Below are 57,671 nucleotides of genomic sequence, written 5' to 3' on the forward strand. Positions count from 1 at the left end.
CCCCCCCCCCCCCCCCCCCCCCCCCCCCCCCCCCCCCCCCCCCCCCCCCCCCCCCCCCCCCCCCCCCCCCCCCCGCCAGGACTCAGCCGAGCCCGGCTTCCTTGAGCTGGCCGTCGACGCTGGTGGCCAGCATGTCGAGGCCTTCATCGACCGGCACTTCCTTGGCCACCATCTTCTGCAGCGTCGCCGCCCATTCGGTGGTGAGATCGAAGAACAGCGGCTGCGGCGTGAACTTGATGCTGGCGCCGGGCGCCGAAACGTCGAACATCTCGACATAGCCCGGATAGCTCTTGTTCAGCTTCTCGCGGAACATCTGGTCGTTCCAGACCGACTGACGCACCGGATTGACGAAGTCCATCTTGGTCGCACCGAACAATGCATGCTCGGGCCCGGATGCCCATTGCATGAAGTACCAGGTGGCATCCTTGTCCTTGGAGAAGTTGGACATCGACAGCGACCAGATCCAGATGTTGGGCGTCGGCGCTTTGGCGGCGGGATTGGCCTTGAAGGCCGAGAAGGCGAGCTTGCCGGCCATCTTGTTGTCGCCGCCATTCATGAAGTAGCCGAGGATGTCGGCGTCGAAGATCATCGCCGAGGCGCCGGCGCCAAGGTCGGTACCGACCTGATACCAGGTGTAGGTCGACCAGTCCTTGGGGCCGCTCTCCTGGATCATCTGGACCCATTGCTTGTGGAAGGCCTTGGATTCGGCGGTGTTCATCGCGGCCGACAATTTGCCGTCGGCCGAGACGTTCAGGTCCTTCTGGTCAAAGTTGGCGTAGGCCGACAGGAAGCCGGGATGGATCGTCGCCCAGGAGCGTGAACCGCGCACGCCGATGCCGTAGACGCCGCCGCCGACATCCTTGGTCAGCTTGGCCGCCGTAGCGACCATCTCGTCCATATTGCCGGGAACGCTGACCCCGACCTTGTCGAACATACCCTTGTTGTAGGTGATGTTGTTCTGTTCGAAGCCCCACGGAATGCACCACTGCTTGGCGTCGTCGGAACCGAGCACACCGCCGGGCTGGCCATTCCAGGCGCAGGACTTCCTGACACCGGGCAGGAAGTCGTCCCAGGCATAGTTCACATTGGTCTTGGTCGGATCCTTGATCCACTCGTTAAGGTCGGTGATCCAGCCGGCCGGGCCGTAGGTCCAGGTCATGTAAGCGCCGGTCATGAAGGCATCGTATTCAGGCGAGCTGGCCGACAGCGCAGCGGTGACCTTGTCGAAATAGACGTCTTCCGGAAAGACGTCGTAGACGACTTCCATGCCGGTCAACTTCTTGAAGTTTTCGAGGTTGGCGATCATCGCATCGGCGTATGGATGCTTGTTGAGCAGAAGCTTGATGGTCTTGCCCTTGTGCGCCTGCCAGTCGAAATCCGCCGCCAGCGCCTGGGTCTGCCCCAGATTGAGCAGCGTTCCGGCCGTGCCGGCGGCAAGGCCCATTGCGCCAAGGCCTTTGATCAGCCCACGACGATCAACTTGTCCGCGCAGGAACGCGTCGATCAGGTCTTTCTCTTTCTCATGCATTTGTCTTCTCCTCCATAGGGTAGTTTCAATCGAATGGCTGCCGGCTACCCGACCGGCGTCTACTCCACGAGTTTTCGCGCCGTCCGCTCATCGGTGACCAGGCCCTTGAGATAGCGGCCCTCCAACACCGATTTGATGGCACGAACCTTCACCTTGCCGCCGGCAACGGCGACAATCCTGCGATTGCTGATGTCTTCGCGGGCCAGCGCCAGCGCCCGGTTGGAAAGCGTCGTCTCGACCGCCTTTCCAGCGTCATCGAAGAAATGCCCGAGCAGTTCGCCGACACCGCCGTTGCGGCGGATCTCCTCCATTTCGCCCTTCTCGATCATACCGGTGGCGACCAGCGACGCCTCGCGCTCGGCAGTGCCGATGCCGGCGATGAGCAGGTCAGCGGCCTTGCCGAGATCGAAAACCTCGCTGATGCCCTTCTGCCCGAGCAGCACGGTTCGATCCTCGACCGTGTTGGCGAACATCGGCACCGGCATCACATAGGCTTCGGCACCGGTCCGTTCGGCCAGGCGGTGAATGACGTCGTGCGGATTGGCCGAGAACTTGCGCGTCAGGCCGCCGAGCAATGAGACGAAGCGGGTCTTCTCGGCCGATATGCGCGGCAGATATTCGACGCAGGCGGCGAGCGTGCGGCCATGACCGACGCCGATCAGCGTGTCCTCGCCGCGTTCGATCTCACGCTTGAGGAACTGCGCGCCGGCAATGCCGAGCGCCTTGAGCGGCAGGTCCTCGCCATCGAAGTCGGGAACGACCTCGCAATAATCGAGGCCGTAGCGGCCGGACAAATCGTCTTCAAGCGCGACGCATTCCGACACTTCGCCGTCGATATAGACTTTGACCAGACCTTCCTGATTGGCCTTGGTGATGAGGCGATGCGCCTTGAGGCTGGTCAGGCCAAGCCGCTTGGCAACCTCCGACTGGGTCAGCCCGCCAGCATAATGAAGCCAGGCGGCGCGCGTCGCCATACTGGTTTCATCGTCGCGCAGGAGGCCGTTTCCAAAACCAACCATTTCCGCCCTAAGATATTTTTATCAGTTGATGCAAAATTTTTCACAAGGTGCCGCAAGAGTCAAGCGCCGCAGCGTTCAAATCACCTTGAGAGGGCAAAAAAGGCCTGCTGAAGCAGCCATCGTGCAGGGCGGTGCCAGTCTGAAATGCCATGCCTGTCGACCTGAAGGGCAAAGGCTGAACGGCTCGCTCCAAGCGAACCAGTTGCATGGCCGCAAAGGCCTGCTCCCGTTCAATGAGCGCATAACTGGGCTGACCGACGCCAACCGCCGATTTGCTGAAAATGCTCTGCCCGCCGAATGGCGGTAGAGCTCGCTTGCGGATCAGGCGAATTCGGGCAAGGAGGACAGGGGCCGAGAAGTATCGATCTTCACATTGCGAGAGCTACAATAATTCTTCACGAACGGCTATCTATCCTTCCGACAGGTGTTTGGTTCGAGTCACGAGGGGCGCGGCTTGGAATTCGATTTGAGGACCATTGAGGCGCTTGCTCCCGATCAGGCGTCGCTGAGCGCCGCCTCCAAGCTGACCAAACGATCGAACTGGCCGCGGCTCGAAAAGCATGAGCCCCAGGCGCTCATCTGGGGTGAATGCCAGGGCTCCGGCTCCAATCCATATCGGGTGGTGGTCGACACCGGCGATCACGGCTACAAATGCACCTGCCCGTCGCGAAAATTCCCGTGCAAGCACACGCTGGCGCTGATGTGGATTGCCGCCACCGCGCCAGCCAGTTTTGCAGCCGCTGAATCCTCGCCTGAATGGGTGAATGACTGGCTTGGCCGGCGCAGGAAGACGACGCCACCGCCAGCGCAACCGATAGTTGGTGTGGCAGCCAAAAGCATTGATGAGGCTGCACGGACGGACGACAGCGCCGCCGTCGAAGACGGTGCGGCGGTGGAGCGTCGTGAGGCTGCGCAGCGCAAGCGGGCGGAAGACACACGACAAGCAGTGTCGGCGGCGCTCGATGAACTCGATCAATGGATCGCCGACCAGTTGCGGCTTGGTCTTTCCGGGTTTGTCGACGGCAGCAGCGACCGTTGCCGCCGGATTGCCGCGCGGCTGGTCGACATGAAGGCAACCGCGCTTGCCGGTCGCATCGACGAGATCCCTTCGCGGCTGATGGCGCTGCGCAGCGAAGAAAAACCGGATGCGGCGATCCGTGAGCTTGGCAAGCTTGTGCTGCTGGCCAAGGCATGGCGGGCGTCGCCCGACGACCCAGAGCTGAAGCGCCTCGTATCGACCTCTGAAACCCGCGAACAGGTTCTGGCCAATCCGGATGCAAGACAGGTCGAAAGCTTCTGGGAGGTTCTGGGCGAGAAGATCGAGAGCCGCCGTGACGGTCTCGTCAGCCATTCGACCTGGCTGCTCGATCTGAAGTGCGCTACCCCGGAATTTGCCGTGCTGCTCGATTATTTTCCGGCTTCTGCCGGACGCCGGTCCAACGCTTTTGCGCCGGGCGATCGTTTCGATGCCCGGCTGGTCTTCTATCCATCACGCAAGCCGCTGCGCGCACTGGTGGCAGAACGCATGGGTGAAGTGACGTCCGGCGCGTGGCCTGATTTCAGCTTTGGCGCTGCAAAGGACCCACTCGCCACGCATGCTTCCTATCAGGATGCTGCGCCTTGGATTACCGATTGTCCTCTCATACTGCCGCCTGGTGCGATCCTGGTCGATGACCGCGGCACAGGCTGGTGGCAGGCCGCGGATGATCCGCAAGGGATCGCCTTGCCGATCGCAGGCGCTGTCAATCAAACATTGCTCGGCCTCGACCTTGCGGCCACGGCAGCGCTCTGGGATGGCGCCCGGCTTGACCTTCTGGCGGCTCAAAGCGGATTCGGGAGGCTTGACCTGTCGTGAACGAGGGCGAGCAAACAGGCCTGGCGACAATGCGCGATTGCTGGATCACCGGCGGAGCCACCTTCGATCTGGCTCCGACCGCCTGGAAGACGATCGCCGGCGGTGCAAGTCCCGACGAGCAGGAGCGCCGGCTCCTGGCAATCGCAGCACAAGCGCTCGACGTCGCCCTGCGGCCGGCGGCGCCGAAGACGCTCAAGCGCCGGCCGCCGCTGCCCAGGCTTGCGCTCCCGATGCTGCCGGAGTGGTTGCGGCCGCTGTTGAGAGCCGCTCTGAAACATGCCGTCGACGCGCGACGCAAGACGCGCGTGGTGACGCTTGTCGCCAGCCGCGGCTTTGTGCTCCATCCGATGGACTGGATGCCCGTCGCGTCGGATCAGAACAGTCCGGACGTCTACGCCCCCTGGATCGACTGGCAAGCAAGCGTGGACGGGGAGAGACATGCCCCGCAAGAGAAACTGACGGCGGAAAATTGGGATGAGTTCTATCCCGCCGCGCGACGCATCGCGCTGGCAGACGCGCGCCGCAGTGAACCGGCTTCGGCTCGACTGCTGATCGAGGCCAAGGCGTCGGGCGAGCCCGCCGAGGTCAGGCTTGCGCTCGTCGAGCTCATGCGCTTCGGCCTGAATCCTGAGGACGCGCCGTTCCTTAAAAGCCTCTCCGCCGACAGGTCCGGCAAGGTGCGCGAACTGGCTGGCCGGCTGCTGGCAAGGTTGGGAGAGCACGGCCGTTCAGACGCTGGCGGACCGGGTGATCCCGCAGCTGAACTCGCCGCTTTCATCAGCGAAGGCAAATCCGGCTTCATCCGCCGCCGCAGCATCTACACGCCGGCGAAGTTGAAATCGCCGGCGCAGGAAACGCGTCGCGCCATTTGTTCGAGACCTGCAATCTCGTCGACCTGGCCGCGCGGTTCAGTGCTACCGAACCTGAGTTCATAGGCGCCTGGCAATTCGGCGCCGACAACAATGCCGACATCCTGATCGCACGAATGGTCGCCGCTTCGGGGAGCGACGCCGCGGTGACGCATATGGCCGACGCACTTGTCGCCGATGGCGGCAAGCCAGCGCTGTTCGTACTGCACCTCACGCCGCGCCTGGACAGTCGCAGAAAACGAGCCCTCGTCCGGCTGATCCTCAAGCAAGCGAATTACCTCAACGCGATCAATCTGGCGGAAGGCATTGATGCTGGCTGGCTGGAATGGGACGATCTTTCGAATGGGTCGGCTGTTGCGGCGCTGCGTTCCGCCGTTGCGGGAACCGACGACGCCATGCGCCGAGGCGCCGACCATATACTGGAAACGATCTGCTTCCTTGCCACGGCGACCACGGCAGCAAAATTGATCGACGAGGTCGTCGCAGCCGGCATGCCGCCCGCAGCCCCATCACTCAGTGTCCTGCGTCTCAACGCGGCGCTGGCCGAACATCAGTCTAGAACCGACACATGATCAATCCGGAGAATTCATATGAACGCTGCCATCCGTCTCCCGGTCGAGCAGGCCTATGCCTCTGAATTGCAGGCGCTGGCGCGCGGTGACGACAGGCAAAAGCCTGCCGGCTGGAGCCTCTCGCCACAAGCTGTGCTGACTTATCTGCTGGGCGGGAAGGCCGGTGACGGCACGCCGGTAACGCCAAAATATGTCGGTCGCCGCCGACTGATGGAGACCGCGGTGGCAACGCTCGCCACCGACCGCGCACTGCTGCTGCTCGGCGTTCCCGGAACGGCCAAGTCCTGGGTGTCGGAACATCTGGCCGCCGCCATCATGGGCGACTCGACGCTGATCGTGCAGTGCACGGCCGGTACCGACGAGAACCAGATCCGCTATGGCTGGAACTATGCGCAACTTCTGGCAAAGGGCCCGAGCCAGGAAGCATTGGTGCCGACGCCGCTGTACCGCGCCATGCAGACCGGCAAGCTCTGCCGGCTCGAGGAACTGACGCGCATGGGCTCGGATGTGCAGGACACGCTGATCACCGTACTTTCCGAAAAGATGATGCCGATCCCGGAATTGAACACATCGATCTATGCCCAGCGCGGCTTCAACATCATTGCCACGGCAAACAATCGGGACAAGGGTGTGAATGAACTCTCCTCGGCACTCAAGCGTCGCTTCAATGTCGTGGTGCTGCCATTGCCGGAAGACATGGCTGAAGAGGTGGCGATCGTCTCCAAGCGGGTCGACGAGATGGCCGGCGGGCTCGACCTGCCGGTGGCGAAAAATGTCGGCGAGGAGATAGCCCGGGTATTGACCATCTTCCGTGAATTGCGGTCCGGTGCGACCGCCGACGGCAAGGTGACGCTGAAGACGCCCTCGGGCTCGCTGTCGACCGCCGAGGCGATCGCGACGATGGTTGGCGGTCTGAGCCAGGCGGCGTGGTTCGACAGCGGCAAGCTCGGCGCCGAAGGTCTCGCCGCCAGCCTTGTCGGGGCGATCGTGAAAGACCCGGTCCAGGACAAGGCAGTGCTGGAAGAATATCTGGAAACAGTGCTCAAGAAGCGGCCTGACTACGCCGGCTACTATGCGGCCTTGAACGCAGCGATCTGACGCGCCATGGGGCACAGCGACGTCGCCTATTTCGGCATACGCCATCACGGGCCGGGTTCCGCCGACAGCCTTGTGCAGGCATTGCAGGATTTGCAGCCGGTCGCCGTGCTGATCGAGGGGCCTATCGATGCCTCCGCGCTGCTGCCGTTGCTGGCCCGCCCGGAGATGCAGCCGCCGGTAGCACTGCTTTGCTATCCGGAGGAGGATCCGGCTTCGACAAGCTTCTGGCCATTCGCCGAGTTCTCGCCGGAATATCAGGCGGTCCTTTGGGCCGTGGACAACAAGGCGGCGTTGCGCTTCATCGACCTGCCGTCGTCGGCGCGCTTCTCGGAAGCGGCGGTCGACGGCGCGGAAAAAGACGATGCTGACGATGCGAAGGAGTCAAGCAAGCGTGATGATGTGGCTCCGCATCGGCGTGATCCGATAGGCACGCTGGCCCGCGCCGCCGGCTATGAGGATGGCGAAAGCTGGTGGTCGGACATCATCGAGCAGAATCCGGAACCAGGCCCCATATTCGCCGCCATCTCCGACGCGATGATAACGCTGAGGGATGGTGAAGGCTCGATCGCGCAGTTCGAGGCCCAGCGCGAAGCGCATATGCGGCTCGAAATCGCTGCGGCGCGCAAGGAATTCGACGGACCTATCGCCGTCGTCTGCGGGGCGTGGCATGTGCCGGCACTGCAGGCGACACACATGCAGAAAAACGATCAAGCCCTGCTTAAGGGGATTGCAAGGCGCAAGAGCACGATGACATGGGCGCCGTGGACGGGACCGCGTCTGGCGCTGGGCTACGGCTATGGCGCGGGCGTCCTCGCACCCGGCTGGTGCAAGCATCTCTGGCGCACGCGCGGCCGGCGCGATGCAGCAACCTTGTGGCTTGCAATGATTGCAGCGGTGCTGCGGGTGAAGGGTCACCTGGTCTCGACTGCTTCGCTGATCGAAGCGGAGCGGCTCGCCCGCACGCTCGCCGCGATTCGCGAGCGGCCGAAACCCGGGTTTGAGGAATTGCGCGACGCCGCAATTGCGGCTCTGTTCAATGGCGAAGCGTTGCTGTGGGCCGTGGTCGAGGCCGAGCTGCTTCTAGGTGCGGACGTCGGCGAAATTCCATCCGACACGCCGTTGGCGCCGTTGATCGAGGATCTGCAGCGCAACCAGAAGGCGGCGCGGCTGAAACCTGAAGCGCTGGAGCGGGAACTATCCGTCGACCTGCGAAGCGACAGCGGTCTGTTTCGTTCGACATTGCTGCATCGGCTGAACGTGCTTGGTGTGCATTGGGGCAGGTTGACGGACGCCGGTCGCAGCCGTGGCACGTTCCGCGAGCGGTGGACCCTGGCCTGGGAGCCGGAATATGCCGTTCGCCTGGTGGAGAACCTGATCTACGGGCCGACCATCGAAAAGGCTGCCAACGGCCGCCTGATACAGATGATCGAAGCCGCAGCAACCCTCGATACGCTTGCGGCACTGGTCCAGGGCGCCATCACGGCAGGCCTGTCGGAAGCATCGACCGCCGGTCTCACGGCCCTGGAGGCGCGCGCGGCGCGCAGCAGCGAATGCCTGGAGATTCTGGCCTCGGTGCCGCCGCTCGCCGACATCATCCGCTACGGCGAGGCGCGCAAAACCGAGACGAACCGGCTTTCCGGCCTCATGGAGCGGCTGATCGTCGAAGGTGCGATCGCGCTTCCCTATGCGGCACGCGACCTGGATGAGCAGGCCGCCGCGACGCTGGCTAGAGCGATGCGCAAGGCCGATGAGGCAATCAGGCTGGTCGAGCCCGGGGAAGACGTGCTGAACGGATGGCGCAACGGGCTGGCTGCCGTTCTCGAGGGGTCGCGGGCGACGGCGCTATTGGCCGGATGCGCCGCGCACCTGCTCTACGAGGCCGGCCGCCTGTCCGCCGAAGCCGCAGCCGAGCTGCTCGGGCGACGCCTGTCGCCGGGCACGCCAGTCGCCGAGGCGGCGAGGTTCTTCGAGGGCTTCTTCAGCACAGCGGGTCAACGGCTGATCTATGACGAAGGTCTCCGCAGCGCGGTCGATTCCTGGCTCAAATCTCTCGACGAAGATGCTTTCATCGCGCACCTGCCGTTGCTGCGCCGCGTCTTTTCCAATCTGGACAGCATGGAGCGCCGGCGACTGATCGAAGCGGTTCTCGGCCGTGCCGCGCGCTTGCCGGCTGGCCTGACGCCGACGCCGGATGGCGGCGAGGCATGGCGCCGACATCTGGAACGGCTTGGACCATTGCTGAGGGGAGGAAGCGGCAATGGATGACGAGGGCGAAATGAACGGGCCCGGCCGACTCACTGCAGATGCCGGAAGGGAGCGCCGCTGGCGCCTGGCGATCGGCGCCGATGACGAGGCGTCGGCGGCACTTTCCAGCGACGACAAACGACTTTCGGCGGCACTCGATGCTCTCTACGGCGATGGTGCCAGCGCGGCGGCCAGTGACCCGCGCAAGCGGCGTGGCGGGCTTGGCCGCTCGGCACCGCGCGTTGCGCAATGGATGGGGGACATTCGCTCCTTCTTTCCCGCGCAGGTCGTTCAGATCGTCCAGAAGGACGCTTTCGAACGGCTGGACCTGAAGCAGATGCTGATGGAGCCGGAGTTCCTCAAGGCGATCGAGGCGGACGTCAACCTGGTCGCCGACCTGATTTCGCTGCGTTCGGTCATGCCGGCCAAGACCAAGGACATCGCACGCACGATCATCGCCGACATCGTCGCCAAGCTGATGCAGAAGCTGGAGCAGAAAACCGCCGAGGCGATACGCGGCGCGCTCGACCGATCGAAGCGCACCAACCGTCCGCGTGCGCGCGAAATCGACTGGCAGCGCACCATCTCGGCGAACCTTCGCCACTACCAGCCCGAGCACAAAACTATCGTGCCGGAGAAGCTGGTTGGTTTCATGCGCAAGCAGCGTCGGCTAGTCGACCTTGACGAAGTCGTTCTCTGCGTCGACCAGTCCGGCTCGATGGCAAGCTCGGTCGTCTACGCCTCGATCTTCGCGGCAGTGATGGCCTCGCTGCCGGTCGTGCGCACCAAGCTCGTCTGTTTCGATACGGCCATCGTCGACCTTACCGAAGAACTCAGCGATCCCGTCGAAGTGCTGTTCGGCGTGCAGCTTGGCGGCGGCACCGATATCAACCAGGCCGTCGCCTATTGCGCCGACCGTATCGAGCGGCCAACCAAGTCGCATCTGGTGCTGGTCACCGACCTCTACGAGGGCGGCAATGGCCAGGAATTGCTGCGGCGGCTGGCGGCGCTGGTTCGATCCGGCGTCAATGTCGTCGTGCTTCTGGCACTGACCGACCAAGGCCGGCCCGGCTATGATCCGGCAATGGCAGGTTCGGTTGCCGCACTTGGCATTCCGGTCTTCGCCTGCACGCCGGATCTGTTTCCGGACATGATGGCGGCGGCATTGCGCCGCGAGGATATCGGCGCCTGGGCGGCGGGAGCCGACATCAAGCTGGTTCGCGCCGAGACCGAGGCGCCCAGGGTGCGGACGACTGAGCCCCATGTTCCAGAGGGTTGCCGAACTCCTGTCGCGGCTGGAAAGCGGCTGGACAGGTCAGCGATTGTGGCCGGCAGTTCCGCTATTTAATGTCCTTCAATCCCGCATGCGCCACGGCAATGCGGGCAGCGAGCGCCGCGTTGTTGCGGACCAGCGCGATGTTGGCCTTCAGGCTGCGGCCCTGCGAAAGCTCGTTGATGCGGGCGAGCAGGAACGGCGTCAGTTCCTTGCGACCGATGCCGCGTTTTTCGGCTTCCGCCACCGCCGCGGCGATCGTGCCATCGATGAAGGCTGGATCGAGCGCATCCAGTTGCGGAATTGGATTGGCGACGAGGATGCCTGTGCCCGAGCCGATCTGCTCGTGCAGCAGCATGGCCTGCGCAATGTCCTGCGGCGTATCGAGGCGGTGATCGGCTTTAAGTCCGCTGGAGCGCGTATAAAAAGCCGGAAAGTCGTCGCTCTGGTAGGCAATCACCGGCACGCGCTGGGTCTCCAGATATTCCAGCGTTTTTGCAATATCGAGGATCGATTTCACGCCGGCGCAGACGACGGTCGTGCCGGTCTGGCCGAGTTCGGTCAGGTCGGCCGAGATATCGAAACTGGCTTCGGCGCCGCGATGCACGCCGCCGACGCCGCCGGTCGCGAAAATACCGATGCCCGCCAATGCAGCGATCCGCATCGTCGCCGAAACCGTGGTTCCGGCCGAGCCGCCGCCCACAATAATGGCGGCGAGGTCGCGCCCGGACGCCTTGACCACGTCCTTTGCCGCTGCCAGCTGCTCCAGCTCGCGGTCGTCGAGCCCGACCTTGATCTTGCCGGCGACCACCGCGATGGTGGCGGGCACGGCGCCATTCTCGCGCACCACGGTCTCGACGCCGCGGGCAGTCTCCAGATTGGCTGGATAGGGCATGCCGTGGGTGATGATCGTCGATTCCAGCGCCACCACCGCGCGGCCTTCACGAAGTGCTGCCGCGACTTCGTCGTTCAGATGGAGAAGGGAAGGTTTCATCGTTATTTCGCCTTCAGGGTTCGGCTCGCGTTCAGGGTCGTCTGGCTTCAGGCGGGAATGCGGTACATGCCGGCGGTGAGGAAGCGCGGCGACAGGTCGGGATGGACGCTGGATTCGCTCTCGGTGGTCAGCGTGGCGAGCAGCGCGCCGGTGCGCACTGCATCGAGCACGGGATCGCCCGAAAGCACCTTGTACATGGTGCCGGCAATCATCGCGTCGCCGGCGCCGGTGATGTCGACGGCGCGGGCCGGGACGGAACGCATCGTTGCCACGCCGCCTTCGGTCGCGACCGCAAATCCATGCGCGCCCATGGTCACGATCACCTCGCTGGCGCCGGCCGCGCGCAGCGCCGCCGCAGCCTCTTTCGGCCTTAGCCGCTTGTCGGCATCGGTGATGCCAAGCATCGTATTGGCCTCGTCATGGTTGGTGAACAAAAGGTCGATGCCGGTCAGGTCCTTCGGCAGGCGCGCCGATTTCGGCGACGACACGGTGTCGACGGCGAGCTTGAAGCGCGCGCCCTGCTTGCGTGACATCAGCGCCGCGATCGTCGCGGCCGGCAGGTTGCAGTCGATGAACACCCAATTCGCCGAAGCCAGATGCGGCCAGAAACGGTCGAGACAGGATGGCGAAAACAGATCGAAGATCTCCATGTCGGCGATGCCGAGCACGAGATCGTTGTTGAGGTCGAGGATCGCCGCATATTCCGCCGTTGGCCGCTCCGTTGACGTGATGACCTGGCTGACGTCGGCGCCGAGGTCGCGCAGATGCCGCACCAGCGAGCGGCCGGTCTCGTCGTCGCCGACAATCGAAACGAAGCTCACGTCGACGCCGAGGCGGACAAGGTTCTCGGCGACGTTGCGGGCGACGCCGCCGAAGCTGCGATAACCGTCGACCGGGTTCGACGTCCCGAAGATCAGATCCTTCCTGGCGTGGTACTTGCGGTCGAGGACGGCGCCGCCGATGCAGATCATGCGCTTGGACGCCGGCAGCACATAGCCGCGACCAAGAATGTAGCCCTTGTTGACGAGTTGCACGATGTGGGCCGCGACGGTCGAGCGGGCAATGCCGAGCGCGGTCGCTATATCCTGCTGGCCGGCGAACGGGTTCGCCGTGATCAGATCCAGCACAGCCTGTTCCTGTGCTCCAAGGTCGTCCATCGCCTCACCCCGGCCCGCGCAACCCAATGTTGAACATTGGTCAACAACAGATGATGTTGTCAACATTTGTTTGGATGGCGCGCCTGTCGACGCCAGCCGCTGGTACTGGTCAACGCCTCGCGCCGCATCACATTACTTGTTGCCGATGGCAAGACGTTTGAAAGCAAGCGGATGAACGAACAGGAGTTGATGTCGGAGCTGGAGCGGTTGGTTTCCGAGGATCGGAACCCGAGGACGATGGATATCGACCTGCTGCCGACCATCGATATCCTGCGCATGATCAATGACGAGGACAGCGGCGTTCCGGCCGCCGTCGAGAAGGTCATTCCGGAAATTGCTGCCGCGGTAGACCGGATCGTTAGTGCGTTTCAAAAAGGCGCGCGGCTTGTCTATATGGGCGCCGGCACGAGCGGCCGGCTGGGGGTCCTCGACGCCTCGGAGTGTCCGCCGACATTCGGCGTGCCCGGGGACATGGTGCTCGGCCTGATCGCTGGCGGCCCCAAAGCGCTGGTGCGGGCTGTGGAAGGCGCCGAGGATGATCCGCAACAAGGCATGAAGGCACTGCAGCGCATCAAGTTGACCGCCGACGATGTGGTGGTCGGCATTGCGGTCAGCGGCCGCACACCCTACGTCATCGGCGGCTTGACCTATGCAAGGCAGGTCGGAGCAACGACGGTGGCACTTTCCTGCAACCCCAGGTCAGTCATTGCCGGCATTGCCGACATTGCCATCTCTCCGCTTGTCGGCCCCGAGGTTCTCGCCGGCTCGACCCGGCTGAAGTCGGGAACCGCGCAAAAGCTGGTTCTCAACATGCTGACGACAGCCAGCATGATCCGGATCGGCAAGAGCTATCAGAACCTGATGGTCGACCTTAATCCCGGCAACAAGAAGCTCGTCGCCAGGGCGGTCGGGATCGTGATGCAGACGACCGGCTGCACAGCGCAGCAGGCACGACGGGCGCTCGACCAGACCGGCAAGGACGTCAAGCTGGCGATACTGGTGACGATCACCGGGATGGGCATCGAAGAGGCGCGCAAGGCGCTCGACGATGCGGGCGGTTTTTTGCGAAAGGCGATCGGCGAAAAGACGCTGTGAAGCTGTCTGGATACCGGTATACCAGTATCCAGGATGGACCGACTTCGACAAAGGCAGGGCATGGGGACCTTGCTCACCAAACGGATCCATCCGACACATCATTTCGACAGCGGGATTATCGAGATTCGCCCATCGGTCGGCGATCTCGCCAACGGAGCCTAACACGTGATGATTGCGAAAAGTGGCGAACCAATCTGGGCCGTCGGCCTGATGACCGGCACCGTGCTGGACGGCAATATCGATGTTGCGCTGATCAAGACCGACGGCGAGCGGATCGAGGATTTCGGCACCTACACGCTGGCGCCTTACCCCGGATCGATCCGGACGCTGCTGGAGGAGACGCTGGATGAGGCCAGGGCGTGGAATTTTGCCGGGCCGGAACCGGCGATCTTTTGCGAAGCTGAAGAAGCGCTGACGCGCGCCCAGTCGGCAGCCGTCAAGGACCTGGTCGAAAGCTACGGGCTGACGATGGCCGATATCGGCGTCGTCGGCTTCCATGGCCAGACCGTGCTGCATCGCGCCCCGCAAAACGGCCGACTCGGCCAGACCCGCCAGCTCGGCGATGGGGCATTGATGCATGCCATACTGGGGACCAAGGTCGCCTATGATTTCCGGTCGGCCGACATGCGCGCCGGCGGGCAAGGGGCGCCGCTGTCGGCCGCCTATCACGCTGCGCTGCTGCGCGATGCCGATATCAGCGGCGACACGGCGGTGCTCAATCTCGGCGGCGTCGCCAACATCACCTGGTGGGACGGCAAGGACAATGTCATCGCCTTCGACACCGGACCGGCCAATGCGCCGCTGAACGATTTCATCAAGTCGAAGGGTTTGGGTGAGATGGACCGCGACGGCGCGATTGCCCGTGCCGGAACGGTGGACGAGGCGCGGCTGGCCAAGCTCCTGCAACATCCCTACCTGGCCAAGCCCTATCCAAAGTCACTGGACCGCTTCGATTTCGGCGCAGCCATGGCGGATGGGATGAACGCTGAGGATGGCGCCGCACTGCTGACGGCCTTCACCGCCGCAGCCGTCGGCAAGGCGCTCGACCTCCTGCCGCACCGGCCGAAGCGGCTGGTGGTCAGCGGCGGCGGCCGCCACAACCCGACGATCATGGCCATGCTCGCCAGCCGCGCCGGCGTCGAAGCGGTGCCGGCGGAGGCGCTCGGCTGGAAGGGTGACGCGGTCGAGGCGGAGTGCTTTGCCTTCCTTGCGGTCCGCGTGCTCAGGGGCCTGCCGATCAGTTTTCCAACCACCACCGGTGTGCCACAGCCGATGCGCGGCGGACGCCTTGCCGGCTGATCAAGCCAGCAGTTTCTTCTGCAGGAAGACGCGGCTGCGGCCGACGGGAAAATCGGGAAGCGCGCCGAACAGCCGATACCCCTGACGCTCATAGGCGTTGACCGCCTGGGGATTGAACGTGTCGATCAAGGCGCCGTGACAGCCGCGTGCGACGGCTTCCTGTTCGGCTGCGTCCAGCATCCTGCCGGCCATGCGCTGGCCGCGCAGTCGCTCATCAACCCAGAGCCATTGCACATAGAGCCAGCCCCAGGCGGTATATCCCGAGATGCCGCCGACAACCGCACGGTGCTCATCGCGCACGAACACGGCGAGCACCTTCCTGTTGGCCGGACCGACTTCGCTGTCGTTGAACGCGCTGAGCCGCTCCCCGAGAAAAGCGAGTTCTTTCGGCGAAGGGTCGGCGGTGGTTTCAAGCGTCATGTTCATCGCTTGTCCAGACAGGCTCACAGCCGGATACCCGTATACAGCGCTTCCGGACGCGTGGCACTTTCATTTGCATTTACCGAAGGAAAGGCGGGGAGCGCAAGCGCTGCCGCCGCGTGGCTCCGCGACTACACGGGCCGCGGCGAATGCCACGCCGCCGCCGAAGCGGCAACCAGCATGAGCAGCGCGGCGACCATTGCAGATGCCGCAAAGCCGAAGCTGGAATAAAGCGGTCCGAAGGCCGTGGTGCCGACAAACACCGCGAGATAGGTCACCGCGCTGTTCAAGCCCATGATCGTGCCGCGCCGCGCAGGATCGAGCGCCGAGAGGCGCATCACCAGGACGTTCAGCCCGAAATGATTGGCAAGGCCCCAGACTGCGACCATCGCGATGGTCAGATGGAAACTGCTGCCTGCCGCGGCGAGCGCGACATAGACGGCCGCGACGAGCAGATAGGCGAACGGCATGACACGTCGCGCGCCAAGCCGATCGATCACGCCGTCAAGCAGTGCCGCCATGCCGAAGCCGGCGCCATAAGCGAGCGCCGCCAAGCCGTTGGCGCTGACCGGCCGTCCCAAGCCATTGTGAAGGTGATCGCCAAGATAACCATAGACGCCGTAGAAGGCGGTCATGAAGGCGCCGCAGGCGACCAGGAGCGGCACTATGCCGGGAACGGCCAAAGCGCCGAGCGGCGTCGGCGCCGGGCCGCTTTTCCTGACATCGCCGAGCGAGGTCAGCGTAAGGTCGGTCAACGCGAGCGCCGCAAGCACCGCGACCGCCGCGAAAACGGCGCGCCAATGGACGAGGTCGGCAAGCACCGCCGACAATGAGACGCCGGCGACCATGCTCAGGGTCCAACCGGTCAGCACGACGCCGATGGTTCCGCTTTCGCGGCCAGGCGGCGCGATCGCAGCGGCGCTGGCATAGATTGCCGGCATGGCAACGCCGGCGGCGATGCCGGCGACAAGCTGGGCTGCAACCAGCGCCGTTACCGTCGGCGCGGCGGCGCTGGCGAGGAGCGCGACCGCCAGCAGCAGCAAGGCCCCTTGCAGCATGCGGCGGGCGCCGAGCCGATCGATATGGCGGGCCAGGAACAAGGCGCTTGCCGATGTGCCGAGGCCGAAGGCAGCGGACGCGATCATGACGGCCGGCACGCTCGTCGCAAACGACGCCGCCACCGCCGGTGCTATCGGACCGAGAACCAGCGAGTTCGAGCCGATCACCGCGATGCATCCGGTGAGGAGATAGGCGAGCGCCGGGATAGGCGGCGTTGCCGTCAATGTTGCGACTTGATCACTGTTCGTCATAAGGCGATAATGGCCGTACTAAGTTCTGTATCAACAAGGAATTTCGCCATGGATGAAGAAACAGATGGCATTCTGCAGAACAGGCCCGCTGCCCGGGACGTCGACGCAACCGACCGAAAAATATTAGGCGTTCTGGTCGACGACGCCACGGTCAGCTATGCCGAGCTCGGTGATCGCGTCGGCCTGTCGCCGCCGGCCGCGCATGAACGGGTGAAGCGGCTTCGGCGCAGCGGCGCCATTCGCAACACTGCGGCGATCATCGATCCCAAGGCGGTGCGCAAGCCGCTGCTTGCCTTCGTGCACATCGACACCAAGGGCTGGGGAAAGACCCCCGAACTGATGGCGATTTCCGAGCATCCCGAAGTCGAGGAGATCCATTCGGTGGCCGGCGACACATGCATGCTGATCAAGGTCCGCACCGAGGACACAAGGGCGCTCGAAGGCCTGCTGTCGCGGCTTTACGAAACGCCTGGCGTGACCTCGACGCGAAGCTATGTGGTTCTGTCGACCTATCTCGAGCGGCCGGTGCAGCCCGGGATCACGACGGAATGGCCGGCGCCCCGGCACATGGCCAAGCCGCTGTATTAGCCGGAGCGCGAGTCGGGACGGTGTCCGGCTGGGCCCGGCCTGATCGCGGGCTTTGCCTGCAACGACGGCATCGTCATTAACCGATCGAGGCTCGTTACCGAGACGCGTTGTAAAGCTTGGATGCAATCTCGTACATTTCCTCAGGCGCGTAATCCGGTGTGAAAGCTGATGGCTCTCCCACCAACTCCTGGATCTTTCCGCCATCCGGCATTCCTTCGACAACCTCCAATTCACCTGGAGGATCGTCCGGGAGAGCCATTTCGCCATTGCCCCAGATCCCAGCTATCTCACGGTAATCTTCGGGACTGAATGTATAAAGGCGTCGGTGCGAGCCTTCCTCAAGATATTTCTGGCTCTCCGGGATGTTTGCCAGCGGAATGTTGGGCGTTGGAAGCATCTTCTCGATTTCGACACCCGTTATTTGTTTGAGCGCGAGGGCATAGGCGTGGGCATGCACCGATCCCCTTACCAACAGATATCCGCAGACCTCCCGTCCGGTCGGGTCCGACAAGGTTTCGTAGACCCGCAGTTTGTGAAGGCGGGCTCCGCATTCGAGGTGGAAATTGTGGAGGAGGTCAAAAATGACGTTGCCGGTCGTTGTAACGAAATCCTTGTTCCAGCTCAGGCCATTTGAATCGATCGGCACGGCGCCACCACCATGCGACAAAAATCCGGCAGCCAGTCTTGCGTCCTTCATCATATCGAACGGCGCGCCGGTGATATCTGTCGGACCTACCGTGTCAGCGCCGGGTTCATCAGGACCGTTCGCAAGCATCGACACCCCATTGCTGACCAATTCGACATGGCCAAGCTCTTCGGCGGTGATGGCCGCGACCAGGCTGTAGAACGGCCTCAACTTGCTCTTTGATCGGAAATTGAAGCTTTGGAAGAGGTAGTTACCGAGTGTGGACATTTCTCCGTATTTCCCGCCAAGCAACTCCTGGAGCGCTGAAGCGGCATTGACATCCTGTTGGGCCGGTGCCGGTAATTCGATCTGAAGCTTGTCGACGCGCAAAAACATGGTCTATCTCCGTTAGAGGAACGGACCTAACAGCACTTCGACGGTATTGTTCCCGCCTCTCAGAGGAGTATTTCTCCCGTCGACCGGGCTTTCCAATTGATGCGTTGGCGACCTGAACGCTGCACATGCAGGCGGGCTAACTTTTTAGCTCATGCGGGAACATGGCGGTGCCATCACCCCAATGGCACATGACACGCGACCGACTGGATGAGGCAGAACAATCTGTACCTCGCCGTCGGCGCTCTGGTTGTCGCAGTCCATCGCCTTGGGCATTTACGTTTTTTCGCGAGGAGACCAGCCAAAAGGCGTGGAACTTCGCATCGATGATCTGCGCACAAAAAGCTGACGCCGTCTCAACCAAGCTCCAAAGTCGTGATCGCAAAGACGCCGAACTGCGCGAGCTGCGGCGCTTTTCCCTTGTACATTCGAGCCGTTTCGAAGCCCGGTTGAAGGCCGGCGAACGACAGGAAAGCCGCAAAGCTTCCACTGGTCTCGGGGACGTCGAGATGGATATTTCCGGGTCCCGAGGCGTTGGCGAGCGCCGCGAACAGGCGGCTTGCCGCGTCCAGGCTGTTGGCAAAGAGCGGACCGATCTTGCAGCCGTCCCGGCAGCGGCGGGCGACGCCATACCCCTTGATGGCGCCATCCCTGACGATCGCAAGCGCGACGTGCGGCGGGCGCAGCCAGTGTTCCAGGAAGGATCGCCGCGGAGCGGGAAAGAACCGGCTGTCGTAGTCCAGGACATCGGCTTCCGGGCCTATGACGCAAATATCGCTGTCGGCAGCTGCCGGAGCGTTCGGCGTACCGACGAAGCGGATCGTCCGGTAGACCGGCGCAAAACCCATGCTGCGGTAGTTGGCCTGCTGTTCGACGACACCATCGAGGCCGATCGTGCGGTCGCCGAGCCGCGCCATGCCGGCATCCCACACCGCCTTGCCATAGCCCTCACCGCGCCTGTCCGGCCGACAGATGTAGAGGCCGATGAAGCCGAAATCGTCGCCATAGGCGACGGCCGAAATACCGGCCACCATCTCGCCATCGACAAAGGCGCCGATGAAGCCCTCTGGATCCGCCGCCTGAAACGCCACGGCATCGCCGAGGCCGGGATTCCAGCCCTCCGCTGCCGCCCAGTCGACAAGGATATTTACGTCTTCAAGTGCGAGCGTTCTGATCGTTCGGCGCATTGCCTCACTCGGCGGCTACGGTACCGGGGGCGAAGGACTTCAATGCGCCAAGATAGGGCTTTGCCAGCGGGTTTGCATAGGCGCCACGCTTGGACGTCGACAGGCCAAGCGCGATCAGTGCCTCGGCCTGCTTGACCGCGGCGCCGACGCCGTCGATGACCGGAACGCCGAACTCCCGCCGCAGCGCGGCGGCGAGATCGGCCATGCCGGCGCAGCCAAGCACGATGGCCTCGGCGCGATCCTCGTCGAGCGAGCGCGCGATCTCGCCGCGCAGCTTCAGGATCGCATCGGAGGTTGGGTCTTCGAGCGCAAGAACCGGAATGTCGGCCGCGCGCACGCGTGCCCGTCCTGCCATGCCATAGCGCTGCACCAGCGCTTCGACCGGCACGCGCGAGCGCTCGGTCGTGGTGACGACGGTGAAGCGCTGGGCGATGAACGAGGCCGTGCTGAGCGCTGCCTCGCAGATGCCGATGACCGGAATGTTGGCCATGGCGCGCGCCGCATCGAGGCCGGTGTCGTCGAAACAGGCGACGATTGCGGCCTGCGCGCCCGAGCGTTCGCCGGCGGCGATCTCGACCAGCAGGCCAGGCACGGCAAGCGCCTCGTCGTAATAGCCTTCGATCGACACAGGTCCCATCGACGAGGTGACGGCGGCGATCTCCGTTCCGGCGCCGGCCACGAGCCGCGCCGCCGCTGCAATGGTTTCGGTCATGCTGGCGGTGGTGTTCGGATTAACGACGAGGATCTGCACTGCGTTCTCTCAAGCTCGCGGCCGACGGCCGCCGACATAGGCGATTGCGCCGAGCGTCGCCAAAATCACCAGGAAGGAAAATACCGTCGTCACGGTGCCCAGTGCATAGAGCACCGGCGTCGTCACATTCGTCGTCATGCCGTAGATTTCGAGCGGCAGCGTGTTGAAGGTGCCCGAGGTCATCAGCGTGCGGGCGAACTCGTCATAGGACAGGGTGAAGCCGAACAGGCCGACGCCGATCAGGCTGGGCGCGATCATCGGCAGGACGACATGCGCGAAGGTCTGCCAGGAGGTCGCGCCCAAGTCCCGCGCGGCTTCCTCATAGGCCGGCGAAAACCGGTTGAAGACGGCGAACATGATCAGCACGCCGAAAGGCAAGGTCCAGGTCAGATGCGCCCCGAAGGCAGACGTGTACCAGGCGGGACGAAAGCCGATCTGCTGGAAGACGACGCCGATGCCGAGCGAGATGATGATCGACGGCACGACCAGGCTGGCGACGGCCAGATAGAACAGAGCGGTGGCGCCGCGAAATTTTTGCCGGAATGCCAGGCCGGCGAGCAGCGACACGACAACGGTGACGATCATCACCATCAGGCCAAGGATAAAGGAGCGTTTGAAGCTGCCGCCGAAATCACCGACCGCCTGGCGTTCGAACAGATTGGCGAACCAGTGCAGCGAAACGCCGTTCAGCGGAAAGGTCAGCCCGCCATTCTCGCCCTGGAAGGACAGGATCAGGATCGCCGAGAGCGGGCCGTAGAGAAACAGCACGAAAAGGGCGAAGAATGCCGCCAGCACGTAGAATTCAAGGGTGCGCTTGTCCCGGCTCATCGCCTCATAGCTCCTTGCGAATGTCGACGATGCGCAGGATGCCGGCGACCATCAGCAGCACCAGCACCAGCAGCACGACCGCGTTGGCGGCGGCTGCCGGATATTGCAGCAGCGACATCTGGTTCTTCATCATCAGCGCGACGGAGGCGCTCTGTCCGCCGGACATCACCTGCACCGTCGAAAAGTCGGCCATCACCAGCGTGACGACAAAGATGGTGCCGATCGCCATGCCGGGCTTGGCAAGCGGGATGACGACGTTCCACAACACCTGCCAGCCGGACGCGCCGGCGTCACGCGCGGCCTCAATCAGCGATTTGTCGATGCGCATCAGCGTGTTGAAGATCGGCGTCACCATGAACAGCGTGTAGAGATGCACCATGGCCAGCACCACGGCGAATTCGGAATAGAGCAGCCATTCGATCGGCCTCGGGATCAGCCCGATCTCAACCAGCGTCGAATTGACCAGCCCGTTGCGGCCAAGCACCGGAATCCACGAGATCATGCGTATGATGTTGGAGGTCAGGAACGGCACGGTGCAGACCAGGAACAGCACCATCTGCATGGCTGAGGTCCTGATATGGAAGGCGAGGAAATAGGCGACCCAGAAGCCGATGAACAGCGTCAGCGCCCAGACGATGGCGGCGTATTTCAGCGTGTTCAGATAGGTTTTCCAGGTGACCCACGAGCCGAGCGTGTCGGCGTAGTTGATGGTCAGGAAATCCGGGTACATCGCTGCGAAATCGTAATCCCAGAAGGAGACCACGGCGATCATCAGGATCGGAAGCAAAAGGAATGCGCCAAGGATCAGCGCCAGCGGCGCCGCCTGGAGGTAGGGGACGAAGCGGGCGACCGAGACGCGGCGGCGTTTGGCCGGTTTGGCCTTGATCATTCCAGGACGTTCGAGCACTGCTGTCATCAATATCTCGGTAGGCTGCGAGGCGGCCGGAGCTGCGTCCCTTCTCCCCTTGTGGGAGAAGGTGGATTGGCGCGCAGCGGCAAGACGGATGAGGGGTGTTGGAAGAAACTCAGCGTTGGCGATCCGTCCAACACCCCTCATCCGACCGAGCTTCGCTCGGCCACCTTCTCCCACAAGGTGAGAAGGCAAGAAGGCACTACGCCGCGATGAATTCGTTCCAGCGCCTCACCATGTAGCGGTCCTCGTCCATGACCGAGTTCCAGCAGGCGACCTTGCCCATGCGCTCGACGAAGGAGCCGCCGTCACGCACCGCGCCTGCCTTCTCCATGATCTTGCCGTCCGGCGCCATGATGTCGCCCTTGGCCGGCTTGCCGTCGACCCAGTAGCCCCATTCGTCCTCGGACATGAACTGCTTGGCCGTATCCATGGCGGCCGAGTAGTAGCCCTGGCGGTTGAGGTAGGCGCCGACCCAGCCGGACAGGTACCAGTTGATGTATTCGTAGGCGGCGTCGAGTTCGGCGCCCTTGAGGTGCGCCGCCAGGCCAAGGCCGCCGCCCCACGAGCGATAGCCTTCCTTGAGCGGCTGGTACTTGCAGGCGATGCCCTTGGAGCGCACCGCAGCGACGGCCGGCGACCACATCGACTGGATGACCACTTCGCCCGAAGCCATCAAATTGACGCTCTCATCGAACGATTTCCAGAACGCCCGGAACTGGCCGTCCTGCTTGGCCTTGATCAGGAAGTCGATCGTCTTGTCGATCTCCTCCGTGGTCATGTTGCCCTTGTCGGCATATTTGATGTTGCCCATGGCTTCCATGATCATCGCCGCATCCATGATGCCGATCGACGGGATGTTGAGGATGGCGGCCTTGCCCTTGAAGGCCGGATCCATGATGTCGGCCCAGGTGGTGATGTCGCGGCCGACAAGGTCGGGGCGGATGCCGAGCGTATCGGCGTTGTAGATGGTCGGAACCATCGTCATCCACTGGGTCGGCTGCTTGGCGAAGGTCTTGGCGTCCTGCGCCTCGACGAAGCCGACCGTATGCGGCGCGGTGCCCTGGGCGATGACGCTGTCGGGCGTCAGCTTGCCGGTGATGAACAGCGGCACGATCTTGTCGTAATATTTCAGCTTCTTGACGTCCATCGGCTGCATCACGCCGGACGGATACACCTTCTTGGCGATCCAGTATTCGATGTCGGCGATGTCGTAGCTGTCCGGCTGGGTCACCGCGCGCTGGGCGGCGGCGTCGGAATCGGTCGCGGTCATTTCCAGGGTGATGCCGAGGTCGGCCTTGCACTTGTCGGCAATGGCGTTGAGGTTCGACACGCCGGTGCCGAATTGGCGCAGCGTGATCGGGTTCTGCGCCCAGATCGTCGGGAAGCCGGTGATGGCACCCGAACCGGCGGCAAGACCGACGGCGGCAGCACCGGTCTTGAGCAGCGAGCGGCGGGAAATTCCTGTTTTCTTGTCGGTGGTGTTGGTCATGTCAGTTCCCCTGCTTTGATTGGTGGTTCTGGTTCAGGAATCGAGACGGCCAAGGACGATCGCGTCCTCGGCGTCCCAGGCGATCGGCACCGCGTCGCCGACGGCGACCGGCTTGGCGAAGAAGCTGGTGTCGTCGACGATGACGGTAAAATCCTCAATGCCGGCGCCATTGACCGAGAGTTTTACGGTCGAGCCGCGATACTCGACATTGGAGGCTATGCCGGTGAAGCCGAGCCCGGTGGCCGGCGGGTCGCCGATCCGCACGTGGTCGGTGCGAATGGCGATATCGATCGGCTCGCCGATCGCCCTGCCCTGCCCGCTGGCCGCAAGCGAGGCGCCACCCGGCACATCGAAGACAACCATGCCGTCGCGGCTGCCGCTGACGCGGCCGGAGACGACATTGTGATCGCCCATGAAACGGGCGACAAACGCAGTGGCCGGCCGCTCGAAGACGGTACGTGGATGCGCCGCCTGCTCGATGCGGCCGTCATTCATGACCACGATCAGGTCGGCGAGCGCCATCGCCTCCTCCTGGCTGTGGGTGACGTGGACGAAAGTGATGCCGAGCGAGGTCTGCAGCTTCTTCAATTCCGCCCGCATGCGGATCTTCAGGAATGAATCGAGTGCCGATAGCGGCTCGTCGAGCAGCAGCGCTTCGGGGTCGGTGATCAGCGCGCGGGCCAGAGCGACGCGTTGCTGCTGTCCGCCCGAAAGCTGCGCCGGGCGGCGGCCGGCGTAGCCCTCCATCTGCATCAGCTTCAGCATATCGAGCGCCCTGGCGCGGCGCTCTTCCTTGCCGACGCCCTTCATCTTGAGGCTGAACGCAACATTGTCGACCAGGTCGAGATGCGGAAACAGCGCGTAGGACTGGAACATCATGGCGGTGCCGCGCCTGGCCGGCGGCAAGTCGGTGACCACCGTGTTGCCGAGACGCACGTCGCCGCTCGATATGCTTTCATGCCCGGCAATCATGCGCAGCGTCGAGGTCTTGCCGCAGCCGGACGGCCCGAGCAGGCAGCAATAGGTTCCCGCGGGGATTTTCAAGCTGATGTCTTCCACGGCGGTCGTAGCGCCATAGATCTTCGAAACGGACACGATGTCGATTTCGGCGGCTTTGGACATCCGGCTTCCTCTCTAAATCAACTTAAGCAAAGCATCATGCATGCCAGTTGCCCTAGATCGGCCTCAAACGATTGATTCCTTGGGAAAATCAGAATTGCCTCCGGCTGCCCCTCGAAATGGCATGCCTACGAATGCACAAATTATAGGCGATCGCCGGCGATTCCCGCAAAAATCGTATGCAATCTTTTCCGGCATCGTATTCACTTTGCCCTCGTGCAAGCGACCCGATTCAGGTTAGAAAGGCGCAGGGACCACCACCATGAATATAGCCGACCAGACTTTCCCTGCTGTCGACAGTGCCAACGAGGATCGCGCCCAGGCGATCCGCGACCAGTTGCGTGACGCGATCGTCGACCGCCGGCTGGCGCCCGGGACCAAGCTGTCGGAAGGCGAGGTCGGCACTTTATTCGATGTCAGCCGCACCGTGGCGCGCGCGGCGCTGCAGATGCTCTCCTTCGAAGGCCTGGTGCGGACCGAGCGCAATCGCGGCGCCTTCGTCGCCAACCCGTCGCCGGAGGAAGCGCGTCAGGTCTTCGCTTCGCGCCGGCTCATCGAGCCCGGCATCGCGATTGCCGCAGCCGGGCGGATGACGCCGGACCATGTCGCTGCCTTCAAGGCGCAGCTCGATGAAGAGGGCCGCTTCATTGCCGAACGCGGACCAAATGCAAGACGCTCGGAAATCAAGGCTTCGGGCGATTTTCACCTGCTGCTGGCTTCGGTTGCCGGAAACGCGATCCTCCAGCGCTTCATGGAAGAACTGGTGGCGCGGTCATCGCTGGTGATCGCGCTCTATGGCCGCTCGGGCGTCTCGAGCTGCGGCCATAGCGAGCACATGAACATCCTGGAGGCGCTGGAAAATGGCAATTCCGAACGCGCCAGCGCCCTGATGCTGCACCACATCGACCATATCGAGGCCGACCTCGATCTCCGCGTCAGGAGCGGTCCGGCGCTCAGGCAGGCGCTCGAATTCTGACGCTCATTTCGACCGAGGTGCGAAAGCCGCGCCCCTCAAAGCCGTTGGGCTCGGACCTTCAGGATCTGGTACAGCAAATCGCGGATGCGCCGCAGCCTCATCGACCATTTCTGGCTCATCTGCTTTCCAGTTCTGTTCGCCGACCGCTACGTCTCAAAAAGCTTGGGCCGCCATGGCCATTCCAACCAGCGAGGTGGCGAACCCCGCAGTGTGGACCCTCGTCGGCCAACGAGCCAGCTTGACAGCGGACAGAATGCCGATCGCATGCAGCATCGACGTGGCGAGCACGAAGCCAGCGGCGTAGGCGATGCTGTCGGCGTTCCCGGGGATCTCGAGGCCGTGGGCGTTGCCGTGGAAGAGGCCGAACAGGGCCGTCAGCGCCGCGGCGGCGGCCAGCGGCAGCGGCTTGGCGAGGCCGACCATCGCGCCGAAGACCACAAGCGACAGCGCGATGCCGGTTTCAAGCGAAGGCAGGCCGATGCCGGCCATGCCAAGCAAGGCCCCTGCGACCATGGCCGAGACAAAGACCAGCGTCACAAGGACAATGCTGCGCCCGCCGGCACGGGCGCCGATGATGCCGACTGCGACCATTGCGAGCAGATGGTCCATGCCGAGGAGCGGATGTTGGAGGCCGGCGAAAAAGCCGTGGACGTGAGCGCCGCCGCTATGGGCAAACGCCAGCGACGGTGTGAGGGCGGCGAGAGCTGAAAGGATGCCAAGTCTTGCCATTGTTTTCATGCTTGCAAATGTTTTCATGGTTGTACCTGCTCGATGAGAGTGACGGGTTCTGGTTTCAGTGCCCGGGAACGGTGAATTGCGAAGCGGCGGAACGGTCCGCAAGGGCGCGCGCCGCGGCGAAGCCGAGCGGCTTTTGCTCAGCGCCATCGTGATAGATGAAAGCGAGGCGGCGGCGGTGCGATGTCAGGCGCGCCGGCAGCGGGTGATAGGCGACGCCGGTGCCGCCGACGAGCGGCATGACCGCGCCGACGTCAACCAGATCCTCGGTTTCGACGCGCAAGAGATGAAGCCGCACGCCGTCGGCCCTCTCGCCGACAAAGGGTATGCCGGCCAGACGCAGAAAGCTGGATGGGTCCGGCGCCCGCGCAAAGCCTTCGAGGAAGGCGGTTTCGACAAGGTCGAGGTCGACCGATGCGGGATCGACCGGCAGCTTGTGAGCCTGATCCGGCAGATGCGGCGTCTGCCATTGCAGCGGCTTGCCAGCGGGCCCATTGTGGCCGGGGGCGTGCGGATGGTCATGATGACCGTTCGGCCCGTGATGATTGTGGCCGCCGTCATGGCCATGATTGTGGTGGTGATGATCGTCGTGCATGGTCAAAAACTCACCGGTTTGTCGATGATCGATTTGTGCTTGCCGAGATTGCCGTGGGCGACCATCGAGCCAAGCGCCTCGACGACGACGCGCACGCCGAACAGCGCGGTGATGTCCGACGTGTCGTAGGGCGGCGAGACCTCGACCACTTCCAGGCCGCAAATGCCAGGCGCCGTCACCAGCCCAAGCAGCTTGAGCGCCTCGCGCGGCAGGAATCCGCCCGGCTCAGGCCAGCCTGTGCCGGGCACGAAACCGCAATCGAGGCTGTCGACGTCGAAAGAGATGTAGACGGCGTCGGTGTCCTTCCATGCGAGTTCGAGCGCGATTTCCGCCGCCTTCTCGAGTCCCATCTGCTCAATGTCGGCAATGGTCAGCACGTTGGTGCCGCGCTTCCTCGCCTCGGCGACGCCGTAGCGGGGAACCTGCCAGCCGCCGATGCCGAGCTGCACGAGATTGGTCGCCGAGACATTCGGCAGGTTGGTCGCCCAGAACCAGGGCGTGGTGTGCATGCGCTCGTCGAGATCCTTTTCCTGGATGTCGATATGGCGGTCGAAATGGATGATGCCGATGCGCTTCGAGGTCACGTCGGCGATGCCGCGCACGCAAGGAAATCCGATCGAATGGTCGCCGCCCAGCATGATCGGCAGCGCGCCCGACGAGGCGACATGGCTGACGCCCTTGGTGATCTGGTCAAAACTCTTTTCGAGGTTGGCGGGAATGGTGAAGACGTCGCCGGCGTCGCACAGCGTCATCTGCTCGCGCAAATCGACGCCGAGCTCATAGTTGTACGGCGTGTACAGCGCCGAGATGCGGCGAATGCCTTGCGGCCCGAAGCGGGTTCCCGGCCGGTAAGTGGTGCCGCTGTCGAAAGGAATGCCGATGACGGCAGCATCATATTTGCCGACATCGCGGACGTTCTCGACATAGGGCGCCTTGAGAAAGGTGTTGATGCCGGCGAAATGCGGCAGCTCGCCGCGCGCGAATGTCGGGATCGACTTGTCGACGATCGACTCCGATCCCGGCAGGCCCATGTCGAGCGCCCATTGCTGCTCCTTGCGCCAGCCGCTTTCCGGCAGCTTGCCCTCGGCCTCGATCGATTTCCAGCCCTGCGTGCCGCGGGCGTCGAAATCGGGATGGTGAAAGCGTTCCCTGGCCGCCCGGGCGACGAGCCCTGCACGGCGGTGGCTGCGTTCGGGGATATTTCTGGACATTCAAACTCTCCGTTACGACGCCGTCGTCGCCATTGCTGTTTCCGGGCGGGTCGTCCCGACCATCGCGGCCACCTTGGCCAAGTGATGAGAGGAAGCCCGGGTCTTGCGATCGAGCTTCAGATCGTAGGTGATCGTCGCGCCGTAAGCGGACGGGAACTGCGGATCGTGGCGCAGCTTGTCGAAGACCAGCACGCGGGTGCCGAGCTTGAAGGCCTCTTCGATGTCGTGGGTGACCATCACCACCGTCATGCCGTGCTCGGTCCAGAGCTCGGTCAGCAGGTCGTGCATCTCGACGCGGATGCCGGGATCGAGCGCACCGAACGGTTCGTCGAGTAGCAGGATCTGCGGACGGCCGAGCAAGGTCTGCGCAATCGCCAGCCGCTGCTGCATGCCGCCGGAGAGCGATGCCGGATAGAGGTCGCGCGCATGGGCAAGGCCAACCCGCGCCAGCATGGCCTCGGCCTGTTGCCTGGCGTTTCTGCGCCTGGCGCCGAAGACGCGGCCAAACGGCCCGCCCGAGCGAAAGTCTTCGACCAGCAGCAGGTTCTGCATGGCGGTCAGATGCGGAAACACCGAATAGCGCTGAAAGACGATGCCGCGCTGCGGCGTCGGCTCGGGCACGATCGGGCCATCGCCGACGATGACGACACCGCTGCTCTGCTGCTCCTGGCCGAGCAGAATGCGCAGGAACGTCGATTTTCCGCAGCCGCTGGCGCCGACCAGCGACAGGAATTCGCCGGCTTCGGCGGTGACGTTGACCCGCTCGAGCACGCGGGCATCGCCATAAGACTTTTCCAGCCCGTGAACGACGATGCGGCTCATCTGGCCTCCACCGGATGCGCCCAAGGGGAGATTGCCCGCGACAGCCGCACCAGCAGCCAGTCGGTGATGACGGCAAGCAGCGTGATCCAGGCGACATAGGGCAGGATGACGTCCATCGAGAGATAGCGGCGAACGAGGAAGATGCGGTAACCCAGGCCTTCGGTCGAGGCGATGGCTTCGGCGGCGATCAGGAACAGCCAGGCCGGCCCGAGCGCCAGCCGCACGCAAGTGATGAGGCGCGGCATGATCTGCGGCAGCACCAGCCGCAAGACCGTGGTCCAGCTGTTGCCGCCAAGCGTCTGCGCCTTGGCCACCAACTCTGGTGGCAACTCCACCACCCGGTTGGCGATGTCGCGCACCATCACCGGCGCGACGCCAAGAGCAATCAGCGTGATCTTGGCCGTTTCGCCGAGGCCGAGCGCGATGAACAGGATCGGCAGCAACGCCAGCGGAGGGATGACGCAAACGACGGTGACGAAGGGCAGCAGGAAGGCCCGCACCCGCGGGATGAAGCCGATGGCAATGCCGAGCGAAAGCGCGGCGACCGTCGCCACGCCCACGCCCGCAAACAGCCTGAGGAGGCTGGCATAGGTGTCGACCCATAGGATGAGGTCGCCGGAGCGCTTGTCAGGCACCGTGGCAAGGTCAAGAAAGGCCGACCACATCTGTGGCGGCGAAGGCAGCAGCTTGTCGCTGGGATTGACCCCCAGCCGTTGCGCCGAGGCGATCAGATAGGCAATCGCCACAAACAGGAACGGCAAGCCGCCGAGAAACAAGGCGCCGCCGCGCGAAACCTTCGCATTGATCATACGAAGGCGCACCCTCGGCCTTGGCCGGGAAGGGCGCGCAATGCCCTCACCGCCCGTCGCGGAGGCTTCATCCCTGGCGCTTATTCCCTTGGCCAGCATGTCGGGTCAGGGCGTTGCGGTTGCCGCCTCGGCCATGAAGGCTGGATCGAAACGAAGCTTGACGTTGTTGGCGTCGCCCAGCGTCGATCCGTCGGCAAAGCTCATGCCGACCACGTCGACGCTCGTCGCGTTGGTGCCAAGAATGCCATGGCTGAACAGGAAGTTGCGGACCAGATCCATCGTCTTCGGCAATTCGGCGCCGTTGGCGAAGTCGACCGCCTTGGCAGGATCGTAGAACATTGCCGTCGAGGCAAGCTGCGCGTCGAAGCCGGCGAGGTCGGTGCCGGATGCCCTGGCCATCTCCTCCTTGGCTGCCTTGCCTTCCGGCGTGTCAGAGTTCATCAGTTCCATCACCTCGTACCATGCGCCGACAAGCGCCTTGCCCAATGCCGGATTGTCCTTAAGCGTCTCGGTGTTGACGACCATCATGTCGATGATCTCACCGGGAATCTGCGCGGAATCGAAAACCTTGTGCGCACCCGGCATGGCGACGATCTCGGAAACCAGCGGGTTCCAGGTAACGACCGAGGTGACGTCGCTGGTGCCATAGGCCGCGACCATGTCGGCGTCGGACGTGTTGACGACGGTAATGTCCTTCTCGGCGAGCTTGACCGTGTCCAGCGCCCGCGCCAGCAGGTAATGCGAGACGGAGAGCTCGACGAGGTTGACCTTCTGGCCGGCAATGTCGGCGAGCGCTGCCTTGTCCTTGAGGATCACCGCATCATTGCCGTTGGAGAAGTCGCCGATGATCAAGGCGGTGGTGTCGACGCCGCCGCCAGCGGGGATCGACAGCGCGTCCATGTTGGTCATCGAACAGCCGTCGAAACCGCCGGCGGTGTACTGGTTGATGCTTTCGACATAGTCGTTGATGCGGGTGATCTCGACATTGATGCCGTTTTTGTCGGCCCATTTCTTCATGATGCCGCTGTCGGAGAGATAGCCCCACGGCATCCAGCCGACATAGATCGACCAGCATATCTTGAAGTCTTTCTTGGGCGCCGCGCCGGCGGCGGAAACGATGGGAAGGCTGAGTGATGCGGCTAGGATGATTGCGGCCAGCTTGCGAAGCATTGCGTACCCCTGTTCGCGATCCGGATTGCGACCGGAATTAATGTTGGGGTTTGCGAGCGCGTATCCGGGAGAGGTTCGCGCCAGCAAACCCGTGCAGGGTTCTCCCGGGATTTTGGCCCGCCGTGTTCCGCCGGATGCCTCAGTGCATCCCTGGCGGTCGCATCTCTTGGACCAGCACCGCTTTGTCGCGGCCGGAACCCTAGACGCTCTGCACACCATCTACGAAGCAAGGAGCATGCCAAAGCCGAATTATGCCAAATGCCCGGCATTTGTGGAACTGTGCGGCTTCGAGATTTGCCCGAGTGACGCGAAAATCATCGCATCGCCGACGGATTGGGCAGTTTGCCTGATTGCTGCTAGGGGTCACCTCACGTCATTCCCCCAAAACACACGGCCCCGAGATTGCTTGGTTTTCTCGTCCAGTTGTGCGGGACTGGACTTGATGCCGTTAGCAACTCCCCTTCCCTGCCCCCAACACCCGGGTCCTCTCTGGGAGGCATACGGGCGCCGGATCCACCCGTGAGCGGACAGCCCGCTCCTACCTGCTCTTTTGCTCGATGCAATACGCCTTGTTCTGCTCGAACAATCGTTGGTCCGGATACCGCGCGAGGCCCTTGTCGTAGATCGCAATCGCCCCGTCCCAGTCCTTCTTTTCTATGAACCTCCTCGCCCACCGGTCGTACGCGAACACTGCGAGCCTCTCCACGTCCGCCTCCCCTTCCGCGAGGTCCTTCAGCCTCTCGAGCACAGCGAGCGCCTCCTCGTGTTTGTTGTCCCGCACGAGAGCGTTCACATTGTTGTTCAGGTAGTTCTTAGACGATCGCGCTACGTTCTGCAGGCCCGGGAACCTCTGCTTCAACGCTCGCAGAACTTCCACGGCCTTGTCCGGCCCCTGCCCAGCGGCCACTTCCTTCGCCCATTCTTGCGCGAACCACCCGATGTTCCCCTGAAGCTTTTCCATCGCGGGGAACCGCCCGAGACCCGCCTCGTAGACGTCTGCCGCCTTCTCCCACTGGCCGTCCTGCATGTAACGCTTGGCCCAGCCGTCGTATGCCGCGAAGTAGAGCTCCTGCGCCTCGTTTCCCGGCAGAAACTCCTTCCCTTGGTCCACGGCCGCGAGCGCGGCCTCGAACTTCGCGTTTCCAATCGAGTCATGGACTACACGGGCCACCCCTTGGCCGCCGGACTTCCCGATGGACTCGACTCCAGGGAACTTCGCCGCGAGGGCCTTCGCGACCGCGGCGGCCGCCGGGGCTCCGCCCTTCGTGTAGGCGGCTTTCGTCCACTCCTGGCCCAGGTACGCGACGTTCTGCTGGAGCATGCCCGCCTCGGGATATCGCGCGAGCGCCTTCAGGTACACGTCCGCGGCCTCCTCCCACGCGCCGGCCTCCATGCGCTTCCTCGCCCAGAAGTCGTACACGTACAGGTACGTCTGCTCCGCGTCGCTATCCTCCAGCAACTGCCGCCCTTTCTCCAGGGCCGCGAGCGCCTCCTCGTACTTCCCCTCCTCGACGCGCGCGTTTACGGCCCATTGCAGTTCATTCCCGCCACTCTTCGACAGGCCCGTCAGCCCCGGAAACCGCTCCGCCATCGACTTCATCACCTCGGCCGCCGCGTCCGCGCCGCCCTTCGCGTAGGCGGCTTTCGTCCACTCCTGCGCAAGATACGCCACGTTGGCCTTGAACAGCCCCTCGCCCGGGTACGCCGCGAACCCCTTCACGTACACATCCGCCGCCATTTCCCACCGACCGTCCTTCATGTGGCGCTTCGCCCAGTCGTCGTAGACGTAAAGCGACGCCTCGCGGACGCCCGCTGTGTCTTTCATCAAATCCTTGGCCCCCTGGATCGCCGCGAGCGCCTCCTCGAACTTCCCCGCGTCGGCCAACCCGAACGCCATCCGGCGTACGTGGCTGTCCGCCGCCGAAGTCACGTGCTCGTTGCCGGGGAAGCGCGCCACGAAACCGCGCAGTGCCCCAAGGGCCCTCGCCTCACCCTCCTTCTTGGCCAGCGCGGCGGACCACTCCTGCCCGAAGTAGCCGAGCCACTTCTCGAGCTCCTTGCGCGGCTCGCCCGCGAGCGCCTCGAAGCCCGGCACGGCCGCCGCGAGCGCGTCCTCCCACCGGCCCTCCCGCATCCGTATGTCCGCCGGCCGGATGTACACGAGCGATTGCATCCCCTCGAACCCCCCGCTGGGCACCGCGGCGGCCGCTCGCTCGAGGATGGCGAGCGCCTCGGACGGCTTGCCGGCGTCCACCGCGCTGAGCGCCCACTGGCTCCAAACAGCCGAATGGTTATTGACGAGCGCCGCGTCCTTCGGCGCCAGCGCGAGGCCGGTCGTCACGACTTCCAGGGCGTCCTGGAACTTGCTGTCGCGCGAAAGCTCCGCTCCCCAGTTCGCGAGCACGGCCAGCGCGTTCTTCACCGCCGAGCCGAACTCGGGGTCGAGGCTCATCGCCCGGAAATTCGCCACGAGCGCCTCGTGGTAGCGCTTCGCCTCCGAGAGCAACACGCCCTGGTTGTAGTAGATGATCGCCGCCAGCCCCGCCTCCTCGACCTCTCGGCGCTGGTCGCGGTGCGCGTCGGGGATGTAGCGGAAGCCCGTCATCTGCTCGAACTTGGCGATGGCGGCCTTGTCCCTAGCGGGGTTGAACCCCTTGGCGTTCGTTGTCTCCACGTCCATGTGCCGCGTGCCGTCGTAGAGGATCGAGAACGCGTGGTCGGGCACCTCGATCGCGCGCACGTCCAGCCCGAGCCGCAGCGCGAGCACGTTGTAGAGCACGGCGGACGACACGCAATTGAACGTACCCGTGTCGAAGATCACCGAGAGGCCGGTCTGGCGCGCCACGTAGCCCTTCGAAATCGGGCCCTTGTGGAGCCACTCGAGGAGCGCCTCGCCCTTGGCCGCGGGAGTGCGCGTGTTCGCCACCGCCGCGCGGGCCTGCTGCTCCAACGCGTCCAGGCGCTTCAGGTACTCCTTCCTTTTTCCCGCGTCGACTACGCCCGACGCCAGCAGCGCGGCCTCGGCGAACTCCACGGGCGTCAAGCGCCCCGCCTTCGCCTTCGCGAACATCGCCTTCTCGTCGTCGGAGACCGCCAGCTTGAGCGACGTCGTCTTCTCGAGGCGCGTGAGCACGTCGAAGGCCTTCGCCGGAGACTCGGCGAACGCGTAGTGGCTCTTCGGCTCACCCTCCCGACCGATAACCTCCACTTCCGCTGCCGCTACCTTGCGCGCCCCGGGCTGCGGCGCGAGCCGCACGATGATCCAGCGCGCCGCGGTGGTGGGGAACTCGAACGTCTGCGGCTTGCCCTCCGCCGCAAGCGGGTCAGTGCGAAGGGACCGGAACCCGGCGTGCGCCGACGCCGTCGAGACGAGGATCTCCACGCGAACTGCCGCACTGCCCGAGCCCTCCGGCAGCGTGACCCTGATCCCCTCCGGCGCCACAACGCCTCCACCGAACGTGAACGTGACGTCCAGCGGTGTGGCTTCCGTCGCGTCGATCTCCGCGACCGTCTTCGCGTCGCCGTCTGTCAACCGCGCGATCGCAGTCACGTCGGCGGGAGAAGTGGTCGATTCGACCTTCGCCGAGGTGAGCCGCAGCAGGTTCAACGGTTCTTCGTCGACGGCGAACCCAGCCCGCGCCTCCAGGAGAATCGCGGCCACGGTGAGGCCGGCGAGCGCAGTTGATCGAAGCGACTTCCACTTCATGGCCTATCCTCCACATGGCTCACACCCTCCGGGATTCCTTGCGGGATTATCCCATCGTCAGAAGCGCTGCCGAGAGCATCCTGATGTCTAGGCCATGGCCTGCTCGGCGTGACCGTTGTCATCACCGGATGAGAGATTACTGACCGCAGCTCAAGGCATCACACGGTCCAATTCGGTCCCGTCGGCGAGCCAGGTGAGCCGGCCGCCGCGCATTCCGTGCTCCACCCGTATTTCCAGCATCACCCTCCCCTCGGGCGGCCGAACCCAGGTATTCCCGCGCGAAAACGTCAACCTGGATATGTAGCCATCGGGCAGGTTCATAGTCTCGAACGTGCGCGAGACGAGGTCGAAAATCACTTCCGTGCTGTAGCCATCGAGCGCGTCCAGCGTGAACCATGTCCCGTCCACCCCGTCATGGCGTCCACCTCCAATGGACGACACGGAGATATCGTGCGCGGTGATGCTGAATTCCCGCCACAGCGTCGGGTCGCCCCCGTCGACGGCATGAGCCCTGCCGCCTTGGGGATCGAGCACGATCTCGCGGAAGGGATGGCTGACTGGAAAGGTGGAAACGAGCCGGTCGATCACGTCGCGTAGGTTGGCGGGCGTCCACCAATCCACCGACGGGCGTCGGCCGGGGGGAAGGATAACCCGAAGAATCTCGCCGGCAGGGCTTGCTACGACCTGCCATGCCTCGCCCTCGGTCCGGGTGATCCAGTTTCCCTGCTTCGCAGGATCGCCGACGGTGAGCGTCCAGACAAGCTGTGGCGTGCCGATGCTGGTGATCGGACGGTTCGCCACTATCTTCAGCACCCGCATGCCGGGCTCGTTCACCTTCTCCAGCGCCGCCGCCTTGAGCGCGGGCAGCATTGCGAAGTCGATATCGGTGAAGGCGAACACATCCTCGGTCGGCGGCCGCATCGTCGCAGGCATCTCCATGATCGGCGCGTTCACGCTGAGGCCGTTCAGCGTCCAGCGCATGCCCGTCGTCTGGCTGCGGCTCTGCGGGTCCATGTAGCTCACGTCGATGTCTCGCGGCTCGATCTCGACCCGAAGGATGCTGCGGTGGTTGCCGAAGAAGGCGAGATCCTGCGCCGCCATCGGCAGATGCCAGTCATCCCGCGCCATGTCGAGGCCGCGGGCGCGAAAGGTGCCCAAGACATCGGCCGTGTGGATGCTGCCGTCCATGTTGAGGTAAACGTAGGAGCTTTCGCGCCCGGTGTCCCAGTGGACCATGATCCGCGCCTCGCCCACGCGGGTGCCGCCCACGAGCAGGAGTTGCCGCTCGATCCGAATGGACTGCGGAAGTGCTGGCTCTTCAAGCATGGCGCGGGGCGAGATCCGGTCGATCAGTGCGGGCAGGTCGTCGAGCGGCAGGCCTTCGAGTGGAAAAAGGACGGTTGTCGGGTCGAGCGTCGCGACGAGCGGCTGGGCGATCTCCGGGCCGCGGATCCGCGTCGTCATGCCCATGAAAAAGCCGCGGCCGCGTATCCAGGTCCACTTGTCGAGATGATGGGGGCGCGCGCCCTGCACATGCACGGTCATCTCGGAGCCCCGGATATCCACCAGCGCGACCCGCGGCTCGCGCCCGATGCGCTCGGCGATGGCTTTCAACGCCTCGGCGGCAAGGCCTGGAGTGTCGAACAGCGGGGTCGGAGCGGGGCGGTTCTGGGCGCTGGCGGGATGCGCGCCGAGAAGAAGGATGAAAAACAGGGCGACAAGCCGATGGAACAACCTGGCGTGCATCTGCTCCGGCATCGGTACTTTCCATTGCCTGATCCCAGCGTGGAGCTTAGCGCCTGTGGGGTTTGTTGACAACGACGGCAGCTCAAAACCCTGTGGTCGCCGCTGGCTTCGAGCACTGCCGCCGCCGATTTGAGATCGAAGACGGGCTCATGTTGGGGACCGATATTGCCACGTGGCATTCCACTACTCGTGAAGTTGCAACTGGCGCGCGCTGAGATAGAAATCTCTGTGCGGCGAGACGCCGGACAGCGCGACTGAGGCATCGATGACGGCTAAGACCAAATCCGACAGATTTCGCCGACTCTTGTCTCACGGCTTTTTTGCGCCTGAGCTGCCTCCGTGCTTCGTGTCCGATGATATAGCACGATTTTCGACGTCGCCCGTATAGGCGCGGAAAGCTTCAAGCAGTTGCTGCAGTCCCATGGGGCTCACGCCGGGATGGCGTGCCGCTAGGTCGACATCGAGGCGCGAAGCGGCCATTCGCTACACGCAAGACATAGGTCGCCTCGGGTCAAAACGGTATTCAGTTTCGGGTACCAAGCGTCAGGTTTTGACCACTAGGACGACATCCCGATCGGATCCGCCGCCGGCTTCAACGGGTCAACTGCAGCAAAGACGGCGCTCGCCTCGCTGACGATGGAGACGTGATCCTTGGCTGCTTGCCCTGCGGCGGCGCCGTCACCGCGCATGATTGCGGTAACGATGACGTCGTGTTCCTGCCAGGATTTGGCCAGGCGGCCCGGCAGCATGAATTGCGCGCGCCGGAACGGCGCCAGCCGGCTGCGTGTCATAACGGTCAGTTCATAGATGTGCTTGCTGTGCGCGCCGCGATAGAGCCGAGTGTGGAACTCGGTGTTGAAATACTCGTAGTCCTCCTCCGCACCCAATTGCACGAGGCGCGCCGATGCCTGGTGCTCGGATTCGAGCGCGCGGCGTTCACCGGCGGTCATGCGCTCGGCCGAGAACCGCGCGCAGATCGCTTCAAGCTCGGCCATGCTCTCGAACATCGAGGCAAGATGCTCCTGCGTCACTACGGCGACGGTGGCGCCGCGGTTGGGACGCCTTTCGACCAACCCCATTGCGCTCAGCCGGCCAAGCGCCTCCCTGACGGGGGTGCGCGACACATCGAAACGGGCAGCCAGCGAGGCCTCGTCGAGCTTTTCGCCGGGGCGCAGGAAGCCGGTGACGATCCGGTCACCGATCGCCCTCACCATCTGATCGACCGTCGTGCCCGACCTGATCAAGCTGCGCTTCCCCGACAATTCTCCTCCGTCCAGTCTTTTTCGCGGCCGTGCGGCAAGTGGTTCGCCGGAAGTTTCGACTCGGGCGGCCCTCTATGCCTTTATTTTAATCTAGATGTCAAACTGGCTAATTGAAAGGCAAAAAGTGCATGCAATTGCCTTTCGCTTGGGCACGGCAAATCGGCATGCCAACTGATTTAATTGGATAAAATCCAGGTTTTGAACTGGCACAGCGATTGCATGCACTTTTACGAGAAGGGAATCAATCGACCCGGAAAGGGTCCAACAGGGAGCATTCACATGACCGAGAGATTCATGCTTAGCCGCCGCGAGCTGCTCAAGACCTCCGCCGCCGGAGCGGCGCTCGGCCTGGCCTCGGCGTCATTCCCGATCAGCAGGGCATTCGCCGCTGCCGTCACTGTCGGCTTCATCTATGTCGGACCGAAGGACGACTACGGCTACAACCAGGCGCATGCCGAGGGTGCCGCCACATTGAAGGCCATCGAGGGCATTTCCGTGGTTGAGGAGGAGAACGTCCCCGAAACGGTCGATGTCCAGAAGTCGATGGAATCGATGATCAACCTCGACGGCGCCTCGCTGATCTTCCCGACCTCCTTCGGCTATTTCGATCCGCACATGCTGGCCATGTGCGCGAAATTCCCCGACGTGCAGTTCCGCCATTGCGGCGGCATGTGGAACAAGGACAAGCATCCGATGAATGCCGGTTCCTATTTCGGCTATATCGGCATGGGCCAGTATCTCAACGGCGTCGCCGCCGGCCACGCCACCAAGACCAAGAAGATCGGCTTCGTCGCGGCAAAGCCCATTCCGCAGGTCCTGCTCAACATCAACTCCTTCCTGCTCGGCGCACGCTCGGTCGACCCGGCAATCACCTGCCAGGTGATCTTCACCGGCGAATGGTCGCTGGCGGTCAAGGAGGCGGAGGCCACCAATGCACTGGTCGATCAGGGTGCCGACGTCATCACCTGCCATGTCGACAGCCCGAAAGTGGTGGTCGAAACGGCGGCGGGGCGCGGCGCCTTCATCTGCGGCTACCATGCCAATCAGAGCCCGCTGGCACCTGAAAAATACCTGACCGGTGCGGAATGGAACTGGGCGAAGGTCTACAAGATGTTCGTCGACGACCTCGTGGCCGGCAAGCCGCTGCCCAATTTCACGCGCGGCGGACTGGCCGACGGCTTCGTCAAGATGAGCCCGCTCGGCCCCGCCGTCAGCGAGGCGGCGCGCGCACAGTTCGACGGCACGCTCGCCGAAATGATGAAGGGCGGCTTTTCGGTGATCAAGGGGCCGTTGAAGAACAACAAGGGCGACGTCGTCGCAACCGAGGGCCAGACCTTCGTCGAAGCCGCGATCGAGCTGGAAAGCATGGACTATCTCGTCGAGGGTGTCGTCGGCTCGACCGCTTGAGCATGGATCGGAGACGGGGGCCATGGCAGACACCGTGAGCAGCGCGAGCGTGCCAGTGATGCTCGGCGCCAAAAGCTATCCGACGGCGCTCGAATGGATCGCCCGGCGGGCGGAAGCCCTCGTCATCCCGCTCGCGGCCCTGATTGTCGGCATGGCCCTGTTCAGCCTGTTCATCGCGCTGGTCGGCAAATCGCCGGCGCAGCTCTATGAAACGATGTGGCGCGGCGGCTTCGGCTCGTGGTTCTCGATCCAGAACTCGCTGTCGCGGGCGGCACCCTTGCTGCTTGCGGCGCTCTGCGTGGCGCTGCCGGCCCGGCTCGGCCTTGTCGTCATCGGCGGCGAAGGCGCGATCGTGCTGGGCGGCGTTGCCGCGGCTGCCATGGGCGTGGCCGCCAGCGGCGCCCCCGCCTTTTTCGTTATTCTTGTCATGGGCGTGGCGGGCCTGGCCGCCGGCGGCATCTGGATCGGTGCCGTCGGCGCGCTACGCCACTACCGTGCCGTCAACGAAACCATATCGAGCCTTTTGATGGCCTATATCGCCATCGCCCTGATGAACCATCTGGTGGAAGGACCGCTGCGCGATCCCGCCTCGCTCAACAAACCGTCGACCGAGCCGTTGGCCGAGGCCTACCGCATCGGCAACATTCCCGGCATAGACGTGCATTGGGGCCTGGTCGTCGGCATCATCGCCTGCATTCTGTCCTGGCTGCTGATCGAAAAGACCCGCTGGGGGTTCGCCGCCCGCATCGCTGGCGGCAATGTCAGGGCAGCCCAGGTGCAGGGACTTGCCGTTGGACCGCTGATTGTCGGTTTCACCGCGCTGGCCGGCGGCTTTGCCGGCCTTGCCGGCATGCTGGAAGTCGCCGCCGTGCAAGGCAGCGCCAACGCCTCGCTCGCCGCCGGCTATGGGTATACCGGTATCCTGGTCGCCTTCCTCGCCCGCCACAATCCGCTCGCCATCATCCCGGTCGCCTTCCTGCTTGGCGGCATCGACGCCTCCGGCGGGCTGATCCAGCGCCGCATGGACCTGCCCGACGCCACCGTGCTGGTGCTGCAGGGCATGCTCTTCGTCGTCATCCTGTTCAGCGAAACCTTCTACGGCCGCTTCAAGGCCTTCAATCCCGACCTCTGGCAGAGGGGCGATCTCTTGAAAAGGCCCGATCTCCTGAAGGGAACTGCCTGATGAACGCAACCGAGATCGGCCTCTGGGGCGTTCCGCTCGCCATGCTCGGCGGCGCCATCCGGGTGTCGACGCCCTTCATTTTCGTGTCGCTGGGCGAAGCCATCACCGAGCGTTCGGGGCGCATCAATCTCGGTCTCGAAGGCACACTGGTGTTCGGCGCGATGACCGCCTATGCCGTCGCGGTGATGACCGGCTCACCATGGCTCGGTCTGCTGGCCGCCGCAGCCGCCGGAATTTGTTTCGGCCTGTTCCACGGCTGGATCTGCAGATTCCGTGGCGTTAACGACATCGCCATCGGCATTGCGCTGATGCTGTTCGGCTCGGGTCTCGCCTTCTTCTTCGGCAAACCGTTCATCCAGCCCTCGGCGCCCGACCTGCCGGCCATCCCGTTTGGCGGCTGGTCCGATGTTCCGCAGGTGCAGGCGGCGCTCAACGTCAACGTGCTGTTCCTGATCGGTGCAGCACTTGCCGTGTTCCTGTGGTGGGCTTTCCGCAACACCCGGGCCGGCCTGATCCTGCGCGTGGTCGGCGACAGTTCCGACGCCGCGCGCGCCATGGGCCTCAACCCGAATACGGTGCGCCTCATCGCCACCGGCATCGGCGGCGCGCTGGCCGGAATCGGCGGCGCTTATCTGTCGCTCTACTATCCCGGCAGCTGGACCGAAGGCATTTCGTCGGGCCAGGGGCTGATGGCGGTGGCGCTGGTCATCTTCGCGCGCTGGAACCCGCTCGGCTGCTTTGCCGCCGCGCTGCTGTTCGGCGGGGCCGGCGCGCTGGGGCCGGCGCTGCAATCGGTCGGCGTCACGCAAGGCTACTATCTGTTCTACGCCGCACCCTACATTCTCACCCTCGTCATCATGATCGCCACCTCGTCGCCGAGCCGTTCGCTGGCCCGCGCACCGGGCGAACTGTCGATCACCAAATGACGTTTCCAGACTGGAGTTTTTCTCAATGAACGCCAGAGCCGAGATCACGCAGCGCTACATCGATGCCGATCCCTATCCATGGCCCTACAATGGCGAGCTTCGGCCCGACAACACGGCGCTGATCATCATCGACATGCAGACCGATTTCTGTGGGCCGGGCGGCTATGTCGATCATATGGGCTACGATCTCTCGCTGGTGCGGGCGCCGATCGAACCGATCAGATCGGTGCTGTCGGCCATGCGGGCGAAGGGCTACACCGTCATTCATACGCGAGAGGGCCACCGGCCCGATCTCGCCGACCTGCCGGCCAACAAGCGCTGGCGCTCGCGCCGCATCAATGCCGGCATCGGCGACCCCGGACCCTGCGGGCGCATCCTGGTGCGCGGCGAGCCGGGCTGGGACATCATCCCCGACCTCTATCCGGCCGAAGGCGAGCCGATCATCGACAAGCCGGGAAAGGGCTCGTTCTGCGCCACCGACCTGGAGCTGATCCTCAACCAGCGCGGCATCGAAAACATCGTGCTGACCGGCATCACCACCGACGTCTGCGTGCACACGACGATGCGCGAAGCCAACGACCGCGGCTTCGAATGCGTAATGCTGGAGGATTGCTGCGGGGCGACCGACTACGGCAACCATCTCGCTGCGATCAAGATGATTAAGATGCAAGGCGGCGTGTTCGGCGCGGTCTCCAATTCGGCGTCCTTCGTCGCCCAGTTGCCATGAGGTTCGATCATGAGTGATCGCAGCAAAAGAGCGGTTGGCGTCGAGACGATCGGCATGAGCATGCGTTTCGACGCCTTCACCGCGCTGGACGACGTCTCCATCAAGGTGCCGGCGGGATCGTTTCATGCGCTGCTTGGCGAAAACGGCGCGGGCAAGTCGACGCTGGTCAAATGCATCATGGGCTTTTATCACCCGACCGCCGGCGAAATTCTGGTCGACGGCCGCGAGGTCGGGATCGCCAGTCCGAAGGACGCCTCGGCGCTCGGCCTCGGCATGGTCTACCAGCATTTTACCCTCGTCCCGTCGCTCACGGGTGCGGAAAACCTGGTCATTTCCCGCGAGAAGGTGCCGGGGATTATCGACTGGCGCAAGGAACGCGCCGCACTTGCCCAATTCATGGAGCGGATGCCGTTCAAGCTGCCGCTCGACGTCAAGGTGGCCGAACTCGCCGCCGGCGAGAAACAGAAGCTCGAAATCATCAAGCAGCTTTATCTCGGCCGCAGTTTTCTGGTGCTGGACGAGCCGACGTCGGTGCTAACCCCCGGCGAGGCGCAGGAAGTGCTGGGCCTTGTGCGCGGCATGACCAAGGCGGGCCATCTCACCGTGCTGATGATCTCACACAAGTTCCACGAGGTGACGGCATTTGCCGACGACATCACTGTGTTGCGCAAGGGCAGACTGACAGGAACGGGGAAAGTATCGTAGCTGTCTCACAAGCAGATGGCGGCGATGATGATCGGTGACCAGCCGATCGCCGCGCTCGACAGCCGCGCTCCGTTGCCGGTCGGCGCCAGGCAAATCCTGACGGTGAAGGCACTGAAGGCGCCCGACCGCACCGGCCTGAAAACCATCAATATCGGCGAGCTCGATGTGAAGTCCGGCGAGATCGTCGGTGTCGCCGGCATTTCCGGCAACGGCCAGAAGGAATTTCTAGAAGTCCTTGCCGGGCAGCGTACGCGTGATGCCGGCGACGTTCTGGTGAAGGGAACGCCCTACGGCGCCAGCCGCGCCGAGGCCCGCACGCTTAATGTGCGCTTCATCCCGGAGGAACCGTTGCGCAATGCCTGCGCGCCGAGGATGACGGTGGCGGAAAACATGGCATTCCGGACCTTCGACCTGAACGAGGCCGGCAAGCCGATAAGCTGGATCCGGATGAGCGCCATCAGGGACTATGCGACGCGGCTGGTCGAGCAGTTCAAGGTCAAGACAGCCTCGCTCGCCTCGCCGATTTCGTCGCTCTCCGGCGGCAACGTCCAGCGCGCTGTGCTCGCCCGCGAACTGACCGGCGAGGTCGATCTGCTGATTGTTTCGAATCCGTGCTTCGGCCTCGACTTCTCTGCCGTCGCCGAAATCCGCGCCCGCATCATGAAGGCGCGCAACGCTGGTGCCGCGGTGCTCTTGATGTCGGAGGACCTCGACGAATTGCTGGAGCTCTCGGACCGCATCTTCGTCATGTCCGACGGCGCGCTGGTCTACGAAACGCCGATCGCCCAGGCGAGCGTCCAGACGATCGGCGAGCAAATGGCGGGACATCACTGATGGCGGAGATCGACGCGCTGCCGTTTCCGTTTGCCTTCAAGCCTGAGGCGGTGGCGCTGGTCGTCATCGACATGCAGCGCGATTTCGCCGAGCCGGGCGGCTTCGGCGCCAGCCTCGGCAATGACGTCGGCCGGGTGGTGGCGATTGTGCCGACGGTAAAAAGGCTGATCCAGGGATTTCGCGCCGCCGGCCTGCCGGTGATCCACACGATGGAGTGCCACAGGTCGGACCTTTCGGACCTGCCGCCGGCCAAGCGCAATCGCGGCAATCCGTCTGTCAGAATCGGCGATGTCGGTCCGATGGGCCGCGTGCTGGTCGTCGGCGAGCCGGGAACGGCGATCCTCGACGAGGTGGCCCCGCTGCCTGGCGAAATCGTCATCGAAAAACCCGGCAAGGGCGCGTTCTACGCTACCAGCTTCGGCGATGACCTGAAGCGGCTCGGCGTGCAGCAGCTCGTCTTCGCCGGAGTCACGACGGAAGTCTGCGTGCAGACGACGATGCGCGAGGCCAACGACCGCGGCTACGAATGCCTGCTGGCCGAGGATGCGACGGAAAGCTATTTTCCGGAATTCAAGGCGGCCGCACTGGCCATGATCAGGGCGCAGGGCGCGATCGTCGGCTGGACGGCGATGACGCACCAGGTGCTCAAAGGAATTGCCGATGCCTAATATTGCATACCCGGCTCTCATCCATGGGGGCTGGCGTGATCTGGCATTCGAGCATTTTCGCGACGGCATCACGGTGCATTGGCTGCTCAAGGGCGGACCGGCCGAACCCTCCGTCGCGATCCTGAACTATCGGCCCGGCGCCGGCGTGCCACGCCATCGTCATGTCGCACTGGAAACCATCGTTGTGCTGGAAGGCACCCAGAGCGACGAGACTGGCGACTATCTTCCCGGAAGCGTGATCCTGAACCCGGTCGGGACCGAGCATTCGGTGTGGACGAAAGACGGCTGCGTCGTGCTGATACAGTGGAATCTGCCGGTGGTCATTCTGGACGAGACGAAATGAGCGACATCCGCTTCGATATCGGCAGCCTGCACGCGGCCTATGCCTCCGGCATGTCGGCCGCTACCATTATTGAAACCGTGTTTCAGCGCATGGCGAAAGCGAACGATCCAGGCATTTTCATCCATCTGGCGAGCAAGGCGGACCTGCTTGCCGAGGCCGAGGCACTCGGCGGATTCGATCCGGTGGCAAAGCCGCTGTGGGGCATGCCGTTCGCGGTCAAGGACAACATCGATGTCGCCGGCATGCCGACGACGGCCGCCTGCGCCGAATATGCCTACTTGCCGGCGAAAGACGCCACCGTCGTCGCGCGTCTGAGGGCGGCCGGCGCGCTGGTCGTCGGAAAAACCAATCTCGACCAATTCGCCACCGGCCTCGTCGGCGTGCGCACGCCCTATCCGATCCCGAGAAACGCGATCGATCCGAACCTGGTGCCGGGCGGTTCCTCGTGCGGCTCGGCCGTGGCGACGGCGCACGGCATCGTTTCTTTCGCCCTCGGCACCGACACCGCAGGCTCCGGCCGCATTCCCGCCGGCCTCAACAACATCGTCGGGCTGAAGCCGACCGTCGGCGCGCTGTCGGCCACCGGCATGGTGCCGGCCTGCCGCACGCTCGACTGCGTCTCTGTATTCGCGCTCACCGTCGATGACGCCTACAGCGTCTTCAGGGCCGCGACGGCCAAAGATGACGTTGATCCTTATTCGCGCGCTATCGCGGCGCCGCCGCTTGGTCCGCGTCCACCAGCGCTGACCGTCGGGGTTCCCGCAAAAGCGGACCGGGAATTTTTTGGCGACGCGGCCATGCAGGCTGGATTCGAAACGGCGCTGCGGACGCTGCAACAGCTCGGCTGCCGACTGATCGAAATTCCCTTCGGCGATTTCTACGCTACCGCCAACCTGCTCTACGAAGGCGCCTGGGTGGCCGAGCGCTATGCGGCGATTGCGGATTTCATGGAAGCGAGCGAAGCAGCCATGCACCCGGTAACGCGCGCAATCATCGGAGGGGCGCGAAAGCTCTCCGCGGCAGACGCGTTCAACGGCCTTTATGCGCTGCAGGGCCACAAGGCCAGGCTCGCACCTGTCATCGCCTCGGTCGACCTTTTCTGCGTGCCGACGGCGCCGACGCACTATTCGCTGGAGACTGTTTTGGCCGATCCGATCGTCACCAACAGCCGGCTCGGCACCTACACCAACTTCGTCAATCTGCTCGATATGTGCGGCATCGCCGTGCCGATGGGCAAGCGCGACGACGGTCTGCCGATGAGCGTTACCTTGCTTGCTGCCGCCGGCAAGGACGCCCTGACGGCGGCGCTCGCCCGTGATCTCCATCGAGCCAGCGGTCTCGGCCTTGGCGCGACTGGTTGGGCAATGCCTGCCTGCGTCGCCAAGACCCCTGACGTCGATGACGGCATGATCGAGCTCGTGGTCGTCGGCGCGCATTTGTCGGGGATGCCGCTCAACGGCCAGCTCTGCGCGCTTGGCGCGCGATTGAGCAGGGCCGCCAAGACGGTTGCCTCCTATCAGCTCTATGCGCTCGCCGGCCAGTCCGTGCCCAAGCCAGGGCTCGTGCGTGTTGCCGATGGCCACGGGAAGTCGATCGATGTCGAGGTTTGGCGGCTTTCACCAGACGCGTTCGGACGCTTCGTGGCCGCGATCCCGCCGCCGCTCGGCATAGGCACGATCGAGCTCGATGACGGGACATCGGCCAAAGGCTTTCTGGTTGAGACCGCCGGGTTGTCAGAGGCGATCGACATTTCGGCCTATGGCGGTTGGCGCAGCTTCATCGCAAAAGCCAACGGAGAGCGACAGGAAAGCGTCCCGGCCGATTGAACGACCGGTCGTTCGCACCGGCAACGTCAGCGCGAGCTCAAATCGTAGCAGCGATGCTCGGCTTGCAGTTGGTACGGCGAGCAGCACATCGAATTCCGCGAGCGATCCGTATGTGCGCGTGCTCTAAAGTTGCACTGTGATTTGGCAGGCGTCGCCACGCGCCTGCGACCGCCGGAGGCGTCGCGATGCGAACAGGCCGTGCAGTTGCCCCAACAGATTCCGTCGGGACTTATCAGGCCCGGAGATGCTTCGTGCTGTCAGGTTTTCCTTCACGCTGTTTGCTGTCGAGGGCCGCGGCGAGGTCGCCGATTGCGGCTCGCAATTCGGCCGCGTCTGCTGCCTGATCTCGAGGTCGCGCAGGCACCCAGGCGACGCTTGCACCCGGCCGTTGCCGCTTCATCTGCGAAGCCCCTACGAATTGTCGCACGATTGCGCTACCCTAAGGTCAATCTGGGCGGCGGGACGGTCATCACGGCACGACCCGACGCTCGATGATTGGTCGAGCGGGAGCCCCGATGACCGCCCTAGACGCCATTGACGCCGATGCGAGGCGCCCGCTCTCGGGCACAGGCCGGATCGCCAAGCTGGCGGCGCCGCGCAGCGCCAGGATATTGAGGCGGAACCGCGTTCTCGAAGCGATCGGTCAAAAATCGCGTTCGAGCGTATGCTGGGTGGCCGCGCCGGCCGGCTACGGCAAGACGACGGCGGTCATCGACTACCTCGAAAGCGTCGCGGCACCGCATGTGTGGTTCCGCATCGACGAGGGCGACCAGGATATCGCGCGCTTCTTTCAATATCTGGCGCAGTCACTCGCCTCACCCGCGGTTGGAGACATGCCGGTGTTCGGCGTCGAGTATGCCGAGCAGCCGAAGGAATTCGCCAGGCGCTTCTTCAGAGCCTACTTCGCGCGGTTGAAGCCCGGCACCATTCTGGTCCTCGACGATTTGCAGGACGCCGACACGCCCGAATTCCGGGCGGTGCTTTCGGTGATGTTCCGTGAACTTCCTGACACGGTCCGCTGCATCTGCATCTCGCGCACGCTGCCCCACAACGAACTGGGCGACCTCGTTCTCAAGGGCCAAGTGGCCGTCGTCGACAGGTGGGCGCTCGAATTCTCGACATCGGAAGCACGCGATTTCGTCAAGCTGCGGTCGAGGAACGGTGCCGTTCCAGTCGATGTCGAAGCGGCGCGCGGCTGGGCGATCGGGCTGGTTCTCCTCGCCGATCACGGCTCGGCGGTCGGCCCTGATGACACGACCGGGACAGCAGCCGGCGGGCAGAATGCCCTGTCGGACGTTCTCGGCCGCCATTTCTTCCTTTCCCTTCCCGCCGCCGACCAGGACATGCTGCTGAAACTCAATCTGCTGCCCGAAATCAGCGCCGAACTGGCGGACGTGATGATCGGGTCGAGCGAAGCGGGCAAGCTGCTCGACAGGCTCTACAGGCGGCAGTTGCTGGTCACGCGAACGGAAAACAGCCGCGACGTTTTCCACCTGCACGACCTGTTGCGGGACTTCCTCGACCGACGCTTCGCACAGCGTGTGACGGCAGAAGAGCAGAAGTCGCTCAAACAAAGGGCGGCAAAAGTCCTCGCCGACGCCGGCCGATATGACGAAGCCATACACCTCGCCTTGCAGGCAGAGGACTGGGACCAGGCGGGCGGGCTCATGCTGAGCCGGGCGGAGACCGTTTTGGCGCAGGGACATCGAACGACCTTCATCGAATGGGTCGGCCGGTTGCCGGAAGCGTTCATGAACGGCTGGCATTTCTATTGGCTGGGCGTGGCCCACATGCCGAACGACGCCGCGGCAGAGCACTGGCTGTCGAAGGCATGGCATGCCTTTGGCGAGGCCGACGATCAGCGCGGGCTTTGTCTTACGGTGTCGCGCGCGGTTCTGGTCAAGACGGACAGTTGGCGCACCTATGAGGGTCTTTCGGCCTGGACCCGCCGGGCGTTCGAAATCATCGAGCGCGGCCTGCCAAAACTGCCTTCCGAGGAAGCGATGCTGGTGCGCATCGGCATGGTGCGGGCGCTAAACTTCGGCGACGACTACTACCGCAACAGCCCGGACGGGCAAGCGCTGGAAACCGAACTGCTGGAGCGGCTGACCCGGAATCCCGAGCACGACCCAAGCGGCTTACGGCTGCTTGCAAGCGAAACGCTGATCGAGCATTCGGTATCGGTCATGCGGGCCGATCTGTTCACCAAGGCCGTCGACAGCATTGTCGAGGATTTGACCGACAAGGAGGTGCTGCCTTGGGTCCTCGGCATGTGGCTGGTCGAGTTTGGCGCCAAGAGTGGCCGTTATTTTCCCTACAAGAGACGGGGCTTTCCCTATCCTTCGGCCGAAGCGGCGTTGCGGGAGGCGATCGCGATCGGTGAGCGCGAGTCGCTCAAGGGTGTGGAGTTCGGTGGCCTGTATCATCTTCAGATGCAAATGAAATTCCGAAATGACTTTGCCGAGCTCGACCAGGTGGTCGAGCGCCTGGCCGAGATCGCCGACAGCCGTTTCAGCACACAGGTCGCCATCGTCGCCAATTGCTACGCCGCGCTTCATGCCAGGCAAGGCGATTTCGCGGCCGCGTATGAGGATTGCGAGCGCTTCATGGCGGCGAGCGAGGCCGCCAACGAGCCGATGGTCGAGCGCTGGGCGCACTGCATCACGAAGTTCCAGGTGCTGCTCGCCGACAGGAAGCCGCGCGAAGCCGCCGCGCTGCTCAGCGACTTACTGCCGCGGCTGAACGGCGGCGCCCGCAAGCGAACCGAGATATGCATTCTTGCAGCGGCCGCGCTGGAGAGCCTGTGGGACCAGGGTCCACGCTACGGCGATCGGCTGAAGGTCTTCATGGAGGCGCTGCGCGACGTCAGCTGGCCAATGGTGCTCCTCAACGTTCCGGAATTGCTCGCCGAACTGCTTGGCGATGCGCTTGAGCGCGGCATCGAGCCCAAGCTTTGCCGGTCGCTTATCCGGGAACGCCGATTGGACGCGCCGCAACGGCGGCCCACGGCCTGGCCATGGCCGCTCAAGGTCCACGTCCTCGGAGGCTTTCGGCTCGAACTCGATGGAAACCCTCTTAATCTCGGCGCCAAGCCATCGACGAAGGCTCTCGACATCCTGCGGGTACTGGCGATCTCGAAAGACAATACCTGTTCGCTGGAGACCGTTCAGGACTGGCTGTGGCCCGACCTCGACGGCGACCAGGCGCGGGCGGCATGCGAGCAGGCGCTGCATCGGCTACGCAAGCTGCTCGGGCGGACCGACCTCATCGTTCAGCGCGAAGGCAAGCTTCGCCTCGCGTCGGACAAGGTCTGGGTCGACCTCGCCGACTGGGATGCACGGCTCAAATCCGTAACGACAGCCAATGGCGAGGCGGCCGGGCTGCGACCGGAAGCGGAAGCGCTGTTCCTCGCATTCCCCGGTCCGTTGTTCCTGCACGAGCGAGCCAGCTTCTGGTCGCTCGCCGCAGCTGAAAAAGTGCGTCGCGATCTGATCGATCTTGGATTGCGGACCGGCCAGCGGCTGGAGACAACCGGGAACGTCCAGGAAGCGCGCTCGATCTATTTGAGGGCGCTGGACCTCTATCCGGATGCCGGACCCGTCTACAAGGCGCTGATCAGGGAGCGGCTGTCGCGCGGTGATGTCGAAGGCGCGGCCGACGACTATGCGCGCTACGAACGGGCGCTGCGTGGTGCCGGCGAAGCGGCGCCAGCTGCGGAAATACGCGCCTTGGTCGAACCCTATCTTGTGCGGCACACGCGCTGAAGACGGTGTCTTGCGCTGTCTGGCGAAACACCGGGCTGTCGTCGGTCTGGCAGCCACCTCAATCTCCGAGCAGGGTGTTTGCTAAGGGCTGCCAGGTTCAGAACGAGGCCAGCGATCGCGTCCATCCGCTCGCTGCGCGTCAGCCCGGCCTGGATAGCACGAGGTGATGGAGCCGAGGGAAATGACAGGTCGCGAGGCAGGACAGCGCTGTCATGCATAACAATCACTTAAAGCGCCTCGCATGAATCCATTCAGCCGCGACGCGCTTTCGACTGCGGCACACGGATCGTTTTGTTCAGCCAGGTCGTGTTGCACGCACCCAATCGAGTCGTGCGGCGGGGACAAGGCCGTAATTGTAAAAATTGATACCGTCGACGTCCGGCGCCAGCGCCGGCTTCACCTTGGCGGCGAGAATTTCGGGGCCTGCCATTTCCGGATAAAAGAGCCGGTAGCCGGCGCCGAGGAATTTCTCTGCACCGAGCGCGGTGCGGCCAGCCGCCATAAGGCCCGTCACGTCGCCGGCCTGCATGTCGTAGGCACAAAGGATCGCCCCGTCGCAGACCTTGCCGAGCGCTGCCAGATCGCAGCCGCCGAGCCAGCCGTCTCGCAGGTCGATGACGAGGACACGGGTCCCCGGATCGGCAACCTCGCGCAGTTCGGCGACAAGACTGGTCACCGGCTCGAACCGCCACAACAGATAGGCGTGGAGATGCGGCCAGGGCAAAAAGGTGTCGAGGCCACTTGCGGGAAATTCTGGAAAGCGCCGTTCAGGCACCGCGCGCTCGCACGCCTCGGCAATCCACTGCTTGACGAGGTCACGCGCCGCCTGGCCTTCGATGCCGGCACAAGCGGCGCGGGCGAGGCAGGACGGACAGAAGCACAGCGACAGAAGAAAGTCGTCTTCCGGCGTCAGCCCGACACCATCCTTCTCATGATGGTATTCATGGGCAAAGCCCATGAAAGACGGGCTTTCAAGTTCGATTCTGTCCGGCTTATAAGTGTGCGTAACGTCGGCGACGAGCGCGCGGACATAAGCGCGCGCATCCGGATGCGACGGGCACAGATTGTAATAATTGGGATCGCCAAAGGCGTTGCGGGTGACGGCCTGCGGATAAAGCATGCCGAGGCGGGTATTGTGCAGGCAGACCGTCCAGCACGACACCTGGAGGCCGCCTGCCTCGCGCCGTTGGATAAGTTTGGCCAGAACGTCGCCACCTTCGGTGATCATTTCGGCCACCTTCGGCTGGATCACGAGATCGGCCCATCGGGCGGCGGTTGGCTTGAAGTAGATCGTGCCGTCCTCCGGGAAATAGGCTTTGCGGCGCGGGCTGCGCGGCTGCAGGAAGCGACCGGCATGATAGGAGGTTGCGAGACTGATCATGTTGAGCCCGGCGCGCTCGACGAGATCGCGTTCGACGGCTTCCAAGCCCAGATCCTGGACATCCCAGGGGTAGGTCCACATCGAATGCTGCATGAAATATCCTCAGTTTTCTGCAATGTGGCGTGAGCAAACGCCGGTTGGTTTTCTGTCAGCCTTCCACCGGCTCGGCGACCTGCAAAAGGCAATCTCCTGCCTCGCACATCGTGTGTAGCCTGCGCGAAAGCACGATACCGCCTTCGGCGAAATGCAGGGCTTCCTCGGCAAGATCGAGCCGTTCGAGGTCGTGATACCAGCCGGCCAATTGTCCGGCGCTGACGCCGTCGCCGAGCCTGACGGCGGGTTCGAACCAGCCGCGGCGGGTGGCGTAGAGGCCCTGACCGTGCCGGGAGAGCGAGAGCAGTCGCGTCGGCGCCGAAGGCTTTAACTCCGGCGAAAGAACCGGCGCCTCGACCACGCCAACGGCGACCATCAGATTGTCGATCGCGCGAGCGGTAATCGCCATCGTATCGACTGTGGCGGTGCCGCCGCCGCCGAACTCGCCGCTGATGCCAATGGCGCCGGCCCGGCGGGCGGCGCCCATCGAGGTCGGCGAGGCCTGACCATTGTCGGCCACGAAGCCATACGGCATGCCGAGCGTCCGCATCAGTTCCACCCCGCGCCTGTGGCGGTCGGGATCGGTATTGCGCTCGACGAGTGCTGTAGGCAGATGTTCCATCGAGGTGCCGCCCGAATGGATGTCAAAGACGATGTCGTGGCGAGGGAACAGTTCCGTCTCGAGGAAACTGGCGAGCCGGCTTGTCGGTGTGCCCAACGGATCGCCTGGAAAGGCTCGGTTGAGATTGCCGCCATCGAGCGGCGAACAGCGTTTGGCGGCCATGACCGCCGGTGCGTTCGCCATCGGCAGGATGGTGACGCGGCCCTTGATCTGCTTGGGATCGAGCCGGCGGATCAGCTTTGCCAGAGACAGCTCGCCCTCATATTCGTCACCGTGATTGCCGGCCATCAGAAGCAGCGACGGCCGTTCACCGTTGCGTATGAGGCAGATCGGGACCTTGACCTGGAAATAGGGCGAACCGTCTATCGAGAAGGGCATGCTGAGATGGCCTGATGTCTTGCCATCCCGGTCGAAATCGAGCGTATGGGTGAGGCCGGTGTGCATGGCGGAGACTCAGATGGCGGCGATCGCCGTGACCTCAATGCGGAGGTCGGGATCGGCGAGACGCGCCTCAACGCAGGCCCGTGCCGGCAGGCGTTGGGGATCCACCCAGGCATCGTAGATGCTGTTCATGGCGTCGAAGTCGCCGATCTGCGGCAGGAAGATATTGACCGCGACAAGCTTCGACTTGCTGCTGCCGGCCTCGACCAAAAGCGCCTCGATCTTTGAGAGCACATCGCTGGTCTGGCCTTCGATGCCGGCCTTGCGATCGTCGGCGACCTGGCCTGCAATGTGGACGAGGCCACCATAGACGACCGCCTGCGACATGCGGGAGCCGGACTGGAAATACTTGATCATATTGGATCCTTTCGAGGTTCTCTTGGGGCCACCACAAGATCCGGTCAGCCGAAATAGGTGGGAAAGGCGTGGCGGACATGCCCGGCCGCGTCGACGCCGAAGATCACGCGATGGCGATCGAGGCAGGTGCAGGGATGCGAGATTCCGAATTCAATGACGTCGCCAACGGCAATGTCGTCGTCCGGCGCGATTGTCAGGAAGGCGTGCTGGTCGTTCAGCTTGAAGACGTCGGCGCGCGCTACCGGCAGCGGCTTGCCGGTCCGGAAGACCGCGAGCACCATCGGAAGGCCCTGATCGAACGACACGTCGCGCAGGCCCATGCCGCAGATTGCCAGGCCGGGCTCCGGCCGCGACAGCACCTCGGCCCAGAGGCGCAAAGCCGGCCGAAACGAATTTCGTGCGGAAACGCTGACGCCGCCGACCGCAAAGCCGTTGCGGGCGTCGAGTGCGCCAAGCGAGCGATCATAGACACCATGGTCGTGGAAGAAGATGGCGCCGCTGCGCAATACCAGCGTCGCATTGCCGTCCCTGGAAACGGCGGGCGAAAGCGCGGCGACCACTTTGTCGAAGAACACCGAGCCGCCGGCCGTGACGATCAGCGGCACGTCGCCGCCGACGCGGGCGCGCAGCCGCAGGAACATGTCGGCGGTAATCGCCAGCAGAGCCGAGATCACCTCCTCGGTGCGGCCGGGGTCGGGTTGCGCCGCGGCACCTTCGTAGGTCGCAACGCCGGCAATCAGCAGCCGTCCGCCAGCGGCATCAACTGCATCGGCGATCGCCTCGGCCTCACCAGTGGTCCGCGCGCCTGCCCTCCCAACACCGAGTTCGACGAGCACGCGCAATGGCGGCAGCTTCGCATTGGCCCGCCAGGCTTCGGCGAGCGCATGCACGGCGGCGACAGAGTCGGCGAAGACGAAGAGTTCGACGCCTGGCCAAACGCCGACCAACGCCGCGAGCCGGTTCGCACCGCCTGATCCACCAACCTCGTTGGCGACGATCAGCCGTGTGAGGCCGGCCTTGAGCATCACCGCGGCTTGCCTGATATCGGCGACGGTCGTGCCCCATGCTCCGGCCTCTACCAAAGATCGGGCAAGATCCGGCGCCATCGGGGTCTTAGCATGCGGCGCGATCATGGCGCCCTGTTCGCGCGCGTAGCGCAGGAACAGGTCACGATTGGCGATGAAGGCCTCCTCGTCGAGGGTCAGCACTGGCAACGACATGCGTCCATCAGCCGGATGCCAGCGCTGAGATGCGACAAGGCTGCTGTCCAGCCCGAAGGTGCCGGGCGGCACGCCGCGGATGCGATCGTCGAGCAGGAAATTTTCACGGATCGCGAGCGCCGGCACGGGTGAGTTTTCGGTCATCCGATGCTAGTCCTTCGCCTTAGCAGGATGAGGCCCGGACTGATTTCCGATGCCGGCCACAGCATGAGAGAGATGCGTGTCAAAGCCTTACTCCGGACCGATCATCGATGCCCACCATCATCTTTGGGATCTCGGCCTCGGCCGCCACCCCTGGCTCGCCACGACGGCTGGCGAGCGCGGCGGCCTGGGCGAGCTTGGCCCGTTGCGGCGAAACTATCTTCCTGAGGATTATTTGCGCGACGCCAGCCGGCACAATGTCGTCGCCACCGTTCATGTCGAAGCCGGTTGGGCCGGGGACGACTGCGTCGGCGAAACGCAGTGGCTTGAAACGCTCGACAAATCGCGGGGCGTGGCGGCCCGCTACGTCGTTCACGTCCCGCTGACGAACCACCAAGCCCCGGCGCTGGTCGAGGCGCAGGCGGCGTTCGACCGTGTCGTCGGCGTGCGCGACATATTGAGCTGGGATCCAGATCCTGCCCGCCGTTTCGCTGCCCGTGACGGCATCATGAACGATCCGGCCTGGCGCGCCGGCCTGTCCCTGCTTGCCGACTATCGGCTGGTCTTCGATCTCATGGTGTTTCCGCGCCAGCTCGCTGGTGCCGCGCGCCTCGCAGCGGCCTATCCGAACCAGCCCTTTGTCCTCAACCACTGCGGCAGCCCGATCGACCGTGACGCCGACGGTATGCGGGCGTGGCGCGAAGCGCTTCGGCTTTTGTCGGAGCGCGACAACGTCGCCATCAAGATATCCGATCTGGTCGCCTACGATCATGATTGGACGCTCGACAGCCTGAGGCCGGTTGTCATGCATAGCATCGACTGTTTCGGCACGCATCGCGCGATGTTCGGCAGTGACTTCCCGGTGGCCGGTCTGCACGCGTCGTTCGATGATGTATATGACAGCTTCAAGGCCATTGCCGCGGAGCTTTCCGAAGACGAGCAGACAGCGTTGTTCTTCGGCAATGCGAGGCGCATCTACCGGTTGGACGATATGTCATCGGCGGGCCTGCTCCCGGCCTGAGAGAAGCAGCAGCCCCAGGATCAGCGAACCGAACAGGATGCTGCGCCAGCCGGGCGATGCGTTGACGACGGTGATCAGAGCCGTGATCGTGACCAGCAGGACGGCGCCGGGGATGGTGCCGGCATAGGTGCCGAGCCCGCCGAGGATCGAGGTGCCGCCGAGCACGACGGCTGCAATCGAGGCGAGCAGATAGGGATCGCCGATCCCGACATAGCCTTGTCCGTTCATGCCGAGCACCAGCACGCCTGCAAGCCCGGAAGTGAACCCGCTGATGCCGTAGACTGCCAGGGTGGTCGAAGCGATGGGAACGCCGGAGAGTGTCGCGGCAAGCGGGTTGGCGCCCATCGCGAAGAGCCGAGCGCCGAAGGAAGTGGCATGCATAGCGACCAGAACGATCACGGAGACGGCCACCCACAAAAGCACGCCTGCGGGCATACCGGCCGGCCGCGCATTGCCGAGCCAGCGCACCAGCGGGTTTTCGGCGGTCACTGCACTGCCGCCGGCGATGATGATCAGCAGGCCCTGCAGGAATGTCGCCATGGCCAGGGTCATGATCATCGGATGAACGCGCAACAGCGCCACGCCCAGCCCGTTCACCAGACCGATCGTCGTCGTCAGCGCAAGCACGGCAAGGATGGCGGTGAGCCCGGTCGGATCAGCCTGCCACGACAGCAGCGGCAGGCTGACGGCGCTCACCGTGACGATCGCCGCGACGGAAAGGTCGATGCCGCCGGCGATGACTACAAAGGTCTGCCCCGCCGCAACCAGGCCAATCACCGCGGCCAGTTCGACCAGATAGCGCAAATGGCCATATGCGCCGAAGCCGCGCGAGACGAAGCTCGCCACGATCCACACCGCGGCAACGATGGCAACGGTGAGAAAGGGCCGGCTGCGCAGGATCGTCAAGGCGCGCCTGCGGGCTGCGGTTTCTTTCCATGCTGTCATTGCTGCACCTTGCGGAATTGCGGGATGGCGACCGCCCCGATGATGATGAGGCCCTGGGCGACATACTGGGCGACCGGGGTGAAGCCGAGGAAGAACATCACACTGATCATCAGGCTGAGCAGCAGGCTGCCGGCAAGCGCACCGCGCATCGTGCCTTGACCGCCGAGGAAGCCAATGCCGCCGAGCACGGCGGCGGCGATGGAATTCAGCGTGAAGGCCGTGCCGATGACCGGATCGCCCGAACCTGTTTGCGCGGCGACGAACAGGCCGGCGCCTGTGCAAAGCAGGCCGCTGATCGCGTAAGCCGCTACCCGTGCGCCATCGACCGGCACGCCGGAGCGATAGGCGCCGACCGGATTCTCGCCGGCGGCATAAAGGCTCAAGCCAAGCGGTGTGGCGAGATAGAGTTTCCACAGAAGGACGATGAGCACCAGCAGCACGAAGGCCGCGGGCGTGTTGCCGGCAAGCAGGTCCGACAGCCACTCCGGAATGGCGCCGCCGGGTCTCGGCAGGATGAGCAGCGCCGCACCGCCGATGATGAAGGAACCGGCGAGCGTCACCACGATCGCCGGCAACCGAAGTTTTACGACGATGAACCCGGTCGCGCCGCCGATGCCGATCCCGGTCAGCGCCACCGCAGCGGCACCGCCGGCTACGCCCAGCGGCCCGGTCATCGTCGTCGCGGCGATCACCGCGCCCAGGCTGACCATTGCGCCGATGGCCAGGCTGATGCCGCCGGTAAGCATGAGGATCGCCTGGGCCATGGCGACCAGCGCCAGCGGAAACCAGCTCTGGGTGAATTTGGCAAAGCCGGAAGCGGTCAACAAGCCGGGAAACAGGAAGCCATAGGCGACGAGGAACGCCATGACCACGGCGAACAGGCCGCGCACACCGACATTGCGGCGCAGCTGAACCGGCCAGTAAAGAGCGCCGGCTTGCCTTGAGGAGGCCACCGTGCTCATGCCGCCACCTGCCGCCGTTCGGCGCCCATCGCAGCTGAAACGATTGCTTCCTCGCTCAATGCGCCGCGCTTGAGCATGGCAACGATGTGGCCCTCCCGGACCACCGCGACGCGGTCGCAAAGGTGCACCAGTTCTGGCGTGTCGGAGCTGAGCAGCACGACCGCCTTGCCGGCGGCGGCGAAGTTGCGAAGCATCCTGTAGATTTCGCGCTTGGTCTCGACATCGACGCCGCGCGTCGGGTCGTTGAGGAGAAGCGCAAGCGGGTGGTGCGGCATCCATTTCGCCAGCGCCACCTTCTGCTGGTTGCCGCCCGAGAGGGCCTGCGCCGGCCGGCCGAGGTCGCCCCTGATGCCAAGCTGGGCAGCGAGACCTCTCGCCGTCTCGCGCTCGGCACGGCGGCTGCGCAGCTTCAGCGCCGGCAGTCTTGCCAAAGCGGGCAGCATCATA

General features: G+C 64.0%; 49 protein-coding genes, 2 pseudogenes and 1 riboswitch (1 of these 52 running past the window's edge). Of the genes and pseudogenes, 22 read left to right on the forward strand and 29 right to left on the reverse strand.

The window, feature by feature from the left end; genetic code table 11:
* Positions 1-82: 82 nt before the first annotated feature.
* Both AC0L15_RS11420 and AC0L15_RS11425 read right to left on the reverse strand, forming a co-directional pair.
* Complete coding sequence (locus AC0L15_RS11420; RefSeq protein ID WP_287062998.1) at positions 83-1,528, reverse strand: ABC transporter substrate-binding protein; 1,446 nt, start codon at positions 1,526-1,528, stop codon at positions 83-85.
* A gap of 59 nt (positions 1,529-1,587) precedes the next feature.
* Positions 1,588-2,547, reverse strand: a complete 960-nt coding sequence (locus AC0L15_RS11425) for a sugar-binding transcriptional regulator (protein ID WP_287063000.1) — start codon at positions 2,545-2,547, stop codon at positions 1,588-1,590.
* Between the two features lie 28 nt (positions 2,548-2,575).
* On the opposite strand from AC0L15_RS11425, the gene AC0L15_RS11430 reads away from it, so the two are divergent.
* The 7 genes from AC0L15_RS11430 (at position 2,576) to AC0L15_RS11460 (ending at position 10,533) form a co-directional block, all read left to right on the forward strand.
* Positions 2,576-2,854: a hypothetical protein gene (locus AC0L15_RS11430; protein WP_287245363.1), complete on the forward strand. Its 279-nt coding sequence runs from the start codon at positions 2,576-2,578 to the stop codon at positions 2,852-2,854.
* Positions 2,855-3,013: 159 nt separating this feature from the next.
* A complete protein-coding gene (locus AC0L15_RS11435) occupies positions 3,014-4,402 on the forward strand; it encodes an SWIM zinc finger family protein (RefSeq protein WP_287245366.1) in 1,389 nt (462 codons plus the stop codon).
* A complete protein-coding gene (locus AC0L15_RS11440) occupies positions 4,399-5,337 on the forward strand; it encodes a DUF5691 domain-containing protein (RefSeq protein ID WP_473496357.1) in 939 nt (312 codons plus the stop codon). The genes AC0L15_RS11435 and AC0L15_RS11440 overlap by 4 nt, the downstream gene beginning before the upstream one ends.
* Entirely contained in the window at positions 5,271-5,843 is a 573-nt protein-coding gene (locus AC0L15_RS11445) for a hypothetical protein (RefSeq protein ID WP_473496358.1), read from the forward strand. The genes AC0L15_RS11440 and AC0L15_RS11445 overlap by 67 nt, the downstream gene beginning before the upstream one ends.
* 18 nt (positions 5,844-5,861) lie before the next feature.
* Positions 5,862-6,941 (forward strand): ATP-binding protein, encoded by a 1,080-nt coding sequence (locus AC0L15_RS11450; RefSeq protein WP_287245371.1) that lies wholly within the window; start codon positions 5,862-5,864, stop codon positions 6,939-6,941.
* 6 nt (positions 6,942-6,947) lie between these two features.
* Entirely contained in the window at positions 6,948-9,206 is a 2,259-nt protein-coding gene (locus AC0L15_RS11455) for a DUF5682 family protein (protein ID WP_287245374.1), read from the forward strand.
* Positions 9,199-10,533: a VWA domain-containing protein gene (locus AC0L15_RS11460; RefSeq protein ID WP_473496359.1), complete on the forward strand. Its 1,335-nt coding sequence runs from the start codon at positions 9,199-9,201 to the stop codon at positions 10,531-10,533. Before AC0L15_RS11455 ends, AC0L15_RS11460 begins: the two co-directional genes overlap by 8 nt.
* Here AC0L15_RS11460 and AC0L15_RS11465 read toward each other — a convergent pair.
* Positions 10,526-11,452: a pseudouridine-5'-phosphate glycosidase gene (locus AC0L15_RS11465; protein ID WP_287245378.1), complete on the reverse strand. Its 927-nt coding sequence runs from the start codon at positions 11,450-11,452 to the stop codon at positions 10,526-10,528. The two genes, AC0L15_RS11460 and AC0L15_RS11465, sit on opposite strands and share 8 nt — an antisense overlap.
* Before the next feature lie 47 nt (positions 11,453-11,499).
* Positions 11,500-12,609: a carbohydrate kinase gene (locus AC0L15_RS11470; RefSeq protein WP_287245380.1), complete on the reverse strand. Its 1,110-nt coding sequence runs from the start codon at positions 12,607-12,609 to the stop codon at positions 11,500-11,502.
* A 171-nt stretch (positions 12,610-12,780) separates the two neighbouring features.
* Between AC0L15_RS11470 and murQ the strand changes: the two genes are divergently transcribed.
* From murQ to AC0L15_RS11485, 3 genes and pseudogenes are all read left to right on the forward strand, one after another.
* Complete coding sequence (murQ, locus tag AC0L15_RS11475; protein WP_287245382.1) at positions 12,781-13,704, forward strand: N-acetylmuramic acid 6-phosphate etherase; 924 nt, start codon at positions 12,781-12,783, stop codon at positions 13,702-13,704.
* A gap of 34 nt (positions 13,705-13,738) precedes the next feature.
* Positions 13,739-13,866 (forward strand): annotated as a pseudogene (locus tag AC0L15_RS11480) (esterase); the annotation flags it as partial.
* 6 nt (positions 13,867-13,872) lie between these two features.
* Positions 13,873-15,003, forward strand: coding sequence for an anhydro-N-acetylmuramic acid kinase (locus AC0L15_RS11485; RefSeq protein ID WP_287245679.1), 1,131 nt, complete (start codon positions 13,873-13,875; stop codon positions 15,001-15,003).
* Here AC0L15_RS11485 and AC0L15_RS11490 read toward each other — a convergent pair whose 3' ends face one another.
* Together AC0L15_RS11490 and AC0L15_RS11495 are read right to left on the reverse strand one after the other, a co-directional pair.
* The gene (locus tag AC0L15_RS11490) at positions 15,004-15,429 is read right to left on the reverse strand and encodes a GNAT family N-acetyltransferase (RefSeq protein ID WP_128171915.1); all 426 of its coding nucleotides are present in this window, start codon (positions 15,427-15,429) and stop codon (positions 15,004-15,006) included.
* Between the two features lie 125 nt (positions 15,430-15,554).
* Positions 15,555-16,733, reverse strand: a complete 1,179-nt coding sequence (locus tag AC0L15_RS11495; protein WP_287245385.1) for an MFS transporter — start codon at positions 16,731-16,733, stop codon at positions 15,555-15,557.
* A 48-nt stretch (positions 16,734-16,781) separates the two neighbouring features.
* Here AC0L15_RS11495 and AC0L15_RS11500 point away from each other — a divergent pair, with 48 nt between their 5' ends.
* Positions 16,782-17,321 carry an Lrp/AsnC family transcriptional regulator gene (locus tag AC0L15_RS11500; RefSeq protein WP_123146884.1) on the forward strand — a complete coding sequence of 180 codons (540 nt, stop codon included), beginning with the start codon at positions 16,782-16,784 and terminating at the stop codon, positions 17,319-17,321.
* 94 nt (positions 17,322-17,415) lie between these two features.
* On the opposite strand, the gene AC0L15_RS11505 is transcribed toward AC0L15_RS11500, so the two are convergent.
* The 7 genes from AC0L15_RS11505 to AC0L15_RS11535 all read right to left on the reverse strand — a co-directional run bounded on the left by AC0L15_RS11505 (position 17,416) and on the right by AC0L15_RS11535 (position 24,629).
* Complete coding sequence (locus tag AC0L15_RS11505; protein WP_128171913.1) at positions 17,416-18,342, reverse strand: manganese catalase family protein; 927 nt, start codon at positions 18,340-18,342, stop codon at positions 17,416-17,418.
* Between the two features lie 353 nt (positions 18,343-18,695).
* A complete protein-coding gene (locus AC0L15_RS11510) occupies positions 18,696-19,526 on the reverse strand; it encodes a GNAT family N-acetyltransferase (protein ID WP_473496360.1) in 831 nt (276 codons plus the stop codon).
* A gap of 4 nt (positions 19,527-19,530) precedes the next feature.
* A complete protein-coding gene (locus AC0L15_RS11515) occupies positions 19,531-20,277 on the reverse strand; it encodes an aspartate/glutamate racemase family protein (RefSeq protein WP_287245393.1) in 747 nt (248 codons plus the stop codon).
* 9 nt (positions 20,278-20,286) lie between these two features.
* Complete coding sequence (locus AC0L15_RS11520) at positions 20,287-21,105, reverse strand: ABC transporter permease (RefSeq protein ID WP_128171910.1); 819 nt, start codon at positions 21,103-21,105, stop codon at positions 20,287-20,289.
* A 4-nt stretch (positions 21,106-21,109) separates the two neighbouring features.
* Positions 21,110-21,994 carry an ABC transporter permease gene (locus AC0L15_RS11525; protein WP_287171755.1) on the reverse strand — a complete coding sequence of 295 codons (885 nt, stop codon included), beginning with the start codon at positions 21,992-21,994 and terminating at the stop codon, positions 21,110-21,112.
* 223 nt (positions 21,995-22,217) lie between these two features.
* The gene (locus AC0L15_RS11530; protein ID WP_473496361.1) at positions 22,218-23,507 is read right to left on the reverse strand and encodes an ABC transporter substrate-binding protein; all 1,290 of its coding nucleotides are present in this window, start codon (positions 23,505-23,507) and stop codon (positions 22,218-22,220) included.
* Positions 23,508-23,540: 33 nt separating this feature from the next.
* Positions 23,541-24,629, reverse strand: a complete 1,089-nt coding sequence (locus tag AC0L15_RS11535) for an ABC transporter ATP-binding protein (RefSeq protein WP_287245398.1) — start codon at positions 24,627-24,629, stop codon at positions 23,541-23,543.
* Positions 24,630-24,888: 259 nt separating this feature from the next.
* On the opposite strand from AC0L15_RS11535, the gene AC0L15_RS11540 reads away from it, so the two are divergent.
* On the forward strand, positions 24,889-25,602 hold the full coding sequence (locus AC0L15_RS11540; RefSeq protein ID WP_023800160.1) for a GntR family transcriptional regulator: 714 nt from the start codon (positions 24,889-24,891) through the stop codon (positions 25,600-25,602).
* Positions 25,603-25,755: 153 nt separating this feature from the next.
* Here AC0L15_RS11540 and AC0L15_RS11545 read toward each other — a convergent pair whose 3' ends face one another.
* The 9 genes from AC0L15_RS11545 to AC0L15_RS11585 form a co-directional block, all read right to left on the reverse strand.
* Positions 25,756-26,331, reverse strand: a complete 576-nt coding sequence (locus AC0L15_RS11545) for a HupE/UreJ family protein (RefSeq protein WP_473496362.1) — start codon at positions 26,329-26,331, stop codon at positions 25,756-25,758.
* 64 nt (positions 26,332-26,395) lie between these two features.
* On the reverse strand, positions 26,396-26,932 hold the full coding sequence (locus AC0L15_RS11550; RefSeq protein ID WP_287232416.1) for a hypothetical protein: 537 nt from the start codon (positions 26,930-26,932) through the stop codon (positions 26,396-26,398).
* A 2-nt stretch (positions 26,933-26,934) separates the two neighbouring features.
* Positions 26,935-28,143, reverse strand: coding sequence for an agmatinase family protein (locus AC0L15_RS11555; protein WP_287119717.1), 1,209 nt, complete (start codon positions 28,141-28,143; stop codon positions 26,935-26,937).
* Positions 28,144-28,155: 12 nt separating this feature from the next.
* On the reverse strand, positions 28,156-28,965 hold the full coding sequence (locus tag AC0L15_RS11560) for an ABC transporter ATP-binding protein (RefSeq protein WP_287245405.1): 810 nt from the start codon (positions 28,963-28,965) through the stop codon (positions 28,156-28,158).
* Positions 28,962-29,774, reverse strand: coding sequence for an ABC transporter permease (locus AC0L15_RS11565; protein ID WP_287245407.1), 813 nt, complete (start codon positions 29,772-29,774; stop codon positions 28,962-28,964). The genes AC0L15_RS11560 and AC0L15_RS11565 overlap by 4 nt, the downstream gene beginning before the upstream one ends.
* Before the next feature lie 105 nt (positions 29,775-29,879).
* Positions 29,880-30,944, reverse strand: coding sequence for a putative urea ABC transporter substrate-binding protein (locus tag AC0L15_RS11570; RefSeq protein ID WP_287245411.1), 1,065 nt, complete (start codon positions 30,942-30,944; stop codon positions 29,880-29,882).
* Between the two features lie 99 nt (positions 30,945-31,043).
* A riboswitch (guanidine-I (ykkC/yxkD leader) is annotated at positions 31,044-31,158 on the reverse strand.
* Between the two features lie 324 nt (positions 31,159-31,482).
* Positions 31,483-34,650, reverse strand: coding sequence for a hypothetical protein (locus AC0L15_RS11575; protein ID WP_473496363.1), 3,168 nt, complete (start codon positions 34,648-34,650; stop codon positions 31,483-31,485).
* Positions 34,651-34,800: 150 nt separating this feature from the next.
* Positions 34,801-36,408, reverse strand: a complete 1,608-nt coding sequence (locus AC0L15_RS11580; RefSeq protein WP_473496364.1) for a hypothetical protein — start codon at positions 36,406-36,408, stop codon at positions 34,801-34,803.
* 545 nt (positions 36,409-36,953) lie between these two features.
* Complete coding sequence (locus AC0L15_RS11585; RefSeq protein ID WP_287245420.1) at positions 36,954-37,640, reverse strand: GntR family transcriptional regulator; 687 nt, start codon at positions 37,638-37,640, stop codon at positions 36,954-36,956.
* Positions 37,641-37,937: 297 nt separating this feature from the next.
* Here AC0L15_RS11585 and AC0L15_RS11590 point away from each other — a divergent pair, with 297 nt between their 5' ends.
* The 9 genes and pseudogenes from AC0L15_RS11590 (at position 37,938) to AC0L15_RS11630 (ending at position 50,041) form a co-directional block, all read left to right on the forward strand.
* Entirely contained in the window at positions 37,938-39,065 is a 1,128-nt protein-coding gene (locus AC0L15_RS11590; protein ID WP_287245423.1) for a BMP family ABC transporter substrate-binding protein, read from the forward strand.
* Positions 39,066-39,087: 22 nt separating this feature from the next.
* Positions 39,088-40,248, forward strand: a complete 1,161-nt coding sequence (locus tag AC0L15_RS11595) for an ABC transporter permease (RefSeq protein ID WP_473496365.1) — start codon at positions 39,088-39,090, stop codon at positions 40,246-40,248.
* On the forward strand, positions 40,248-41,174 hold the full coding sequence (locus AC0L15_RS11600; RefSeq protein WP_473496366.1) for an ABC transporter permease: 927 nt from the start codon (positions 40,248-40,250) through the stop codon (positions 41,172-41,174). Before AC0L15_RS11595 ends, AC0L15_RS11600 begins: the two co-directional genes overlap by 1 nt.
* A 25-nt stretch (positions 41,175-41,199) precedes the next feature.
* Positions 41,200-41,901, forward strand: coding sequence for a biuret amidohydrolase (gene biuH / locus AC0L15_RS11605; protein WP_287119710.1), 702 nt, complete (start codon positions 41,200-41,202; stop codon positions 41,899-41,901).
* A gap of 9 nt (positions 41,902-41,910) precedes the next feature.
* A pseudogene (locus tag AC0L15_RS11610) lies at positions 41,911-43,440 on the forward strand (ABC transporter ATP-binding protein).
* Positions 43,440-44,108, forward strand: a complete 669-nt coding sequence (locus AC0L15_RS11615) for a cysteine hydrolase family protein (RefSeq protein WP_287245432.1) — start codon at positions 43,440-43,442, stop codon at positions 44,106-44,108. Before AC0L15_RS11610 ends, AC0L15_RS11615 begins: the two are co-directional and overlap by 1 nt.
* Positions 44,101-44,451, forward strand: a complete 351-nt coding sequence (locus AC0L15_RS11620) for a cupin domain-containing protein (RefSeq protein WP_287245435.1) — start codon at positions 44,101-44,103, stop codon at positions 44,449-44,451. The genes AC0L15_RS11615 and AC0L15_RS11620 overlap by 8 nt, the downstream gene beginning before the upstream one ends.
* Positions 44,448-46,277, forward strand: a complete 1,830-nt coding sequence (atzF, locus tag AC0L15_RS11625; protein ID WP_287245438.1) for an allophanate hydrolase — start codon at positions 44,448-44,450, stop codon at positions 46,275-46,277. Before AC0L15_RS11620 ends, atzF begins: the two co-directional genes overlap by 4 nt.
* A gap of 515 nt (positions 46,278-46,792) precedes the next feature.
* A complete protein-coding gene (locus tag AC0L15_RS11630; RefSeq protein ID WP_287245440.1) occupies positions 46,793-50,041 on the forward strand; it encodes a winged helix-turn-helix domain-containing protein in 3,249 nt (1,082 codons plus the stop codon).
* 295 nt (positions 50,042-50,336) lie between these two features.
* On the opposite strand, the gene AC0L15_RS11635 is transcribed toward AC0L15_RS11630, so the two are convergent.
* Genes AC0L15_RS11635 through AC0L15_RS11650 form a run of 4 tightly spaced genes read right to left on the reverse strand, consistent with a single transcriptional unit; the run spans position 50,337 to position 54,299 of the window.
* Complete coding sequence (locus AC0L15_RS11635; RefSeq protein ID WP_287171713.1) at positions 50,337-51,515, reverse strand: hypothetical protein; 1,179 nt, start codon at positions 51,513-51,515, stop codon at positions 50,337-50,339.
* A gap of 55 nt (positions 51,516-51,570) precedes the next feature.
* Positions 51,571-52,581 (reverse strand): succinylglutamate desuccinylase/aspartoacylase family protein, encoded by a 1,011-nt coding sequence (locus AC0L15_RS11640; protein WP_287226239.1) that lies wholly within the window; start codon positions 52,579-52,581, stop codon positions 51,571-51,573.
* 9 nt (positions 52,582-52,590) lie between these two features.
* Positions 52,591-52,935 carry a RidA family protein gene (locus AC0L15_RS11645; RefSeq protein WP_023800134.1) on the reverse strand — a complete coding sequence of 115 codons (345 nt, stop codon included), beginning with the start codon at positions 52,933-52,935 and terminating at the stop codon, positions 52,591-52,593.
* A gap of 44 nt (positions 52,936-52,979) precedes the next feature.
* A complete protein-coding gene (locus AC0L15_RS11650) occupies positions 52,980-54,299 on the reverse strand; it encodes an alanine racemase (protein ID WP_287245443.1) in 1,320 nt (439 codons plus the stop codon).
* Between the two features lie 76 nt (positions 54,300-54,375).
* Here AC0L15_RS11650 and AC0L15_RS11655 point away from each other — a divergent pair, with 76 nt between their 5' ends.
* Positions 54,376-55,317: an amidohydrolase family protein gene (locus AC0L15_RS11655; RefSeq protein ID WP_473496367.1), complete on the forward strand. Its 942-nt coding sequence runs from the start codon at positions 54,376-54,378 to the stop codon at positions 55,315-55,317.
* Here AC0L15_RS11655 and AC0L15_RS11660 read toward each other — a convergent pair.
* The 3 genes in view from AC0L15_RS11660 to AC0L15_RS11670 are tightly spaced (each overlapping or abutting the next) and all read right to left on the reverse strand, a layout consistent with a single transcriptional unit that may run on beyond the window.
* The gene (locus AC0L15_RS11660) at positions 55,291-56,262 is read right to left on the reverse strand and encodes an ABC transporter permease (RefSeq protein ID WP_287245448.1); all 972 of its coding nucleotides are present in this window, start codon (positions 56,260-56,262) and stop codon (positions 55,291-55,293) included. The genes AC0L15_RS11655 and AC0L15_RS11660 overlap by 27 nt on opposite strands.
* Positions 56,259-57,224, reverse strand: coding sequence for an ABC transporter permease (locus tag AC0L15_RS11665; RefSeq protein WP_128171885.1), 966 nt, complete (start codon positions 57,222-57,224; stop codon positions 56,259-56,261). Before AC0L15_RS11665 ends, AC0L15_RS11660 begins: the two co-directional genes overlap by 4 nt.
* Positions 57,221-57,671, reverse strand: the 3' end of a protein-coding gene (locus tag AC0L15_RS11670) for a sugar ABC transporter ATP-binding protein (RefSeq protein ID WP_287245451.1). Its footprint extends 1,058 nt past the window's final position; only the last 451 of its 1,509 coding nucleotides appear in the window; its start codon lies beyond the right edge, outside the window; it ends in the stop codon at positions 57,221-57,223. Before AC0L15_RS11670 ends, AC0L15_RS11665 begins: the two co-directional genes overlap by 4 nt.

This window comes from Mesorhizobium sp. WSM4846 (assembly GCF_055811415.1).

Coding starts and splice junctions, on each gene's coding strand:
- murQ (WP_287245382.1), top strand. CDS start 12,781: ATGAACGAACAGGAGTTGATGTCGGAGCTGGAGCGGTTGGTTTCCGAG.
- AC0L15_RS11495 (WP_287245385.1), bottom strand. CDS start 16,733: ATGACGAACAGTGATCAAGTCGCAACATTGACGGCAACGCCGCCTATC.
- AC0L15_RS11530 (WP_473496361.1), bottom strand. CDS start 23,507: ATGACCAACACCACCGACAAGAAAACAGGAATTTCCCGCCGCTCGCTG.
- AC0L15_RS11560 (WP_287245405.1), bottom strand. CDS start 28,965: ATGAGCCGCATCGTCGTTCACGGGCTGGAAAAGTCTTATGGCGATGCC.
- AC0L15_RS11540 (WP_023800160.1), top strand. CDS start 24,889: ATGAATATAGCCGACCAGACTTTCCCTGCTGTCGACAGTGCCAACGAG.
- AC0L15_RS11660 (WP_287245448.1), bottom strand. CDS start 56,262: ATGACAGCATGGAAAGAAACCGCAGCCCGCAGGCGCGCCTTGACGATC.
- AC0L15_RS11645 (WP_023800134.1), bottom strand. CDS start 52,935: ATGATCAAGTATTTCCAGTCCGGCTCCCGCATGTCGCAGGCGGTCGTC.
- AC0L15_RS11490 (WP_128171915.1), bottom strand. CDS start 15,429: ATGAACATGACGCTTGAAACCACCGCCGACCCTTCGCCGAAAGAACTC.
- biuH (WP_287119710.1), top strand. CDS start 41,200: ATGAACGCCAGAGCCGAGATCACGCAGCGCTACATCGATGCCGATCCC.
- AC0L15_RS11640 (WP_287226239.1), bottom strand. CDS start 52,581: ATGCACACCGGCCTCACCCATACGCTCGATTTCGACCGGGATGGCAAG.
- AC0L15_RS11620 (WP_287245435.1), top strand. CDS start 44,101: ATGCCTAATATTGCATACCCGGCTCTCATCCATGGGGGCTGGCGTGAT.
- AC0L15_RS11450 (WP_287245371.1), top strand. CDS start 5,862: ATGAACGCTGCCATCCGTCTCCCGGTCGAGCAGGCCTATGCCTCTGAA.
- AC0L15_RS11420 (WP_287062998.1), bottom strand. CDS start 1,528: ATGCATGAGAAAGAGAAAGACCTGATCGACGCGTTCCTGCGCGGACAA.
- AC0L15_RS11615 (WP_287245432.1), top strand. CDS start 43,440: ATGGCGGAGATCGACGCGCTGCCGTTTCCGTTTGCCTTCAAGCCTGAG.
- AC0L15_RS11665 (WP_128171885.1), bottom strand. CDS start 57,224: ATGAGCACGGTGGCCTCCTCAAGGCAAGCCGGCGCTCTTTACTGGCCG.
- AC0L15_RS11425 (WP_287063000.1), bottom strand. CDS start 2,547: ATGGTTGGTTTTGGAAACGGCCTCCTGCGCGACGATGAAACCAGTATG.
- AC0L15_RS11430 (WP_287245363.1), top strand. CDS start 2,576: ATGCAAAATTTTTCACAAGGTGCCGCAAGAGTCAAGCGCCGCAGCGTT.
- AC0L15_RS11465 (WP_287245378.1), bottom strand. CDS start 11,452: ATGAAACCTTCCCTTCTCCATCTGAACGACGAAGTCGCGGCAGCACTT.
- AC0L15_RS11470 (WP_287245380.1), bottom strand. CDS start 12,609: ATGGACGACCTTGGAGCACAGGAACAGGCTGTGCTGGATCTGATCACG.
- AC0L15_RS11555 (WP_287119717.1), bottom strand. CDS start 28,143: ATGTCCAGAAATATCCCCGAACGCAGCCACCGCCGTGCAGGGCTCGTC.
- AC0L15_RS11565 (WP_287245407.1), bottom strand. CDS start 29,774: ATGATCAATGCGAAGGTTTCGCGCGGCGGCGCCTTGTTTCTCGGCGGC.
- AC0L15_RS11500 (WP_123146884.1), top strand. CDS start 16,782: ATGGATGAAGAAACAGATGGCATTCTGCAGAACAGGCCCGCTGCCCGG.
- AC0L15_RS11550 (WP_287232416.1), bottom strand. CDS start 26,932: ATGCACGACGATCATCACCACCACAATCATGGCCATGACGGCGGCCAC.
- AC0L15_RS11630 (WP_287245440.1), top strand. CDS start 46,793: ATGACCGCCCTAGACGCCATTGACGCCGATGCGAGGCGCCCGCTCTCG.
- AC0L15_RS11590 (WP_287245423.1), top strand. CDS start 37,938: ATGACCGAGAGATTCATGCTTAGCCGCCGCGAGCTGCTCAAGACCTCC.
- AC0L15_RS11520 (WP_128171910.1), bottom strand. CDS start 21,105: ATGAGCCGGGACAAGCGCACCCTTGAATTCTACGTGCTGGCGGCATTC.
- AC0L15_RS11595 (WP_473496365.1), top strand. CDS start 39,088: ATGGCAGACACCGTGAGCAGCGCGAGCGTGCCAGTGATGCTCGGCGCC.
- AC0L15_RS11535 (WP_287245398.1), bottom strand. CDS start 24,629: ATGTCCAAAGCCGCCGAAATCGACATCGTGTCCGTTTCGAAGATCTAT.
- atzF (WP_287245438.1), top strand. CDS start 44,448: ATGAGCGACATCCGCTTCGATATCGGCAGCCTGCACGCGGCCTATGCC.
- AC0L15_RS11580 (WP_473496364.1), bottom strand. CDS start 36,408: ATGCCGGAGCAGATGCACGCCAGGTTGTTCCATCGGCTTGTCGCCCTG.
- AC0L15_RS11600 (WP_473496366.1), top strand. CDS start 40,248: ATGAACGCAACCGAGATCGGCCTCTGGGGCGTTCCGCTCGCCATGCTC.
- AC0L15_RS11505 (WP_128171913.1), bottom strand. CDS start 18,342: ATGTTTTTGCGCGTCGACAAGCTTCAGATCGAATTACCGGCACCGGCC.
- AC0L15_RS11575 (WP_473496363.1), bottom strand. CDS start 34,650: ATGAAGTGGAAGTCGCTTCGATCAACTGCGCTCGCCGGCCTCACCGTG.
- AC0L15_RS11460 (WP_473496359.1), top strand. CDS start 9,199: ATGGATGACGAGGGCGAAATGAACGGGCCCGGCCGACTCACTGCAGAT.
- AC0L15_RS11545 (WP_473496362.1), bottom strand. CDS start 26,331: ATGGCAAGACTTGGCATCCTTTCAGCTCTCGCCGCCCTCACACCGTCG.
- AC0L15_RS11510 (WP_473496360.1), bottom strand. CDS start 19,526: ATGCGCCGAACGATCAGAACGCTCGCACTTGAAGACGTAAATATCCTT.
- AC0L15_RS11570 (WP_287245411.1), bottom strand. CDS start 30,944: ATGCTTCGCAAGCTGGCCGCAATCATCCTAGCCGCATCACTCAGCCTT.
- AC0L15_RS11650 (WP_287245443.1), bottom strand. CDS start 54,299: ATGACCGAAAACTCACCCGTGCCGGCGCTCGCGATCCGTGAAAATTTC.
- AC0L15_RS11525 (WP_287171755.1), bottom strand. CDS start 21,994: ATGATCAAGGCCAAACCGGCCAAACGCCGCCGCGTCTCGGTCGCCCGC.
- AC0L15_RS11455 (WP_287245374.1), top strand. CDS start 6,948: ATGGGGCACAGCGACGTCGCCTATTTCGGCATACGCCATCACGGGCCG.
- AC0L15_RS11485 (WP_287245679.1), top strand. CDS start 13,873: ATGATTGCGAAAAGTGGCGAACCAATCTGGGCCGTCGGCCTGATGACC.
- AC0L15_RS11635 (WP_287171713.1), bottom strand. CDS start 51,515: ATGCAGCATTCGATGTGGACCTACCCCTGGGATGTCCAGGATCTGGGC.